The sequence below is a fragment of the Bowmanella dokdonensis genome, assembly GCF_017254865.1.
Lineage (GTDB): Bacteria > Pseudomonadota > Gammaproteobacteria > Enterobacterales > Alteromonadaceae > Bowmanella > Bowmanella dokdonensis.
This window is the reverse complement of the sequence record NZ_JAFKCV010000001.1, coordinates 344,882-402,552: the sequence shown is the minus strand read 5'-3', so window position 1 is coordinate 402,552 and position 57,671 is coordinate 344,882. Positions and strand designations below refer to the sequence as shown.

The window sequence follows — 57,671 nt, the reverse complement described above, 5'->3', positions numbered from 1 at the left end:
CCTGATAGGGCTTGGGCTCATGGACAGTCTGGTTGGCCAGCATAGCCGTGCGGCCACTGTAGCGGGGGGGCTGTTGGGCCACGGCCGGCTGGTGGGGGTCCGTCCGCCAGACATCGCCGAGCTGACCATGGCACTGGGCCAGTTTATGGCGCAGTTGCCCCAGGTCCTCCACGTCAGCCAGCGGCCTTTGCTGCATCCTGGCCAGATGCACCAGCCACTGCCATCCTGGCATACAGTCCCCTGTCATCTTACTGGCCGGCTGCCAGGATTGTACCCGCCCCTGATAGTTGATCGCTGAACCGCTGCATTCGCTGAATGCCGCCACCGGCAACAAGGCGTCTTGCGAGCCCTCCTGTTCCAGTAATCCCAGCCGCACTGTCTGCCTGGCTTTTTTAACCAGTAAGGTCAGGACAGATTGGCTGGCTTGCGACTGATGATCCAGCACCAGCAGGTTGACAGGTTCCTGTTCCAGCGCCTCCTTCACAGCCCCCTGAGTCAGGTAGCCGGACTGTATCAGAAGGGACAGGCCCACACTGTTCATCTCCGGCGCAGCGATGGCCAGCCTGGCCTTATCCCCCAGCGCCTTACGGATATTAGCCAGGGCAGCCAGTAACGCCGGATTACCGGCCGACCAGCCGCCAATCAGCAAAGGATTGCGGGCGTTTTTCAGTATTTCCGCTGCCTGACTGCTTTGTTGGCTGGCCTGGCCTGTCTGCGGGACGGGCGCCTCTTCCGACAATAAGCCCGCCAGCAGAAAGCCCTGCCTTGCCGCTTCCTGATCGTCGCATAAGCACTGCACAAGGGCACGGCTTTGCAACTCACTCTCACCATAGCCAAACCAGATGAGCGGCACGGGATTGTCGGGCAATACCTGACGCACCGCAGCATCCTGCCATCTTGGCACCTTGAGGGATTCGACCTTGTCACGGGCTTTGTTGAGCAAAGCCTGACGGACAGCCAGCGCCATCCGCGGCGCACTGCGATTGATGTCCTCACCCAGAATCAGCACCGCATCGGCCTGTTCCATCTCGGCCAGGCTGGCCATGGGATATTGTTGCAGGATCTCGCCATGCAGTTTCATCAGGGCCGGTTGAGCGTCATCCAGACCGGGGCAGAAATTCTCGGCTCCCACCAGTTGCTGCAAGGCGAAGTTGTCTTCAAGACTCGCGTGACTGCTGCCGACGCCGATCCAGCGCCCTGAGGATCCCAGCATGTCCTGAAGCTGCTCATCCTGCCACCGGGCGGGCTTACCTCTGAGGCGGATCTGCTGACAGCGGGCCGGGCTGTTGACAAAATCAAACCCATATCTGCCCCGGTCACAGAGAAAATAGCCATTGAGATGGGCGTCGAACCTGTTGGTCGCCCGGCGCACCGAACCGTAGCGTTCGGACAGGCTGATATTGCAACCCACCGAGCAATGCTGGCAGATCGAAGGTGCTGCCTGCATATCCCATTTACGGCTGTAGTGGTCGCCAAAGGGTTTGTCGGTAAATACTCCCGTGGGACACACCTCGACCAGATTCCCGGCGAACTCGCTCTCTAGCACGCCGTCGCTCTGACGGCCAAAGTACAGATGATTCTTCGAAGCCTGGGCGGACAGGTCGTCACCGCCGGCATAGTCGCGATAGAAACGCACACACCTGAAACAGGTAATGCAACGGTTCATTTCATGCTTAATCAGCGGACCCAGATACTGATTATTGAAACTGGTTTTGCGCCCCTTAAACTGCCTGGCATAGTGGCCAGTCATCACGGTCATATCCTGCAGGTGGCACTCTCCCCCTTCTGCGCAGACAGGGCAATCGTGGGGGTGATGGGTCATCAGTGCGGCTATCACCTGTTCACGGAAATGCGTTTCATCCGGCCCATTTAACGAGACCCGCATTCCCTCCTCCACCGGTGTCATGCAGGCAACGATCATTTTCCCCCGGGTATCCGCCTCATCCTTGTACTGGGTCACCGCACACTGGCGACAGGCCCCCACCGAGCCCATGGCCGGATGCCAGCAGAAATAAGGCAGATTCAGCTTCAGCGACAGGCAGGCCTGCAGCAGGTTCTGCCCTTCGCTGACCTCATAGGCCTGTTTGTCGATGAAGATCTGTACCATGTCTCTACCTGTATTTTTCCTGCTATTGCCGGTAAGGGCAGCAGCCCTTATCGATATGTTGCTGAAAATCATCGGCGAAATATTTCAGTCCACTGCGCATGGGCTCCACTGCCCCAGGGGCCAGGGCGCAAAACGTCTTTCCCATCCACATGAAATCACAAAGCTTGCTGAGTTCATCCAGGTCCTCCTGGCAGCCCTTTCCGGTCTCGATACGGCTGAGAATTTCCGCTGCCCAGGGCAAGCCATCCCGGCAAGGGGTGCACCAGCCGCAGGACTCCTGGGCGAAAAACTGAATCAGGTTTAACACCATCCCCACCGGGCAATGTTGGTCATCCAGGGCGATGATGCCGCCGGTGCCCAGGCGACTGCCGGCCTTGGCAATGGCGTCGTACTCCATGGGGATATCCAGATGCTCCGGCAGCAAAAAATCCGTTGAGGCGCCGCCGGGCAGCCAGCCACGGAGTTTAAGGCCATCCTGCATACCGCCGGCCAAATCCAGGATCTGCCTGGCCGTTGCGCCCATGGGCAGTTCCCACAAGCCCGCTTGTCTGACTCGTCCGCTGATACCATAGATCTTGGTCCCTGCATCGTCGCTGTCTGCGGCAAGATCCCTGAACCAGGCGGGACCCCGTCGCAGGATGCCGGGCAGATTGCACAGAGTCTCGGCGTTATTCACTATGGTGGGCTGGCCAAACAACCCTGCAATCTGGGGGAAAGGTGGTTTGGAACGAGGATGGGCACGCTTTCCTTCCAATGCATTGAGCAGCGCCGTCTCTTCTCCGCAAATATAACGACCAGCACTGGTATGGAGATGCAACTCAAGTGAGTACCCACTCCCCTGAATATCCTTCCCCAGCAAGCCTGCCTCTTCCGCCTCCCGGATCGCTTGTTCCAGGCGCCTGGCGCACAGGCGGTACTCCCCACGCAAAAACAGATAGGCCCTTGAGGCGCCGATGGCATAGGCGGCGATCATCATTCCCTCTATCAGCAGGTGGGGGGCGCCCTCCATCAGCCACCTGTCCTTGAAAGTGCCGGGCTCCATCTCATCGGCATTGCAGACCAGGTATTTTCTCTTTGGCGCATCCTGCCCCATCGGCACGAAGCCCCACTTCATGCCAGTCGGAAAACCGGCTCCGCCACGACCACGCAGGTTGGCGTCCTTGACCTGCTGTTGCACCTCAGCGGGAGTCATATCCAGTGCCCTGGCAAAGCCCATATAGCCCCCAGTATCCCGGTAGCCGGCCAGATCCTGGGGATTCTGGGTATCCAGATGCGCAGTCATGGGCTTATCCATCTTCGCCTCCTTCCAGGCTGGCCAGGATCTCATCCAGCTTTTCTGCGCTCAGATTTTCGATCAACTCGCCGTCGAGCATCATCGCCGGGGCCTTGTCACAGCATCCCAGGCAAACGTTGGGCAGCAGGGTGATACGCCCGTCAGCGCTGGTCTGGCCGAACTCCAGTTGCAGTCTTTCGCGCAGATGATCAGCCAGTTTGTCCACGTCACAGAGCCAGCAGCTGATACTGTTGCAAAGATGCAGCACATGACGCCCCACCGGCTGGCGGTATATATGGTTGTAGAAAGTGGCTATGCCTTCCAGCTCAGCGCTGGACATGCCCAGCAGCCCGGCCACTGCTTCCAGGCGGCTATCATCCACCCAGCCCTGCCGCCTCTGCACTATCATCAGGGCATCAATGGCCGCAGCGGGACGCTGCTCATAATGGGCACAGGCCGCTTCAATTGCCTGAATCTCCTCCTGGCTCAGGTGCTCTGTATGGTCCAGTGTCCTGATGGCTATCTTCATCTGTCCACGTCCGCCATTACAAAGTCTATGCTGCCCAGGGTGGCAATCAGATCGGAGATCATCTGCCCCCTGGCCATCACCGGAATCATCTGCAGGTGGGGAAAAGACGGTGTGCGTATGTGGGTGCGGTAGCTGCAGGTGCTGCCGTCGCTGACCAGATAGTAAGCATTGCTGCCCTTGGTGGCCTCCACCTCGGCCATGGCTTCGCCGGGTGGAATGACTGGCCCCCAGCTCACACCCAGAAAATGCGGAATCAGGGTGTCGATATCCTGCATGGTGCGATCTTTCACAGGGGGCGTGGTCAGGGCATGCTCGGCCTTGTAAGGCCCTGACGGCATGTTTTTCACACACTGGCGGATGATACGCATGCTCTGGCGGATTTCCTCTACCCTGACCTTGCATCTGTCATAGCTGTCGCCGCCTTGGGCCACCGGCACCTCAAAATCGAAGTTTTCGTAGCCGCTGTAGGGACGCTTTTTACGCAGATCCCAGTCGAATCCCGTGGCCCGCAAGCCGGGGCCTGTGACCCCCCACTCGATAGCGGTGGCTGTATCATAACGGCCTACACCCACGGTGCGCTGTTTGACCAGGGCATTGTCCATGACCATCTTGTCGTAATCGTGCAGGCGTTTTGGCATTTCATCCAACCAGGTCAGGATCAGTTTGTCCCAGCCCTGGGGCAGATCGCTGGTCACCCCGCCGATGCGAAACCAGCTCGGGTGCATGCGGGCGCCGGTAATGGCCTCGACTATGCCAAACAGCTTTTCCCTGTCCACAAACATGTAGAAGATGGGCGACAGGGCGCCGATGTCCTGGGCAAAGGTACCGTAAAACAGCAAATGGCTGAGAATACGGAATATCTCGCACATCATCACACGGATGACCCGGGCCCGCTCTGGCACCTGGATACCGGCCAGCTTTTCCACCGCCATCAGATAAGGCAGATTGTTCATTACCCCGCCCAGGTAATCTATTCTGTCCGTATAGGGGATATAGGAGTGCCAGCTCTGCCTCTCCCCCATCTTCTCGGCGCCCCGATGGTGATAGCCGATATCAGGGATGGCCTCGACTATCTGCTCACCCTCCAACTGCAGCATGATACGGAACACCCCATGCACGCTGGGGTGGTTGGGACCCAGATTCAGCCACATGAATTCCTCATCCCGTCCGCTGGGCTCAAGCCCCCAGGCTTTGGGATCGAACCGCAGCGCTTCCTGCTCAAAGTCGCGGATGTCGTCCGGCAGGCTGTATTGCCCCATCTCGGTAGCGCGGGCCGGATGGCTCTTGCACAGGGGGTGGCCCTGCCAAGTGGTGGGCATCATGATGCGACGTAAACAGGGATGGCCCTGAAAGTGGATACCGAACAGGTCCCAGACCTCCCGTTCATACCAGTTGGCATTGGGCCAGACGCTGCACACCGTTGGAGCCTGTTTATCCGATTCCCTCAGCGCGACCTTGAGCCTGATGTCGTGATTGCGGCCATAGGAGCGCAGCAGATAGACCAGGGTGTAGTCCTGTCGGGGTTGTTTAAAGCCAAACTCACGACGGGTCTCGTCTATGGCGGTCAGGTCATACAAAAAGGTAAAAGGCTTTTTCAGGTGGAAACGCAGGGCTTCGGCCAGCGGCAGTAGCTGGGCTCTGGCCACCCAGAAAGTGTCAATTCCATCGGCACAGGTCTCCGGCAGCAGGTTAAGGCCCGGATAAGCGGCCCCGAGTTCTTCATGCAAGGGAGAGGTAACAGCACTGCTCATACTAAACCCTGTCCGGTGGTATCAGATCGGTAGTGCGCATGCGCGCCGGGTGTTTAAGATCACGCTGGCTGGGCTTTTCAACCTGGCTGACTCCCTGCTCACCCACCACCCAGGACAAGGGGCGCTGCTCCCTGCCGATAGCAGACTGCAACAGCAATAAGCCCTCCATCAGGGCCTCAGGGCGGGGCGGGCAGCCGGGCACGTACACATCCACCGGCAAAAACTTGTCCACTCCCTGCACCACGGAGTAAATGTCATACATGCCCCCGGAGTTGGCACAGGAACCCATGGAAATCACCCATTTGGGCTCAAGCAACTGGTCATAAAGGTGTTTGACCACCGGCGCCATCTTGCGAAACACGGTGCCGGATATCACCAGCAGGTCGGCCTCTCTGGGGGTGGCACGGATGACCTCGGCGCCGAAACGGGCAATATCGTGCCGGCTGGTAAAGGAGGTCGCCATCTCCACATAGCAACAGGACAGACCAAAATTCATTGGCCAGATGGAATTCTTGCGCCCCCAGTTGATCATTTTATTCAGGCTGGAAAACAGCACCGAACGCCTGACCTGTTCGCGCACCTCGACTTCGGCGCTGGGAATTTGCCGGCTCAGTTTATTGGGATCGGTCAATGTCCAGTCCACGTTTGCTCCTTGGCCTTAGCCTGAATCACGTTCAAGGCGCCAACCCGCCACAGATACAGCAGGGCGATCAGCAGAATGAGAATGAAAATGCCCGCCTCGATAAAGCCGGCCAGCCCCACCTGTTCGAAAGCGATGGCCCAGGAGAACAGAAACAGGGTTTCCAGATCAAAAATGACAAAGAAGATGGCATAGAGAAAAAAATGATTGCCGAATCTGACCCTGGCGTTGCCGTAGGAGAGGATCCCGGACTCGTAGGGGAGATCGGTGGAATGACCACGGGTACGGGGACCGAGCACTGACGAGAGCACCATGACTCCCGCCAGCAGAACAAGGGTTATTCCAAAATAGATGAGTATCGGCCAAAGTTCGGCCAGTGCCTGTTCCATGTCAATCTTGCCTTAGGGCCAGCCTGTTATGCTTGATTAATCCTGGAGATACTTACCGCTATGATCCGTTCAGGGACAGTTGTAAAAATTGACCATAAAAGCCAGTTCGTCAAAGAAACGCTTAGAAAAACAACTTGTTGCAATCTCGTCCCGACAACAGTCACCCGGCCTGAGAGGCAGGAATGTCAGCATCGGACCGGGATTGATCAGATATCTGCCAGCGAATATAGGTCGGTGGAGAGACGTTTCTTCTCTTCCATTATGTGGTCGTACAGGTTGTCGAACATCTCACTGACCGGCTGTACATCTGCCGACTGGGCCATCTCCGCGTAAAGCTGACTGAAGTATTCATCCACCTGATTGGCCAGCCGCTCTACATCAGACTCAGAACAATTGGCCGGAGCAAAATCGGTCTCGAACAGGCCGTTGCTGTCCTTACGCCTGTCATATTGAATATAGGTATTGAGAACTTTCTCTGGCGCCTCTTCCATATACCGCTTCAACTCTTCGGCGAGCTGGGCTTCGTGTCTGCATAACGTATTCAGCAGCATGGCTGCACGGGGGTTTCCGGTTTGTTCGGCCAAATCCTTGTAGAACACAGCCGTTCTCAAATGCAGTTGTTTGTTATGTACCAGCAATTCACGCACATCCGAGAAGTTGCCCATGTTTTGTAATCCATTTGTTAAAAACATGGTTTAAATATAGGCAGTTATCCGGAGTTTCCCCAAATAACCCATCGAGGAACGATGGAAATTCAAACAGCCGTTGGTTTAAGCTCCCTTGAGCAACCTTCTTGCCTCCCTGATCGGCAACGGCTTGCTGAATACATAGCCCTGGACCTTGTCACAGCCTAGTTCCCGCAGGGTTTGCAGTTGCTTTTTGGATTCCACCCCTTCGGCAATCACCGTCATATCCAGGGCCTTGGCCATGCGGATAATGGCCTCAACCAAGTTGTGGCTGGTCTTGCCGTCCAGGGCATCGATAAAGCGCTTATCAATCTTCAGGTAGTCCAGATCCAGATCATCCAGGTAACTCAGAGAGGAATAGCCTGTGCCGAAATCATCCAGCGCCAGTTTGATATCCAGTTTCTTCAGCTTTGCAATGTTGCTCAATACCTCGGCGGATGCGTCCATAGCCATTCCCTCGGTAATCTCCAGCTCCAACGCACCACGTGGAACCTGATAGCGGGTTAGGCAATCGAGAATGTGTTCGACCAGGCCGGGATCGGCCAGATGCTGCGAGGTAATATTGACCGCAATCCGCCCTTCCTTGTGGGCACCGGGCCAGCTTTTCAGTAAGCTCGCCACCTTCTCAATTACCCAGCGGTCGAGGGCTTTGCCCAGTCCAGCCTGCTCAGCCAGATGAATGAATTCGTCGGGCGCTACCCGGCCAAGCTGCGGATCCTGCCAGCGAAGCAGGGCTTCGAATCCGTCCAGTTCCTCTGTGTCGAGACGGTATTTGGGCTGAAGGTAAATCTCAAACAGATCCTGGCTCAGGGCCCGCTTGATGCCGAGTTCCAGTTCCATGGCCCGGCGCAGCTTCTTTTGCACCCCGGAGTCGTACAAGGCGACACGACTCTGCCGCTGCCTTGCCTGATGCATGGCAGAGCCGGCATTTCTGACCTGTGTACTGAAATCCACCGGCTCGCGCCTGTCCCACAGGGCAATGCCCAGATTGACGCTGATGTTCAGCTCTTCTCCAGCCAGACGATAGGGAGCTTCCAACCTCCCGATTACCTGATGGGCCAGTTCCAGTGCATGCTGGTTTTCTGAAAGGGGGAAGCATAGGACGAAATCATCCGGACCCGAGCGTGCGGCCACCAGCGCCGGGATCCGCATGGACTTGATCCGATAAGCCACCTCCATCTGCAACAGGTCGCCCACATCGGTGCCGAACCTTTCATCCAGCCAACGGAAACGATTGGTATCGAAAAACATCAGCGCCACCTGCTCATACTGGCTGCACAACTGCTCAAACTCTTGCCGGCAGCCATGACGGTTGAGCAGGCCGGTCAGTTGATCAAAACGACTCAGGAACTGGGCATGCTGCTTGGCCCGTTGCTGCTCGGTCACATCCAGCCCCAACCCCTGAACCTCTGTCAGTTCCTGATCCATGACCAGGGAGAAAGTCCAGTCCACCCAGCAATGCCTTGTCCTCTGTGGTTGCATATTGACCGTAATGGCTACCTCACCGCCCCCCTGCTCTATCAGTTGCACCAGCAATACCCTGAGTGTTTTGCGTTGGTCCGGCGACACATACTCCAACAAGCTCATGCCCAGGCCCTCCCCACCATTGCAGAAGCTGCTGCGCATGGGGATATTGATAAAGGTAAAGCGAAGATCCCGGTCCAGTCGGCAGACCAGTTCACGCTGGTGCTCCACCACATTCTGATATCTGGCTTCGGCATGACTGAGGTTTTTCAGCAATTGCTGCAACTCAGTCAGGTCATGACATACGGCCACGTAAATGGGTGATTTCTGTCCTTTGACCTCACCGACGTTGATGTAGATGGGGAATAACTTGCCGCCTTTTTTAACCGCCAGCAGATCGCGGCCGACCCCGATAATATGAGACTCGCCACCTTGTTGATAATCCCTCAGGTATTGGTCGTGACGCTCAGCATGGATATCCGGCATCAACATGCTGACATTTTTCCCCAGCACCTCATCTTTGTGATAACCGAAAATACGCTCGGCGCTCTGGTTAAATGCCAGAACCCTGCCCCGTCCGTCTATGCTGATGATGGCGTCGGCTGCCGCATCCAGAATGGCCTCGTTGACCGAGCGGGCAAGTTCCACAGATTGTTCCAATGCCCGCTGTTCAGTCAGGTCATGGCAGATACCGATAAAGTAGCGCTGGCCCTCTGACCTTGCCTCTCCCACGGACAGTCGCATGGGAAAAAGGCTGCCGTCCTGGCGCCGGCCTTCCACTTCACGGCCGATACCGATGATTTTGGCCTCTCCGGTCTGCTTATAATCTTCAATGTAGTCGTCATGGCGACTGGCATGGTAAGCGGGCATCAGGATACTGACGTTACTGCCCAGCACCTGTTCCTTGCGGTAGTCAAATAAGCTACAGGCAGCATCAGAGAAGTACAGGATCAGGCCCTTGCCGTTAATGATGATAACGGCGTCCACCGCCGCATCCATAAGGCTGGACAACAGGGCGTCTGAATTCTGAATAGGTAACATCTGCGCCTCCTGAATATTCTACGGCATTCCATCGCCTTAAGGGGCCTGGGCGTGACAGAACAAGAAATTACTGTCATCCCATGATTTTCAAATAGAACAAGGCGAAAGCCGTCCTTGTAGCCGCTCGTCTCAGCCTGTCCCCCGTTAGTCTGACCGAGGCAGATGTGACCCCTAGAGGGACGAGCCGGACTTGTCGATCTAATCTGATCTTCTAAAGTTGCAGTAGAGAGTATAGACAGCGGACTATTGTGACAGGAGAGTCAGATGCAATGCACAGCCAGGGTGGGACAAACACAAAGTCGACACGGATTCTGGCTGCCCTGTTGTCTTCTGCTCTGCCTGGCGGGCTGCAAAGGCGAGGCCCCGGAACCTGAGCCACCAGAACCTCCGCTGGTGGAGACAGCCCGCGCAGAGCATTATGGGCAGGACTACAAGATAGCCGTAAAGGGCTTTGTCAGGGCACCGGAACAAGTACGACTGGTGACCGAGGTCTCCGGTATCGTCGCCGATAAATCTGACCGCCTCGAAGTGGGCAGGCGTTTTGCCAGGGGGGAAGAGCTTTTCCGGCTTGAACAGACTGATTATCAGGCTCGGGTATTACAGGCGCAGGCTGAACTGGACAATGCGCTGGTCGCCCGCAGCAAAGCCAGGGACAATATGGCGCGCATCCAGGTATTGGCGGCACAGAATACTGCCTCTCAAGCCAGACTGGATGATGCGCAGTTGACGCTGACTAACGCCGAGGCACAGGTAAAACAAGCCAGAGCGCACCTGCAGCAGGCTGATGAGGCTTTGCAGGACACCAGGCTGGAAGCACCATTTGACGCCTTGATCGTTTCTGAAGAGGTTAGTATCGGCGCCTATTTCTCCCCCGCTCAGACTGCGCTGACCCTTATCGGTGCCGATCAGTTGGAAGTGCACGCCGGACTGACACCCGAGCAAAGCGCTGCCGTCAGTCGCCGTCTGGATGCCTCTCCTGCCACGCCCATCGAAGTCATGCCACTGGACAGCCAACAGAGGGTCATTGCCCGTCTATTGTCCGTCAGTCCTGTGCTGGATCCCGACTCCCGCACCATCAATTATGCCGTTCTGGTAGACAAGACCGCCCAGTCTGACACTGTCGGGCTGACCGTTGGCGAGTATGTGCAGGTCAACTTTCCCGCCCGGGCGGAGAACTCCCTACTCTTGGTGCCCTCTGCCAGCCTGAGGAAAAACTCCCACCTGTACCTGCTCAGTCAGGACAATAAACTGCAGAAGATACCGGTGACACCTGTGTCCTATCAGGACGAGGGAGTGTTGATCAAAGCCGATAAGCGACTGCTCGACGCCAGGCTGTTGCTCACCTCACTGGTCAATGAATCATCCGGTCTGCAGGTCAGGACCAGGGACGACTAACCCATGTCTTTACTGGAAAAGGCCAGCCACAACAAAGTGTTCGCCAACCTGCTGGCATTGTTCCTTGTGCTGGTGGGGCTGTTTTCCCTGTCGGATCTGACCGTCAAACTGTTTCCCACCATCGACCTGGAAACCATCACAGTTACCGTCCCCTATCCCGGTGCGACGCCTTCGGAAGTGGAAGAAGTCATTATCAAGCCCATCGAACAAAAGATTGAAGGCCAGGAAGGTGTGCGCAGGATCCGCTCGGTGGCTTCGCAGAACATCGGAAGTGTGGTCATTGAGCTCTACGCCGGGGAAGACAAGAACCAGCGCCTTAACGATATCAAGAATCAGATCGATCAAATTCGTGTCTTCCCTCAGGATGCGGAGGAACCCAGGGTAGTAGTAGCCGAAGCCGACGAGCTGGCCATCCAGTTTGTGGTCGCCGGTGAGACGTCGGGCTTTCGGCTCAAACAGCAGGCAGAGCGGCTGCGCAGTTTACTGGCCGATGCGCCGGGGATTTCCGATGTGCGCCTCGAAGCCGTCCCTGAATACCTCGTGGATATTCAGATCACTGAAGATGCGCTGCGCCGGCATGGGTTGTCGCTGACCGAGGTGGCCAGACGTATCGGCGCCCAGTCTCTGGACCTGTCGGCCGGAGAAATAGAGGGGCCACACAGACGGCTGTTGGTCCGAAGCCTGGGAGAACGTCTGAGAGCCGAGCAGTTTCGCTCCCTGGTCGTGGGAACCGGGCAAAATGGCGCACTGCTCAGGCTCAAGGATATCGCCACCATCGAGGACAGTCTGACCGATTCACCACTGGCCGGTTTCTATAATGACCAGCCGGCTATTGTCGTCAGTGCCTACCGGGTCGGGCAGGAGCAGATGCTGGCGTTGGTGACCCAGGCCACACAACTTTTCAATGAGGCGTTTCTGCCGTCGTTGCCGGCCGACCTGCAGGCCGAAATATGGCGTGATGAGTCGGATAACCTGCGCAGCCGCATCAGCCTGCTGAGCAAAAACGCTGTCATTGGTCTGAGCCTGGTGATTCTGCTGCTGATGCTGTTTCTGGAAATTCGCCTGGCCTTGTGGGTTGCCGCGGGCCTGATGGTGGCTTTTGTTGGCAGTTTCGTTCTGGTGCAGCTGTTCGGCTACAGCATTAATATGCTGTCCATTTTTGGCTTTATTCTGGTCATCGGCATAGTGGTGGATGATGCCATTGTGGTAGGGGAAAACATCTACAGCGGCCTGGAGCGGGGTCTGTCCGGGCCTGAAGCCGCCGCCAGGGGCGTGGTTGGCGTGGCCACGCCGGTACTGGTTTCCATCCTGACCACCATTGCCGTATTCGTTCCCCTGCTGTTTGTGCCCAGTATGTACGGACAATTCCTCGAGCCCATTGCCGCCATCGTTATCTTTGTCTTGTTGTTATCACTGGTGGAGGCATTTTTCATCCTGCCCAGGCATCTGTCACATCTGGATATGGACAAGCCGGGACGCTATTCGCCCAGGCGCTTGACGGAAGTCCTGCGGAAAAAAGCCTCCCATGCCATGGACAGGCTGCGGAGCGGCCCGGTCAAATACTGGGTCAGGCAAGCCATTCGCCGGCCCTGGCTGACCCTGCTGCTGTTCGCCGTCACCTTAATGCTAATCGCAAGCCTGTTTATCAGCGGCGCGGTGAAGTTTATTTTCTTTCCGGAAGTGGAAGGTAACTACGTCACCGCTTCTGTAGAGCTGTCCAACCAGACCTCGCAGCGGCAGACCCGGGAAGTGATTGCCGACCTGATCAGCAGCGCCAGGCAAAGCGCCGAACACTTCCAGGCCTCGGACTCAAACTCTGAAGGCCAGGTTATACAAGGGATTTTTGCCACCCGCGGCAAAGGGATAGGAGGGGGAGCGCCTTCCGCCGAGGCCCGGGTCAGCGCCGCCTCCAATCTGGCTTTTGTCACAGTGAAAATTGAGGATGCGGCCACCCGCGGATTTGCTGCGGTGGATTTTGAAAGGGCCTGGCGACAGACAACAGGGGACATACCCGGCGCAAGAAAACTGACCTTCAACTCCAGCCTGGTATCGGCAGGGGCCGCCGTGCAACTGGAAGTCCGCTCCGCTGACCCTGCCCAGCGACAGGAGGTCGTCGGAACGTTGCGACAAGCTCTGCAGGAGATTGCAGGGGTAATGGATGTGCGCGACGCCAGATATGACACCATTGACGAAGTACAGATACGTCTCAAACCACAGGCCCTGGTCTATGGCCTGACCCTGGCCGACCTGGCCCGGGAAATCCGCGCCTCCTACTATGGCGCCGTGGCCAGTCGTATTGCCAGAGACAGGGAGGAGATCGAAGTCAGGGTGCGCCTGACAGAACAGGAGCGCGGCAATCTGCCACACCTGTTGCAAAGGCGGATTCGGGTTAATGACAGTTTTATCCCCATCACTGAGGTGGCCGACATCAGTATCGAGCCGGCGCCGTCCCGGTTAACCCGCCTCAATGGCCAATCCGTCACTGCCCTGATGGCGGATGTGGACAATCGCATTACCACGGGGGGCGAGGTCGCCCGGCAGGTGCTGAATCAGACCTGGCCCTCAATCAGCAGCCAGTATCCTGATGTGGAAGTCACCGTGGGCGGGGATCAGGCCGAACAGCAGCGGGTGGGACCGGCCATGGGACAAAACTTCCTGCTCTCTTTGTTTGCCGTGTATGCGCTGCTGGCACTGGTATTTTCCAGCTACAGCCAGCCGCTGGTGATCATGACCATCATTCCCTTTGGCTTGGTGGGAGCCGTATTGGGCCACTTCATGCTGGGGCTGGATCTGACGCTGTTGTCATTGTTCGGCCTGATTGGCCTGTCCGGCGTAGTGATTAACGACAGTCTGCTGCTGATGGAATTCATCAATCGTTGCCGGGCAGAGGGGCAGGACATCGAAGAGGCCGCCCTTGCGGCGACACTGCAGCGCTTCAGACCCATAGTGCTGACCTCGCTGACCACTTTTTTGGGTGTCACCCCCATCATTTTGGAAACCAGTGTGCAGGCAAAATTCCTTAAGCCCACGGCGGTGTCCCTGGGTATCGGTATCCTATTTGCCACTATTATCCTGCTGTTCTTGTTGCCGGCGCTGGCGGTACTGCAGATGAAGCTACGAGCCAAGCTGGCCGTCAGCCGCTGATGCCAGGACATTTCACGTGCTGGACTTTTTTCACCACCACGATATATTTGACCAGTCAATGGATGACATCCCTCAACTGACTGGCACCTTATTGCACAGCCAGGGAAGTTGTCAGACTATTTTGATGATGTTCGTACAGGTACATACTCAAAAGTTCATCGATAAAATCACGCAGGGAGTCAAACCCCAGCCGTTGACCGTACTTATTGGGGCTACCACCCATGCTGCCAAAGCGGCTTTCATACCAGTTTTGCAAGGTATCCGGCGTCACCTGTGCATCCTCCAGAGTGAGTTTTGTCACACCCAGGCTGCGGATCAGCTCGGCACGCTCATAGGCTTGTTGCTGCAATTGGGCAAAGGTGCCGGTTCGCCTCATTTCCAGATTGATGAAAGGGTCGAGCTTCGACAGTAGTTGGCTGCGCAGCTGGGCAAGCTTCGCTTCCATCACCAGCATCTCCCGCCACTGTTCCCGGGTCATGCTCTGGCTTGCCAGATACTGCTTCAGGCCGTCGGCATTGGTGATCTGGTGTTGCTGCTGCAAGCGGATCTGCGCATCTTTTATCTCCTCGGCAGAGGGCACAAAAGCATGCATAAACTCATCCACCAGGCTCATCAGCATGGCCCTTTCTATGAGTTGCTCCCTATCGCTGGCAAACGCCCTGGCCAGTTGTGAAATCTCTGCCATGGCCGATGACGGTCCATCCCCACTCACACGCTGGGCGGCAATCTTCGCTGCCTGCGACTGGCACAAGGCGGCCCAAAAGCTGGTCTGCTGCAGGCTGAAGTCCGCTTCCACAGATACCTGGTCGGCGGTATCTGAGGCCAGACGGGACAGCAGCGCCAGGGCATCATCTCGCTTGGCATCATACTCTTTGGCGTAACGCTGTATCTCAAGCAGACCTGACTCCCCGACGCCCAGCATCCTGGCTTGCTGATAGACCTCACTCCAGCTTCTGCGTGGGTAATACTTATCTTTTAAAATGGTGATCAGGGCACTGGCCTCGCAAGCTTGCAGATAGCCATTCTCAGCCAGTTCCTCAATACCGAATCGCAGGCTGGCCATAGAATGGGATAGGGCTTTGAAGCCGTTTTCGGCGGTGGCGTGACTCACTGTCACTTCGTCATCATCGGTGAATATTCCATCCCGGTAGGCTTCGAATATGCGTCCCACCCCCTGCATACCGAATGGATGCAGTTCTGCGGCCCGTAATGCCCCCATGCTGGACGCCCCATAGACCTGCATGCCTTGGGACAGGGCATGGAGTATTTCCTTGTGCCATACCGCTGGTACCTGTTCAAACACTCCGTCAATGATGGCAATCTGATCGCCTGGCCGGGCGCGGGTTTCCACCAGATGGTACAAATCTCCCATGGCCACCGGCGGCAGATATTCGGCATCCAGGACCTGTCGGGCGTCCTGCACGGAAAGGGTGGGACCAATAAAAGCGAAGATAGTCATGCGACACGTCCTTCTGTTGACAGGTAGGCTATTTTGCGTGCCGGGGTTTTAACGGCCCTAGCTTTCATCATGCCCACTGGCGCTGCCAGTCCGGGCACCACCACCTTGACCACCGGAATGGCGAAGTCCCTGCGGGTCAGATCCACCACAATGGCCTGGTCTATACCCACTGCCCGCAACCTTTGCAGCAACCAATCCACATCGCCGTCAAAAGAATCAGTGGCCTGGGACGTCAGGGTCCTGAAATCCCGCTGCCCCTGAGCCTGACGCAAGCGGTTCTGGAAGCTGAGCAAATCGTCTTTATTGCCACCACGCTGATATTCACTTTGCACTATGTCATCCCGGCTGCCGGATATATGGGTTAAGCGACTTTGCACCGCTTCGGAAATCGCCCTGAACAAGGCGATTTCCGGAGCCAGATGACAACCGTAGCCGTTAAACACCGGCAAGGTCCGCCAGCCCTGATCAGGGTCCGCATCCAGGATACTGCAACCGAACACCGGTATCCCCACGTCACTGGTCAGGTCCACCAGTACCAGATCCAGGTTGCTCCTGGTCAGCAGTCTTAACGCCTGTTTGCAAATTTCACTGTTCACCGTCTCGGGGCGAACAATATGCTCGGCCGGCAGGGTGCGCATGTCAGTCTCTCGCTGTGCCAGAGCATCCCTCTCAATCAGTTCGCACAGGGCATGGGTAATGGATTCCAGCATATGGTTGCCGCCAGCCAATCCATTGCTGGACTGCACGAAGCAGTTATTCAACTGCATCCCCGCCCCCATCACGTAGTTAGTGCTGACCGTTTCAAAGGGGACCCAGCAGGATGTCTGGTTCATCAGGTCATATCCCTCCAGCCAAGGCATGGCCAAGTCGTCCCGCGGCGGAGCATGACGGTAATAATTGAGCCGGGATATGTCAGCCAGATTGAGTTCTGACTTGAGGCTGCTGTAAGAACCCAGCCGGCAAGGCAGCTCGATGTTCTCTGCATGCCAGCATTCTATGGACTCCATCAGCGCCGACGCTTTGGCAGCATGATCGGTCAGTCCCTTGCCCTGGGAGGTGGACAATCCGGCAGAATTGGGGCGCACTGCCACCCAGACCGGCATGCCGATATAATCCAGGCCGGTAACATTTGCCAGACGGGTAATGCCCATGCGACTGGCCATAGGCCAATACTTTTGCACAGTCTGCTCCGGGGAACAGGCCCGGTGGGTACCATGGATAAACTGTTTATCCAGGTGAATCTCACGATCAAACAGCTTCATCGTACACCTCCGTCGTCCTGCCTGGCACAACCGTTGTGCAGCAAGCACAGTGGGGGTCGGCCGCGTACCTGATCTCCCGGAATGAGGCATTAAGGGCATCGAAGCACAGACTGCGGCCAATCAGGGGGCGGCCCATGTCGAGCAAGAGCTTGAGCACCTCAGTGGCCTGCAGCAATCCTATGGTACCGGGTAATACACCCAGCACGCCGGCCTCGGCGCAGGGTGGCGCCAGCTCAGGCGGCGGGGCAGCGGGATACAGGCAGCGGTAGCAGGGCCCCTTGCCGGCCCAGAACACGCTGACCTGGCCATCGAAGCGGTATACGGAGCCATGCACCACCGGCTTACCCAGCGCGGCGGCTTCATCGTTGATGATATACCGGGTGTCGAAATTGTCCGAGCAGTCAACAATCACATCGTAGCGGGCAAAAAGATCAGCGGCGGACGCTTTATCAAGCCGCAGGGGATGCAGATTGATGTTGACCGATGAGTTCAATTGGCGGACCCGTGACTGGATACTCTCTATCTTACTGCTACCCACGGCGTCTTCGGTATGCAGGATCTGTCGTTGCAGATTGGTCCTGTCCACCACATCGTCATCCACCAGCCCCAAGGTACCCACGCCCGCCGCCGCCAGGTAAATGGCCGCCGGACAACCCAGACCACCTGCACCAATCAGTAGTACCCGGGATTTGAGCAATGTGAGCTGCCCGTTTTCCCCGACCTCAGGAATGGCCAGGTGACGTAAATACCTGGCCCGTTGTTCACTGCTGAGAAAGTCGGGGGTTTCGATGGGCAGACCGGCATTTTTCCATTGCACTATGCCGCCGGCCAGGTTAATCACGCGCCGATACCCCAGCATCTGCAAAGTTCTGGCGGCAAACAGAGAACGCACGCCCGAGGCGCAATAGACCAGTACCGGCGTGTTGCGATCGGGTATACGGCTCTCGATCTGCACTTCCAGATAACCTTTATCCAAATGTACCGCCCGGGGAATATGGCCGGACGTCCATTCTTCGCGGGTTCTGACGTCAAGAATTTGCGCATCCTGATGGTCTTGCAGCCAGGGCATGGCGGCGGAGGCACGCAACTGCTCTATCTCGTCTTCCAGCTGGCTTCGCCATTCGGCAGAGGTCAACGCCTGCAGATTGCCGCCGGCAATGGCCGGTAGCAGCTCCAGTTCATCGCCGTCACTGACAGCCGTCGCTTGCCCTTCATGCAATCGGATATCATCGGCGTTAATAAACACATTGATGAAATGTCTGAGCTGGCCGTTTTCGTCGAATATCTGCCGTTGCAGGCCGGGATGTTGTTCGGCCAGCGTCTGCAAGGCCTGGTTGACGGTGCTGCCGCTTACCTGAACCTGGTTGTGGTTGGCGGTAAAGCGACGTAACGGAGTGGGGATATGGATAGTGATCATGATTCGGCTCCTTGGATTTGAATTCTTTTCCACATGGGTCGTTGAGTGATAAATGCTGCCAGCTGTGTCCTGTCGCCACCGTCGGTGGCCACGATAATGTGGGAGTAGCCATCCCAACCGTTGCAGGAGGCCACATCTTTACGGGACGGGGCCGGCAGGCCGAAAGGATGGCTGTGATAGAAGCCCAGCAATTCCAGGCCCTGCTGCCTGAGCAAACGGGCGGCTTTGATCAGATCTGCATCGGCGACGGCAAAATTGGCCATACGCTCCTGTTGCGCCACATTGACCAATCGCAGCAACTGCCGGATGTGCATGCGCCCGCCGGCCAGATATCCGGCCAGAATGCCGCAACACTCTTCCGGTAAGGCTTGCAGGGCCTGCTCTTTGAGCTGGCGGCCGATGTCAGGCGCAAGCTGCAGCTGTTGGATTTTGTTGGGGTTCATCGATAAAACTCCCTTTGTCCAGATGGCAGGTACGGGTGGCGAATGTGGCTGCGTTGGGATCATGAGTGACCATCACAATGGTCTTATTGAAGTCACGGTTGAGCATCTTCAGCAGCGTCAGCACCTCGTTGGAGGACTGTTTGTCCAGATTGCCGGTCGGCTCGTCACACAGCAGCACTGAGGTGTCGCTGACCAAGGCCCTGGCGATGGCCACCCGCTGCTGTTGGCCGCCGGACAGCTTCTTCGGCGTCCGGTTGGCACATTGGCTCAGTCCCATCAGATCCAGTGCAGTTTCGATGCGGCGCTTACGCTCTGCACGACTCAGGGAGGTCAGCAACAGCGGCAATTCAACATTTCTGGCCGCCGAGAACATGGGCAGCAGATTAAAGGCCTGAAACACAAACCCCACATGCCGCGCACGCCACTGGTTCAGGGTGGCAGGCTTGTAGTCATCGATCCGCTCGCCGCGGAATCTGATGTGGCCGCGATCCGGCATTTCGATACCCCCGAGCATATTCAGCAAGGTTGTCTTGCCACAACCGGAGGGGCCCATCAGGGCGATAAACTCTCCGTCCCGGACGGTAAAGTCCAACTGCCGGAAAATTCTGACCTGCTCGTCACCGTTGCCGAAGCTTTTGCTGACCTGTTCGAGTTGAAATACTGCTGTGTTTTGCATGGCATAACTCCTTATAAAAAAGCGACTCTGACGCCCATATCCGGGAGAATGCGCGGATCCAGATCGTGCATTCTGATGCGTACCTCCACGGTTCCCTTGGCCAGGTTGACCCGCGGTAATATCTTGTCGACCTGACCGGCCAGCAGAATGTCCCGGTATGCCAGCGGCTGAATCTGCACCGGCTGCCCTCCCTCTATCTGGCTGATCATCTGTTCATTGATCTCCACCATGACTTCCAGTGACGACATGTCGACAATGGTGCAGATGCCCGTCCGGGTAAAACCACCGCCGGCGGCACTGGGGGCTATGACCTCTCCGGCCTGGGCACTGGTATCCACCACGATGCCGGCAAAGGGCGCCTTAATCACATGGTCATCGAGTTGGGTTTCCTGCTGCCTGACCTGCAAACGGGCCACTTGGAGATCTGCCTGCAACTGTTCCAGAGACGCCTCATATCGCTCAACCTGATTGCGGGTCTTGTTGACGGTGATTTCACTGACAAATCCCTTGTCGAGCAGGTTGGTTTCCCGCTGAAAGTCCAGGTTCTTCTCCTTCAGGTCCACTTCGGCGGTCTTGATCCTTGCCTGGATTGCCTCCAGGGAGGAGGCCGCCAGTCCCAGAGCCAGTTGAGCCTGGCGATCATCCAGTCGCGCCAGGGTCTGCCCGCTGACGACCCTGTCCCCTTCTTCCACCAGTACGTCCCTGACCACGCCCATGACTCTGGACGAGACAGTGGCCACCCGGGTCGCAGTGACAAAGCCCTGTGCTTCCAGTTTGCTGACAACCTCGGTCCTGGGAGCGGGGGGCTGAATGGTCTTGCCACCATCGGGAATAGGCTGACTCTGTGAGGCTTCTGCTTTGTTACCGGGCCCAGGCGTATCACCGAATCCCCAGTACCCCAACAGGCTGAGGATCAGCAGCACAGCGACAGACACCGCGCTTCGTCTGAACCTGGTACCCCTGGAGTCCTGTCTCTGCGCACCGGACAGTGACAGACTGTCCAGTTTCTTGCCCAGCTCTGCGCCGGACCTTAATGATCCGTTCCTGTCTTGCTCGAATTCAGACATGGTTTGACTCCTTGTTCAGGCCTTTCCAGGCCGGCAGCAGACCACCGAGCAACCCCAAGAACAGGGAAAAGCCCAGCGTTTGTCCCAGGGTAGAGACCCCCACCTTGATGTTGTAAACTTCGCTGTCGATGCCACCAGTCACCGACCAGGCAGCAGCACCGTCCAGCAACAGGGTGATCACACCTATGCCCAGCAGGGCACCGATGCAGGACAGCAGTACGGTTTCGAAAATGATGCCGAAGCGGATGGAGGTCACCGAAAAACCCAGCAGTCCGATAATTCGCAAGCTGTTAAAGCGGGCTTCCAGGCTGATGAACATGATATTGAGAATGCCCACCAGTGCACCGATCCCCAGGATCGCCGCCAGCGGCCAGCCGAGGTAAAGGATCACATTGGTGGTATCCTTGATTTGCTCCCGGAACAGTTCCTGCTCAGTCAGTACATCCAGTGCCAAACGCGAGTCGGCCTGCACGAATTGCCTCAGCTGTGCCAGCCCTGAGGCATCCAAATGACCGATACGGATGGACTGGTATTGGTTCTCCCGTTTATAACCGGCCTGCACCATGGCCAAGTCGGCCCAGAATTCCGTTTCGAATACGGCGTTTTGCAACTGAAAGTGACCGACTATGGTCCAGTCCTGCCCCCCCAGGTTAAGTCGGCTACCCAGTGTTGTGTCCTTAACACGCCGGGCCAGGCTGTCTCCGACGATCAACTCAAAGCGACCCGCTTGGGGTGCCCGCCCTTGTACGATTTTGTACCCTTCCCTCAGGGCAAATCCGGCGGGAGTCAGGCCTCGCAGAGCCACGTTCATTTTTCTGTTGTCTTCGCGGCCAAGGACACTGACAGACATGCGAAACTCGGGTGAGAACAACTGATTGGAACCCAAGACCTTGGCATGGCGAAGCAGCTCCACTTGTTCCCGGGACACCTGACTGCTGGACTCTGATTGACTTTGTTTATCCACCAGCACGGCGATGCTGTCAGAGCCCGCCGAATCCATACTGGACTGGAAGCCTTCGGCCATGCTCAGAAAGGTTGCCTGCACCGCAACCATCAACACGATGCAGCCGATGATGCAGACGCTTGACCATTTGCTGAGCCAGATATTGGCGAGACTCATCCTGGCCATCGCCAGACATTCGCCGGCCAGGCTGCGATCAAGTGTTGAATGAGATGAATGATGTTGCATCTTAGCCCCCTGTCAGCCCGCTTGCTCTACTGTCAGCACCCTGCCGATACTGCTGGTCAGGGCAATCCAACCGGGCAGAACCGACCCGCCCACGGCAATGCCCAGAGCAATCAATACGACTTCGCCTATCACCGAAGCCGGCAGGAAGACACTGGGCAGAAACTGTGGCAGGGCGTCGGTAACCAACAGGTTGAACAGCCCCGCTGCACTGATACCCAGCAGTGCCCCGGTGGCCACAATCACCAGCATCAGGGACAGCACCAGGGCGTACAGCTGGGTGCCGGAATAGCCCATGACCCTGAGAATTCCCAGTTGCCGTGACATCTGACGCACCGTCAGGGTCATCCCGCTGGTGACGATCAACAGCAAGGCAACGAAGACGATGGCGGTGACGATACTGATGAGTTGCACCACATTGCCGAACTGGGCGAAGAACTCAGCATGAAATTCTTTGTCGGTGTTACTGGAGGTGGGATGGTTGGACTGGGCAAAATGGGCGTCGATACGCTGCGCCAGCTCCATGATATCTGTGGAAGCATCCGGAGAGACAACCAGGGTTCCTACCGTGTCTTTCCAGACGCTGCGCCCCTGGTTGAAATACTCATAATGGGTGATGGCATAGTTGCGACCGCCGCCGCTCTCATCGCTGTGGAAGGTGCCACTGAGACGGTACTTCCAGGCCGGTTCATTCCCCGGTGGCATGAAAATAAAGCTCTTCAGCGGGATATTGTCACCCACCTGCCAGCCGTATTTCTTCGCCAGCCCCTCACTGACTAACAGACCGTCCCGCTGGATAAGGAAGCGGTCTCGGGTGACGTCATCCACCACCATGTCTGGATGTTGTTCAAACCATTGTCTGGGCGTGACAGCAAGGATCATCGGCATGTTCTTCTGATCCTGGTAAAACAGTCCCTGCCAGGTCGCATGACCCACCTGCTCCACACCGGGGAAACCGGCCAATTGCTCCACATAGGACAACGGCAGAGTCTGCATCAGGCCCATACGGTGGGTGACAATCAGACGGCTCTCAGACACTTCCGCATCGCCACTATTGAGTGAATAGCGAAACGCCCCAAGCACGCCGTAGGTTAAAAAGGCCAATGTGGTGGCCAGGGCCAGCAAACACAGCCTCAGCCGGTAGGCTTGCAACAATTCCTTAAGCAACGACAAGACTTTCACTGTCTTTCTCCTTAAATTGTTGCTGCAGAGTGCGGATCGCACTGGCAATGCGCAGGGACAGGATGAGTTCGAATGAAGGGGTCAGTCCCAGGCGGTTATTCAGCATGTGCATCTGTGAAGACAGCAGGTGTAAGAGGGCTGGCTCCAATCCGGTTTCGGCTACCGGCTGATTATCAAATGGCGACATCAGTGCACGCTGTTCATGCTTTGCGGCCAGACTGTCAATAAAACGGCTGACACTGTGCTGCCAGATCTGCAGCAACTGGCCGTTCTGCAGATGGGTTCTGGGCGGAAAGGAGCGCTGAACCAGTTGCAGGGTCTGGGGATCTGCCTGGCTCTGCCTTTGCGTGGCGGCCAGCTGAGCATTCTGGGAAGAGTAAGTCTCCCAGAACGCCGCATAACCGCTGAAAAAAGCCTCGGCCAGACCTAAATCTGCGGTATAGGCGGTCAGGGTCTCCACCATCAAGGGCATAGCCAGCCCCAGTCTGGCATGGGGTCCCTGCGGGGTCGCTTTAATGATGGCGAGTGCCAGCTGGCTAGACTGTTCAAACAATTCTTCACTCAGGCCGATCGCCTGCTCGCCGCCATAGCGCTGGTACTCCGGCTCGTATCCGATGGCGGCCACCGTACCCTCGTCATACCAGGGCAGACTGTCCCCGGCCGGCTGCTCGCCATCAAAGCTGTGATTGGCATAGTAGTCCTGGGCCGTCAGCGAAGTATCACTGCAATAATCTTGTACTTGCGTTTTCAGCATCTGTTGAATACTGGACAGCAGTTGGACATCGGCAGTGCGGAAACGAAAGCGCAAGTGCGGGCCGCCCATCCAGTATCGGATAAAGAACCAACCCGATAGCCGTCCCTCGCGTTTCAGTTGCTGCGCCAACGGCGCCAGCCGGTTGACCAGAAAGGCTTCCGATTTCTCCGGGTCGTGTAGAAATATATGCAGTGAATACCAGTTTTCTGTCTTCATCAGAGCACCTCAAAAGTTAAATTTGAACGGCGGTTGAAGCCACACAGCACCTGATAAAGTACCTGTCCGCCAACCGGCAGGGCCTGCTCTATCCGCTCTTCGCGCATCATTCTGACCGGCCGTGAAAACATCCCCATGGCTGCGGCGGTCAGGCTCATGTCTTGTGCCGCCGCACCGGCAGCCATATGCATATTTCTGAATGCCGCTTCACCGAAGCGTTCCAGCGCCTGCACGGGATCGGTGCTGAAGAACACAATCAGACTCATGGCCGAAGTGTTAAAACGCATCAGCTTGTAGGGCAGGATGCGACGCACATGGCGGATAAACTCAGCCTCGTCCATCTGTGGCGTGAGCCATCGCCCCTGGAGGTCATACAGGCCCACCTTGACATCGCCGCCGGCCAGCCAGGCAAAGCTCACCTTAAGATGAGTCTCTTCCTCACCTATACCGCGGCGATGACGCAGTGCGTCGAAGGTGGTTTGCACAGTGGTCAGTGTCCTGGCCGGGACCCTGGCCAGCACCGGGGCCAGACCGCTGCGGTCATTCCCCGAATGCCTGGCCCGGCACAACTGCAGAAAATCCTTGTCAGTGGGCTTGCCGGCTGGCGATTGGATGCGGCCTCCCGGCTGCTCAGTGGTCAGCCGACGGCCTTGCTTGAACAAAGTGTTAAAAGCCGGCAGCCGCGCGAATCGCTCACTCAGTCCAGGATTTTCCCCGACCCTGGCCAGTTGTGCAGTGGCACAGGGCAATGCCTGTAAATGCTGCTCCTGCAATTCATCCAGACTGAGGCTGAACAGCACCATCTCCCACTGTCCTTTTGCCAGGCAGTGCATGGATTCGGCAGCAATGGGCGAACGGCTTGTGTCCCATCCCAGCAGGCCTCGGAGGTGAAGCGATTGACTGTAGGCATGACCGGCTTCCAGCACGACCGGGAAATGGGCGAATTCGCCGTATTTTTCCGCCGTTTTCCATATCTGCGCCACACATAACAAGCTGGCGCCATCCGGTGCAGAGGCGAGGTCGGGAGAGGCTGGCAAGGCCATGGGCTGCAGGGCATGAAAGTCCGGTTGGTATGAATAGGCCTGGATCCTCTCTGCCTGCTTGAACAGCAGCACAAACTGCAACGGATACATACAGCGGGCAGAGGGTACCGCTTTATGCACCGGACTCTCGTTGTAGGGCTCAAAGCGCAGGGGAGAGGCCAGATAACGGAACAGCAGAGACAGTTTCTGCACCGCGGACAAGGCCTCGTCCAAGCTTCCTTGCTCATCCTGCAGATATGCCCCCAGCGTCTTAAGCTGGCGGGGCAGTGCTGTGGGCAGCGAATACAAAGTGCCGGATGAGACGGTCCGGGGCAGTGGTCGTATGTCCCGGGTGGTAGTTAAATCAAACACCGGCACATCCAGGCTCTCCAGACGCTGATAGGTGCTCAATACCCAGGCATCCAGTGGGGTCAGCTTTTGCATATCTGCCTCCTCAGGGAAAATTGTGTGGGAAAGGATTGATACGCTCGGCGTTAAAGTGCGCCGCCCACTGACCACGGGCCCTGGCCGCCGAGTCAAGGCGGGGATAACTGATCCGCCGGTACTGATGGCCAAAGGTGACGGGCATCAGGCCCGGCGCCAGCACCTTGACACAATGCAGGCCGTTATCTTCCATCTTGCTGAAGGACTGCTGCACCACAATCAGATCGCTGGCCACATTCAGTACCTTGTCGGCCTGGATGTGCAGTTCCTGGTTGAGATCCTGGTGATACAGAGAGGGCAGCCGTGCCTCGCACTCGGCCAGGCTCAGCAGTGGCCCCTGATGCAGGAACTCCAGGCGCGGGTAGGTTTCAGGCGCACTGTACAGCAGTACATGATCCGGCATGTGCTCAACCTGATCGTGGTCATCCACCATCTGCAACGCCTTTGCCCTTTGGCCCGGCATCGACTGCCGATAGACCCCCATAGAGGTGACGACTTCGACCAGCGCCGAGAAGATGGCTTCATGCCACTGGCTGTGGGCAGCCGAGGCGCAGTAAGATTTGACCGGGGCATCGTCCGCCGGGTCGACGATCATGGCCCAAACCGCCGGAATCGGAATATCCAGAGCCATGTCAAACAGGTAAATTTCGAAGCCTTCGGCTTGTGCCCTGGCGATCAAGGCCTGAACCCTGCCCTCCCGGATACTGGCATTGTCGATGCGATCCGGCACCAGCCGGCTGTACCAGGTGGTCAGGTAGGCATCCCGTTCCACCACTTCAAACAGACCACACAAGATGGCTTCTTCCAGGCACCCACCCATGGCACAGCCGTTACTGGAGTCATACACAAAACGGTTAACCGGTGCCGCTTCGGTGCCTTCGAGGCGGTAGTAGACCAACTGTTCGGGTATTAACACCGGCGCCTGCTGCCGGAACGAGTAACCCCAGCACCAGTTGAACTCCAAATCGGGATGATAGTCCAGCAGGGCAAATCTGGGGTTGCGAAGGGCTGGATCGTGCAGAATAAAGTCCTGAGGATCCACGCAACGGCCGGGGTAGGCAGCACGGATGGTCCGATAACTACCGCGCACCTGAGTGCGGGTGCGTTTTGGACTGTAGCCGGCAAAACGTTCAATTCCTTCAAGAATCGCCACCAGTTCTGACTTCTGCGCCGTTTCGGCGCGGCCGTAGCCCGACTCAAAGTCCTCGCTGTCCATTAACTGCATTTCAGCCGTGTACATGGGCATCAGGCTGGACGAGATGCTCTGATACAAGTGCTTGATCAGGCCACTGTGCCGATCGACGAATTGCCGTCTGACCCCCTCCAGCGACAATCGCGGATTAGGCACGCGCTTGTCAACGACATGTCTTTTCAGGCGGGGTCTGAAGTGAATCTGCGCATTCTGTTCGCTGTCCGGTTTGTCATTGTCACAATGGGGACATTCGCACAGGGCATTGTAGGTATGTCTGGAAGACGCCAGCTCCCGCAGACGCAGGCGCCAATAAGTGGCATGGAGTGACTCAGGTTTACCGACAGCCTGCGTCAGCACTTGCAACAGCAAGGTTTTGAACAGATCGGCGGCCATGGGTGTCAGTGGCAACTGCGCCTGTATCTGGCGGTCAGGCTGCCCGGACCGGCTGATTTGCGGCAAGCGGTGGTTGTTGTCGACCCATTTTTTCCAACAGCCAATGCAAGCATCCTGTCCGGGTCTCACCAGGGGACCGAGGTTGATCAGGCCCGGTGACTGACTGACCAGCAGCAATGGCACCTGCGCCTCACGGCAACGCTGCTGCCAGGTTAATACTCTGTCCATGTCGCCTCGACTGTCGGCGAGCACAAGCCACAGACCGGCAGTCGCCGGATTCAGATGGCGGTCTTCCAGAGAGGCAACCTGAGCCGTTTGTCTGTTGGTTTCCCTGAGCAAGCCTTTGACTGTCTCCAGCAAGGTATCACAGCCCGCTGCTGCCAGTATCCCTATGGGCAGGTCATTCACAGGACACCTCCCATTTTCAGTCTGGCGTAACCGCCATACACGCCGGGTGGAAATCCACAGGGATTGACGCGGACATACTCAATGGCCAGTTCCGGTAACGCAGCGTCATTTCCGAGCAACGCTTCCAGACTCTCCACCTTTTTACCGGCGGACACTTCCAGGGCTGGCAAACGGTTCTTCCAGTAGCCGGGTTGACCGGTTTTCTGGATCTGAAAATGACTGCAACTGCGGCCCAGGGCTTCCTGAACCGCCTCCAGGTAAGAGGAACCGGACGCCGAGGCAATCCACTGCCCCCCCAGACTGATCTGCGCCACATAAGCATCCATTTTGCTCAGACCAATCAGTTGGATCTTTACCTCACCCTGGTGCCGGTAACGGAGCAAGCGCAATAACATCTGGCTTTTTGCATCGGTCAGGCTGTCAGGATTGAGCCAGGTCCACGGAGCGGACTGGCTGAATTCAGGGTTGACGGCCAGGGCCCTGGCCCCGGCCTGTCTTTCCCACTGCGTAGCATCAAATGCCACCACCAATGGCTGATCCGGGTAGCCGGACGCCTGCAGCAACACTTCCAGGGCATGAGACAAGGCCATCAGACCGGACTCGGCCAGATTGACGCCCCAGCCGAGGACATGTTGCGTCTCCCTGTCAGGCAGGCAGATGCGAACGGGAAACTGGAACAGAGGCATCTGCTCGATGGCATCGTCATTGCCCAGTTCCAGGCAACCTAACTGAGGGTCAAACCAGGGCTGCAGCTGTATCTTGTAAATTTCGTACTCCGCCAGTTCCCTGTCATCCGGTAATTGGAACTGATCCGGATAAGACAGCGCCGGCAGCTCGGGGGGCATTTGCCCCGCCCCGATAACCGGCACCAGTGGATGGGTGGAGATGTCCAGGTAGGGTGACACCAGGCTCACCGAGTGGCGCCAGGCCTGGTTATCTATCTTAAGGGCACAGAAGAGCATACGCTGCGCAGCGATACACCCCAATATCGACAGCGCCGCCGGGCTCAAATCGGCCTGCTCGGGACGCAACGCTGCCCAGTAAGCGGCTTCTGCAAACCCCACAGAGTCCGAGTTTATTTCCGGCAGGCACATCGCCCGGCCGCTGAATACGCTGGCCACAATACAGGGCTTGTGCTGCTGGCCTGCCTGGGCCTGTAACGCTTTAAACAAAGGAGTACGACAATGATCGCTGACCAGCAAGACAGCGTCTGCCGCCTGAACATCCTGTTGGGTCGGATCCCGCGAGTAGATTTCCACCTGGAAACCGGCGCGCTGCGTTGGTTCAATCAGGCTTTCCACTTCATCCCGGCCGACCCTGGATGGCACAGACTCATCCCAGAACAGGTCCACTGTCCGGATCCCTGAGTCCAGCAATGCCTTGAAACAGGACTTCAGTGCCATGCCCTGCCCCACCAGCATGATCCGGCTATGCTGCCACCGGCCGAGGGCTTCTGACGCCGCTGCGGAACCCAGTTGATCCTCGGCGAACAGCTTAAGTTCACTGGCCAGTGAATGCTGCCCCGGCACATAATCAGAGTCCGGTCCGGGCAACGCATGCAGCATGTTTTTGTCATGCAGTGAACGCAGCAGCGTCGAAAACAGGCCTTTGAGCTTATCCGGCAGGTGTGCTTTGATCTGTTCGATACTCTGACCGTTGTCCATATGCTGCAGGATCTTGCTGACGATGGGATACAGGCCCGCGCCGCGCAAAACAAAGGAGTTGGCACCCGCCTCGAAGAACACGCCCTGGTCGGTTTCCCCGAAATACACATAACTTTTCAGTTTCAGGTACGCGGAGTCATAGCCGTCTATCCAATCACTCATGCGGAAAGCTCCCTGGTTAAACCGATCATCGAGCGCCAGTCTTTGTCGAACACCCGTTCTACCGAGTTGGCCACCAGATGGCAGAGACAGAACTTCTGGATCGGTGACGCCTCCAAAATCGGCAACAGTGAATAGAAAAAGTTAACGTTGGTGCGATACACCATAAACATCTGTGATTTTTGCGCCTGCTGCCCCTCCTCTGTATTCAGGAAATACTCCCCCAACTCCGTGGTTTTCTTATTTGAAAACGCCTGGATAAACTCCTCAGGAAGCGCGTCTTTGAGGCTGTTGGCGGTATCCTGATGGGTGGTCTGGGAAACCAGCAGGTCATAGTTGTCCCTGACGATTTGCTCATGACGCAAGGACATGGCGTCCACCACCTGCTGCCAGTGCTCCAGTATGCTCAGGAACTCGGCAGGCAAGGGGATCTGCCGGAAACGTCGGCTGGTGCAGTGCGTGACAATCTCGTCCAGCTGGCGACGCTTGCCCTGCTCCATGGCATTAAACTTCGCCTGCAACTGGCCTTTGCTGTCATGGGCGGAAAAGAAGTAGTCCGCATGGGATCGCAAAGACATATAACCACGCTGGATACCATCCATGGCAAATGAGTTGCCGGTGATGACCAGCATGCCCACCAGGGTCAGGAAGAAGGCGTCCGCTTGGGCTTGCTTGGCGCCGAGCAAACGGATGAGATCAGGCGTGAAGTCAGCCATCATGCGATCCTTGCTGTCGGCGTATTCCTGCAACAACAGATTCTGGCTTGGCTTGAAAGGTGCCAGGCTGACACTGTTATTCTCAAGCAGCGGCAGATAGGGGCCGCTTTCCAGCTCAAACATGCCGATCTTCCTGGACAGGGCCTCGTACTCCGCCGGCTCCAGCACCGTTTTACTCGGATGTTCGGCAAGCCAGGTGTCAAACAGCCCTTTGAGTGCCGGGTACAGATGATTCTGGAAGGTGGACTGATCGGTGAGAATGCGCAGGTCCACATGGGGACCGAACTTCCAATGGGGCTGCATCAATACATCCCACACACCGGGCGTGGCTCTGGCCATTTCAATGGCCTGGGCCACCGGCCCCAGGATCAGGTCCGCCTTGCTTTGTTCGAAGTAGGCGACCCGCATCAGGTGCCAGCTTGGCTGTTGCACAAGCGGTTGTCTGGCCGGAGCCGACAGTTCAAAATGCAGCTCGGAAACATGGGGCCGACCCTCCACCGTGGAGGCGTAGTCTTTCAGATCCGGCAACAGCTCACTGAGACACAAGGTAAAACGATTGCGCTTAAGCATACGCTGCATCAGGCGGGTAAAGCGGGGGCTGTCCAGATCCACGTAGAAGGGCTTCATGTCCTTGAAGTTGACATTGTCCCAGTCCACAGCGTTGGTGATGGGCTGACCCTCGGCATCTTCCACCAGGGGCAATGCCCTGAGGAAAAACCGGGTAGGCAGGTTGCGTGCCTGCTTCCATGCCTGTATAGCAAAGTAGAAATCCTTTGCTGACACGTTCGGGTCGGGCACATGGGAAAACGGCATGATCCAGGAACGGCGGAACATCACCAGATTTCCCAGGGATACCCGGGGCACCACACAGGGCGAGGACGCGCTGATCAGGTTTCTTTCAATCAGGGACTTGATCACCGTCAGGCTGGGGCCATCAGTGAAGCCCAGGGACAGCAATCGGTGGAAGCGTGGCAACAAAGAGGGGATCAATAACCCCTGATACCAGAGGTCCAGTTTGTTGCCCTGTGGATCCTGAAACACCAGGGTATGCTTATCACGGTCAAACACCAGACTGAGTTCGTCCAACCGCAACTTACTGGTGTCTTGCCGGCCAACCGGAAAAGGAGGCACCACCAGCTCTGTATCACACAGGCGCGGGTGGCGATTGGCATTGAAGCCGAACACCCCGGACAACTCCATGTAACGCTGATGTTCAGAGCTGTTTTTCAGGTAGGACTTGAGCGCATCAATCTGCTCGGCATCCAGAATTTCCATAAACCGGGACATGATGGAGCTGCGCCCGCCAAACACCTGATTGAGTATCATCTTGCCCTGACCTGACTGGCCGGCGACCTGCACCGCATAGCTGTATGAGCTGCTCCTGGCCTTCACCGCATCGGGCAACTGCGCCAGTATGCCGTCCAGTGCTTCAATACTCAGCTCCACATTCTCGCTGCCCTGCAACAGGGGGGCGAGGTAATCATCGAAAGCCTGCTTTACCTCCATCATCTGCCGGTTAAGATCCGAGCTGGCGGGCTGACGGGACTTGTCGATCTGGCCGCCAATGACGCCCGGTGAATAGATCTCGTCGAACTGCTCCAGGAAGCCCCGAACATCGGTACAGATGCCCTGCTCAGTGTACTGACTGAGAAACAAATCCGTCATGTAGGCGCGCACTTCCTGGTTGAAATCCAACAGGAAGGAGATCCCCTGCAGCCGCGACAGCTCCTCATAGAAGGGCGACAGGACGCTGACATCCAAGTCCCTGTCCCGTTGCTGCAGGTAACAATTTTCATAGAACGTGGGCCGGAAAATGGGGCTGTCTTTGTCCACCCCCAGCGTTTCGGCCAGCTCACCGACGGCGTCGCGAATGCTATTTATCTTGTCTTCCCGCTGCGCACAGCTTGGCGCGGCCAGTAACGTCAGTTGTTGCCTGATCTGTTTCAGGGGAGCAGTCAATGCCATTCCCAGTCTGGCATCGGCCTTTTCACACAGGGCAATGCCCCACTCCAGGTGATCCTGCTGCTGAAGGTCGCCGGTTTCGGGCAACAGGTATTTGATGGCAAACAGGCGACCGACAAACTGCATCACCTGCCCGGCGTTGAGCTTCGGTGCCAGCCTGCAGACTTGTTCGCATAACGGCTGCAGATAAAGGTGTCCGTCGGGGGCAGCGTTGAGTACATGCTCAATCAGGCCGATTACCGCATTTTCGTTCAGACTCGACTCACTCAGGCCGGTCCCCCAGGTACGACCATTGCCTTCCTGCCCGGCAGAAACGCTCATCAGCCTGATTTTGCCGTCTGCGCGGCGAACAGAGGTATTCAGCTTGAAGGGAAACAAGGCCGCAGCATACTCAAAGCGCTCGACAAGCGGCGCCAGCAGGTAATGTATCAGGCCTGCCTTAAACTCCACCCGCCGCTCCAGGGCGTCAGAAAAATCAATCTGCCAGCCCGGTTGTTCGCTGCCCTGCTGCCACTGGCCGACATGGGCCACGGTGAAGGTAGACAACGGGCTGGTCTTGGTGGAACATCTGGCATAGTACTGAAGCAGCGCATCTTCCTGATTCCTCAGCTCTTTTTGCTTCAGTTTGCGCGATGGGTCACCCAGGCCCCGGAGCAGCTTGGCCTTGAGATCCGGATTGCTGTATGCCAGGCCATCGAGCAGGTTGTCATGGGCAAGCAAGGCCCGGATGCCGGGACCGCTGGCGTCAATTTCCTGGTCATAGGCCGCAATTGCCTGTTCAGTCAGGACCTGAGCCTTCTCCAGATGTTGCAGAATGTGCCGGATCCGTTCGTTCAGTTCACCCGGCAGGCAGTCCTGCAATGTACTAAGCCAGTCGGCTTTGAACAGCTTGCGGTTAAACAGGGCCCGCTTGATATTAATGGCAGCCCGACTGTGTGACTTTTCCTGCAGGTCGGGGATCCGTTCTTCCAGCGCATCGCAAACTAACGTGATTTCCCGGTCGAGTGTGCTGAGCAGCCGATCCCGCTCCTGCAGCAGGGAGATGGTTTGCCCCGACTCCAGGTGCTCGATGCTGTGAATGGATTCCCCTCCGACACGCAGGATGTAATTGGGGTGAACCAATAAATTCTTCAATCTCAGTCCGGGGTTGGATGTATGTGCTTTGGTGGACATGTTGAATCCCTTATTTCTTAGAATGTCTGATGCTTGAAGGAACGGGCCGCAATCAGGGCACAGACGCTTCCGACAATCAGCAGCACCACGGAGGGTAAAATGGCTTCCTGGTTATACAGCGACCCCATCCAGCCCAGCCGCATCAGCTCCACCACGTAGGTAAACGGAATCAGGTAGGAGATGGCGCGGGCCCATTCAGGCAGCATCTCCAGCGGGAATCCTGCGCCGGAAAGCAGCAACATGGGCTGGAACAGGATCATCCCGGCGTTATAGGCCGCCACCGACGCATTGAGCAGGGCGCCGAGCAGGAAGCCCATGGACAACAGGGCATAAGCAGAAATCAGTGAGGGAATGAGGATCTGCTCCAGGGATGCCTGAGGCAGCTCACCAAACATGAAGTAGCCGAGCAGGATCATTTCCAGGTAGCCGATGAAGAACAGGATCAAGGCGCGCAGAATGGAACACAACCAGACCTCAGACATCCTCAGGGGCGTTACAAACAGGCGCTTATAGAACCCCCCTTCCTTGGAAATAACGATCATGGGGCCAAGATTCATCAGGGCGATACTGAGCAGGATCACGCTGGCGAAGCTCACCGTGTAGTCGTTGTAGAAGCTGGCCCCTTCGGCGCCTTCAGTCGGCGCACTGTAGAACGAGGCAAAAAACAGGTAGAACACCGCGGGCATCAGTAACATCATGGCGATGGACACCTTCTCGCGGAAATTGACCTTCATATCCAGAATGAAATAGGCTTTGAGGGATGACCAGCTCATGCGATGGCTCCTTGTGTTTGGCCAACCAGGACTTCATAGGCGTCGTCCAGGGAGGATGATTCAGATTGATTGTGCAGGCGTATGATCTGTTCCGGGGTACCGTTGGCCACCACTTTGCCCCTGGACAGGACGATGACCTGAGATGCCAGGGCCTGTACTTCATCCATGTAATGGGTAGTAAACAGAAGCGTCTTACCGCTGCTTTGCAGCTTTCTGATAAAGCTCCAGAATTCCCGGCGAGCCAGCGGATCCAGTCCGATGGTGGGTTCATCCAGAATGATCAGGTCCGGATCATTGATAATGGCCAGGGCCAGAATGATGCGTTGTTTCTGCCCGCCGGATACCTGACCGAGGGGCTTATCAACAAATTCCTGCAGATCCTGCTGACGGATAAGATCTTCAACAGGCAAGGTGTGCCGATACAGGCGACTGAAAAATTCCAGGTAGTCACGTCCGGTCAGCTTGGTGAATACCTTGGTTTCCTGCAATTGCACACCGATTCTGCGCAAGTGCTTTTCCGGATGTTTGAGAATATCGATCCCAAACACCCTGACCTGCCCCTGTGCAGGTTTTTTGAGGCCCATGATAATTTCAACAAAAGTCGATTTTCCGGCACCATTTGGTCCGATCAGAGCAATGACTTGTCCAGGCGCAATATCCAGTGAAACATCACTCAGGGCTTTTTGATTTCCATAACAAAGCGATACGCCAGAAAAATGAATTATGGCCTCACACTTATCTTGAGAATTATTCGCAGTGTTTTCCGATATTATTGGGGAAGCAAGTGCGGTCATAATTTCTTCCTTTTTTGGTACTGTGTTTATTTGAAAAGGTATAATGGAAAGAAAAGTAAATCGCCCTCAGGCTGAGAGCGATTTACGCTCAGCTTACTTCATTGAGACGCAAGAGCTGGAACCACAGCTGGAGCATGAATTGGTTGAGCTGATACCGGAAGAAGCACCCGTCTCAGGCAGAGCCATGGCTTCTTTCAGGCTTACAACTTCCAAACCTTCAACGTCCAGGTTGTCCAGATCGATGTCAGCGAAGTCTACTGTGTTGTTTTGCATTTCCATTTTTATTTCCTTAGTTATTCCATCCAATCAATGTTTAGGGTTATTGAGCGGGATGGCGACGCTCAATCAGGGTGGCGACATACAGCCAAAAGGCTCCCAGTTACCAGATACTTTTCTTTTCATTTGTCGGCTCTAATTGAAATAGCGGATATCCACCTGAATTTCGGTTTCACCCTTTACGGTAAATTTTGCCGGATCAAATTTAGGCGGCCCCATTTCCAGATTGGAGTTATTACTAAAGGCGATTCCTTCCTGGATAAATGTCAGCTTTCCATCGGCGTTTTCATCATGAAATAATGCCGCTGCATACTCGCCATTTTTTAGATCGTCGAAGATGACTTTGCTGCGCCCTTGCTCCGCTTTACCTTTTGCGGAAATAGAACAACCGCTTGGGAATGCTTCACCTTTCATGCAAAGAGTGACAGAAACATTTCCTTCAGAGTTTCTGATCCCGTCCACTACAATTTTCAAAGAGCTGGTCTCTGAGTTTGTCGTTGAGCCAACAGATGCGCCATTTGCAATCACAGGTATGAGAAGGGCACTCAAGACCATCACTGAACTGACTGTTCGTTTCATAAATATTCCTCTCACGCGTCTAACTGATCGTTTTTGCTTTGCCTGCCGCGAAAATAGATACAACTTCAGCCGAATTCAGCAAGCAATAAGTTTTCAAAGCAGTTCCACCTGCTCACGATTAAAAACTTACTGACATAATTCTTCTTTGCAATCATTAAACCCTCGTTGTTTTGTCACTTTTTTCTGCGCCAATATCACGGAAAAATAACGACAGAATATCGATATAAATCAAAACACTACAGAGAAATATAACTGTTCTGCCTTTATCATGAGGGTACGCTATCGTCTAGAAAAAAGACGGAATTCAAAGGAAAGAAAGTTAACGCTTGTTTTCGGGATTGAGTGGTGAATATCTTGTTACAAGAAGTAGAGTTGATTGGAGATGAAAGTGTCTGAATGAAACAAATACAGCAGGACAAATTAAGGAACAGCGTTAGTATATAGGTCCCGACAACACCATCTGATCATTAACAATGTTAAAAAAGAAGTGTAAACAGGAAAAACAGTAAAGATAACAGAGATGAAGCTAAGAGAAATTCATTTTTTGGAAGACCAAACAAATACCCAAGATTGGAATATAGATAATTGTCTGGCAAGAAACGACTCTCCAGCAGAGTGTCAATATGAGAAGTAAACAAGTCCTGGATACATTTTACCGGATAGCCGGCCAGCAAAGTGCCGGTCCGATAGACTTAGTTCAAGGCTATGGATTCCATTGTTGAATCAGCAACACCCCCATCAATAAATGCACGACACAGCAAAGCCTGTAACAAATAACAGCTTGCTTACTCTGAACCGCCTTCCTTTGACCGAAACAGGCTGTGGTTCGAAGGCGGTCATCACCAAACAGAACTTCGAGTACGTGGCTACCGTCGCTTGCCAACAGTGGACTGGTGTCAAAATAGAGAAACGCTATGCACAACACAAGGAAGGTATGCAGGGTAGACGCCGTGACACCAAACCCAGTCAGGCTTAGATAACTCGACGACAGCAGCAGGGTTGCCGTTGCCCCGGCAAACAGCAGATTCGTTATGGGCCCTGCAAGGGGAATGCAAAGTTTTCGCCAACGATTAGTCAGGTAAGCGCTGGCGCTGGTATCGACAAAGGGGCCGGGCAACACTCCGGCATGAAACACAATACCAAATCTTCCCGCCGGCACGCCAGCGATCCGGCAGGCGACGGCATGAGAAAACTCATGGACCGGTATAACCAACAAGACAAACAGCCATACTCCGAACAAATCAACATGCAATACCAGTTGCGACAGGGGGGGCACTGCCTGGTGGTAAAAGAGCAGGTAGCAGGCCAGGCAGGAAGATGAAATCAAGAAGGCATAAAGAAAGAGTCTGACTGCACTATGAACCTTACTGAGCAGGCAGGCCACGAGTCTGGCTGCCGGGTCAAAGCTGCAGAGGTAAATGAAGCCTTTTCTCTGCTTGTCATCGGTTACCCTCACTACCAGACCGGTTTGCAACAAGGAAGCCAGCAAATGGTGTAGCGCATTTTCCACTTTCTTGGCCCCAGGATAATGTTGATTGACTACGGCGAGCAGCTCTTCAAAACTCGCCCCCCGGTGCAAAGGAGCTAGCAAGCACCGGGCCGTACCGGTAACAGCGACCGACTTGCCGGTTCTGCCATGGCTAAGGACGACTTGGGTATTCTCAATACTGGCGCTCACCCCGTGGTCAAACCTGTAGCCGGAAGCAGCCCGCATCTGGTCGACAATCATGTGATGATTCCGTAACTAATCTGATTCAAAAGGAAGGAAGTGAATGTCTGCTGGGAGCTGTGATTACTGAAAACTTCACTCCCCGGTCCCGCACAAGGGGTTTTCATTCCCCCGGTAGATTCTTACCAGGGGGAAAGTGCAATCCGTCTGCGCTGCTGCCTCAGTAGCACTTGGCGATCGTCTGGCAGTAGAGCAACTCAAACCAGTCATCGACGCCCCTTTCACTCACTTCGCTTGGATCAATATCTGAAGACACATCCTTCTCTTCGTTGGCCAGCGTTGGATTGGCACAGGCAAAGCTGAAAGAAAGAACCAGGGCAATTTTGGCGAACTTTTTCATTTTGGATCTCCTAAGTGGTTACGTAGTTTGCATCCGTGTATTGGCACACTGAATGGGAAGTCAGTTTCTGCGACTGCTCAGGTAACCAATAGTCGGTTTCGGAACTGGTGACCTTTGCTGTTGCATTTTGAATGTAGCAACGATTCTTCTGCCCATAATCGTCAAACCCTGTTCCTATCAGCATCAAATTATATTTTTAATCTCACGGAAACCTCGCCGACAACTTTCTTCTTTTTAATCAAAAGCATAAAAGCACATTCACGGCGCGACGGGCCAATCCGTCGGGCTGTATTCCTGGCCCAGGTGAGGATGGTTACTCGATTTTCCCGCCTGGTCGGTGGGTAGGAGGAGCCGGAATGACGGAATCGACACATTCTTTAAAGGGAATGCCTGGTGGCGGAGCAAACAAGTCCGAGCACTGGTATCTATATCTTTCATCCATCACCAAGCCATGTATCATGGATTTTATCCGGCCACCCTGAGAATGGGTTGGTATCCTTGATAGAAATTAGAACAATAGCCCGCCGTCACAATGGATAGGGAACTTAGGGAATATCAGGTTTGGAGTCAGTAATGAGGGGTTCGGTAACGGAAATCCGCTTAGACAGATGGACTGTTCATCTGGAAGATTTGCGATTGGAACATGAGGGTGAGACATACCAGTTGGAGCCCAGAGCAATGGATCTGCTGCTTTTTCTGGTCAATAATCGCGGCAAGGTCATCTCAAGGGACAGTTTAATTGAGAACGTTTGGGGCGGCACTATTGTCAGCGACCATGCCGTAACCTCATGCATAGCCAAGATCCGCAAAGTATTTAATAAAGAAAACTCCAACAAGAATGTTATAGAGACGATCTCCAAGCGAGGCTACAGATTGAACCCCACAATCTGTGTGGAGTTCTTAGAAACCGAAGCTATACCAGCCCCTCTTAACACTCCTTCACCGCAAGCCATGTTGACGGAGGGACCAGGGGATAGGCAACTCTTGTCCAGTCGTTCCCCTAAACTGCTGTTTACTTACACAGGTATAGTGATCTTGGCAGGCATGCTCGCCTTCGCCATATATTCCCAGTTTACTCCGGCCGGCAATCCTTCTTCCTCTTACTTACATAGCCGAATCGAACCGATGACCAGTCTGAATGGACTGGAGTATTCTCCAAAGGTCTCAACCGACGGCAAATTGCTCAGTTACCTTTATAAGGGGGAGGAAACGGCTGACTGGTCTATGCACGTCATGGAGACTGACAGCAGGCACATTGTGACGCGCATTCCGGATGTAGCCGAATATACCCGTCAGGCATGGTCTGCCGACAACAGTTCCTTGATCTATCACAGAATCACCGATGAGGGTTGCGGTATCTTCGTCGCCACTTTGTCTGCACAGCCCCTGGGGCATACAGAAAAGCAAGTGGCCACCTGCCTGCCCCACAGCCAGGAAATCAGCTTCAGCTGGGAGGATAGTGATTCACTGGTCTACTACAACGAGAGTCCGGCTCCCCAGGAGCCCAGAGCTTTGCATCAGCTGAATATCAAAACAGGTAAAAAAATGCAGATCAGTAAGCCTCTGGATGCTGGCTTTGGCGACTACAACCCGGTTTACCATCAACTAAGCCATAGTCTGTACTTTCTGCGCAATAAATACTGGAAAAACGAGACTCACCTGATGCAGCTCGATCTGGCTGACAACCGCCTGACCGATTTGTTCAGGGCGAATCAGCTTATCAATTCCTTCTCTTTGGATGATAAAGGCTGGCCTATCTATCAGTCAGACAGAAACAGTATCGTCAGTCTGGATCCTCAACGAAAGGTCGAGCAGTTGATTTACCGTTCGCTCATTCCCACCAAGCAACCGATTTTCAACTCTGCGGGACCCGCGCTGTATTTTGTCAGTGAAGCCAACTATGAGAAGGATTTAGGGCTGTACTCACTCTCTGGAGATGGGCTGGATTTATCCAGGGTCAATACCTCAAGGGACGATTTCTCGCCGGTATTCGCCAATCGTTCAGACCTGTTTGCTTTGGTATCAAATCAAAGCGGCAATCCGCAGATTTATGTGTATGACTTTGCCATGAACAATGTGCTGACCTCGGATTTTGACAAAGAAATCATCCCCGGCAACCTGGTCTGGTCCGAGGATGATAAGAGACTGTTCTTCACGCAAAAATCTGAAGTGATTTCGATTGAGCTCGCCACGGCAAAAGTCAGCAGGATCCCGATTCCCTTTAATTATGTTCAGCTTTCCATCGCGCCGGATAGTGACGAAGGTTTCTATTTTGCTTCAGATCACGACAATGACTGGCAGATCTATACGTACAACAAGGGTGATATCCAACAGGTTACTGAATTTGGGGGCTATATAGGCAAAAAAAGTCATGATGATCGATACCTCTACTATTCCAAGTTCCGTAAGCTGGGATTATGGCGAAAAGATCTATCCAGCGGAGCCGAAGAACTATTCATTCCCGGGATAGATATCCTTATCCCGGGCAGTTTCCAGGTCTTTGAGGACAGCATCACCTACAAGCTGAAAAGTGATTCCGGGTTTGACGTATTACTCTACGATTTATCCACTGGTGAGCAGACCAGGCTGGCCAAGGTAGCCGGAGAAAACGAACGTCCTTTCTCTGTCTCCCATGACCGCCAATACATCTTGTATGAAAAGCTTATTCAGGACGCCAGTGCCGATATTGTGAAACTCAGTCTTTGAAGGGGGTCAACGCCTTCGAATTTATTCATTCCAATCGCGACATCCAGGTTGACGGTCAGAAATTGCGGCTCTCTGTCTACTATCACACCCACGGAGGATGGTTCAGTGACTACCAGACAAATCTCCGGACCCACCTGCTGAGGTTTGCCCACTCCGAGCTGGCTGCACAGATTAGGGCAACTATGCATATTCAGGCTGACATCAGTAACTTGAGAGTTACCGACCTGTTCGGCACCAACAGAGCCTACGGCAATGCTTCTCCTACCAGCATTGCCGCCCTGATGAACTCGGGCCTGAATAAGCATGGCATGCTCAGTAATTTTCAGGGAGAAGGGCTGTCCCACCGGCAGACCACCAGACTCAGAGAACTGATGCACACCCGGGCGGTAAATTTTGATGATGCCTCGGTAACTGTCACAGATATCGAGAAACCTAGCACAGTTTTTGACTGAATAGCTGCGGCGGTTAGCCCAGGCTCCAGTAACCGTGCCGGATAAGCCGCTCAAGCAACAGGCACAGCGCCTGGAAATCCGCCTCCTGCATATCCCCGGCGTATTGCCAGGCGGGGCTGCCCAGCAACTTATCCAACCAGGGACGCAGGCTTACCCGGGTAGGGAGGCGGCATTCATTGAGATATAGCGCCAAGTCAGTCTGCCCGGGGTCGGGTTGTTGCCAGAGCGGCACTACGTCCAGGCGGCGCACAACTGGCAGTCCGGCCTGCAGATGGGCTGAGATCTGCTCAGTGGTCACCATTTGAAATTCATGGTTGTTATCGGATGGTGCTGGTCCGGCCTCGCTGAGGAAACTACCCAGCCATTGGTCAAAACCTTCCCCGTCGAAAGCCTTTAGCATTAACGCCCGCAAGGCCTCTTTGTCCTGCCGGGTGATTTCATGCTGAAATTCGCGCAGGCTCAGGCCGGGATCCTGATGGCGTTGGCTCGTCTCTTGTTGATCTAATACGTAGTCAGCAAAGGAGGACAGCAGCTCCTGCTGATTCGGGGCGCGAAACCCCACCGAGTAATTCAGGCAATCGCTGAGGGCTTCGCCGGCATGAGGAAACCCCGGTGGAATATAGAGGATATCGCCGCTTTGCAGGACTTCATCAAGAATCGGAGTAAAGGGCTCAACCTGGCGCAACAGCGGATGGGGTTGAAGTTCGGTTAAGGGCTTAGCGGCTCCCACCTGCCAGCGCCTGCTGCCCTTACCCTGAATAATAAACACATCATACTGATCCACATGGGGGCCGACCCCGCCACCGGGCACCGAATAGCTCACCATCAGATCGTCCAGGCGCCAGCGCGGGATAAAATTGAATGCGTTGAGCAGGTCGCTGGCCTCATCCAGATAGCGATCCACGCTTTGTACCAGCAGGCTCCACTTTCCCTGGCAGTAGGGTTCGAAGTCCTCGAACGGGCCCTGACTGGCCTGCCATTTCTGCCCCTGGTTGGAGACAATTCTTGAGTCCACGTCCGGCTCCTGGGCCAGGCCGGCCAGATCATGTTCATCCAGCGGATCGATAAAATCGACGAAGCCGCCACGAATTAACAGCGGCTGTTTTTGCCAGTAATTGGCCAGAAAAGTATGGGGATCGAAGCCCTGGAGTTGGTACATGACGGATGCTTGCTTTGATATCAGGGGCGCATCTTTACACAAGGAGAGATGGGATGCACCTCCCTGCGACAAGCATGACTCTTCAAACAGAGGCTAGCCATGCCACCAAAAAAGACCTAAAATAAGAGCCAAATATAGACCTCAAAAAGGCTTAACATGCGTCAGATTTTAGCCGATTTATCTGTAAGCATTTCAGAGTTAAAGAAAAATCCCTCCTCCTTGCTGTCTCAGGCAAGTGGTTCCCCTATCGCCGTGTTAAACCACAACAAGCCCGCAGCCTACCTGATTCCGGCTGAAACCTATGAGGCTTTGATGGATATGATTGAGGATTATGAGCTTGCAAAACTGGTGGAAGAGCGGCGCGGCGGCAAAGACCAGGCCATAGAAGTGTCTCTGGATGACTTATAGGCTGCGATTTCTCCCAGCGGCGCTAAAAGAGTGGGACAAACTAGGCGCTCCCATACGCAGCCAGTTTAAAAAGAAATTAGCAGAAAGACTGGAACAGCCGAGAGTCCCCGCAGACAAGCTGAGCGGCTATGACTCGGTGTATAAGATCAAACTTCGCTCGGCTGGCTACAGACTGGCGTACGAAGTGATTGATAATGAGCTACTTGTCTATGTCATTGCCATTGGTAAGCGCGAGAAAGGTAAAATTTATTCATCCCATAAAAAACGGACTGAGTGATGTATTTCCAGAATACTCATCCTTCCCTTTTAGTCCTACCCGCCAAGGCGAGCTTAATCTCGCCGTAGGAGTAGTCATCCCCCAGGGCTTGTTTCAGGACGCCAAAGCTTTCCTGACCCAGTCTGTCGGCTGCTTCGAGAATGGCGGTGATTTTTTCGGGGGCGACTATCTGTTTTGCTGACAGCTCGCCTTGTTCCACATAGTGGGCCAGATGGGTTTCGATGGTGCTTGTCGCCAGGCCCCGCTGCTCGGCAATCTTATCCGGACTCAGGCCCTGTCTGAACAGTTCCAGGCTTTGTGCTTTGGTATCTGGTTTGGGTTTATCGGCTTTGGGCTTATCAGGCTCAGGCGTCGGTTTACCGGGCTGCAGGCCTTGTTCATTACAATAATCGGCCACCAGCTGTAAAAGCGCCTCCCCGTATTTATCCACTGTGGCCGGCCCTACCTTACGCAGGCTGAGCAGGGTCTGGCGATCGCCCGGCAGGGCATTGGCAATCTGCAACATTACCTGCTGGTGCAAAATCCGGTAGTGGGGCAGATCTTCGCTTTTAGCCTGCTCCGCCCGCCAGGCTTTGAGCCTCTCCAGCAGCTTGGGATGCTTAAGATCCGCCATCTGCAGTTCACTGGTGGTCTTACGCGCAGTGGACGTCGCAGCCTTGTCGATCTGCGCCTTGGCCACCGCGTCCAGATAGGCACTGGTATGGAAACCTGATCCCATGCTGTTTAACGCCGCCTGCTTGACTGCCACTGCCTCGCGCAAATTGACCAGCGCCTTATCCAGTTGCTTACTGATGGCCTTATTGTCGCTCTGGAAACTAAAATCCTGCAGCCAGGCCGTCAGCTCAGCCAATTGTTCGGTAAAGTACTCCCTGGCTTTAGTAACCCGTTCCTGCACTTTTTTATCCTGCTGTGGCTCCGACTGTGGGTTAAACAGTGACTGCAACTGATGGGCAAATTTTACCGCCACCGCCAATACTGCTTGTTGCAGGGTCTGGTTGATGGGCGTCAGTTGATCGGCGCCGGCGGACTGGATTAACGCTTTATGCTCCTGCAAGGCCCGGTTCAGGCCGGTTAACCGATATCCCAGCGCGCCAAAGTCAAAGGCCTGCAACAGCAGCTCCTGCTGATAGGTGATTCTGGCCAGCTGTAACAACGACTCGTCGGGCGGCTGCTGGTGGCTGGCGAACTGGCTCACCGCCTCGTCGGTCTTCACCGCACTTGCTGTTATCGGGCTTTGCAGCACCAGGCCTTCCAGGCTTTTGCAGCGGCTTAAGGCCACATAGATCTGGCCATGGGAGAAGGCTGCCTGGCCGTCGATAATGGCCCGCTCGAAGGTCAGCCCCTGACTCTTGTGAATGGTCACAGCCCAGGCCAGGCGCAGCGGCATCTGGGTAAAGCTGCCGATGACCTGCTCGGTGATTTCCCCGGAGTCTTTGTCCAGAGCGTATTTGATATTTTCCCAGGTCACCGGTGTAACAAGGATCTCATCCTGCTCACCGGGGCAGCGCACCCGCACCTGCTCTTTGTCCAGATGGGTCACCACACCGGTCTTGCCGTTGTAATAGCGCTGCTCCTGGTTGTCGTTACGCATAAACATGACCTGAGCACCGGGTTTTAGCAGCAGATGCTCGGCCACCGGATAGTTCTGCGCCGGATAGTCTCCCTCTACTTTTGCCGCAAACTGCACTTCAGCGCTGTCCAGCGCCGCCAGTTGCCGGCTATTGATGGCATCGGCGCTGTGATTATGGGTGGTCAGGGTAATATAGTGCTCGCCCTGCGGTGGGCTGAAATCCGGACGATAGCGACTGGCAAGCAGCGCCAACGCGTCATCGTCCAGCTGATTGTCGCGGATCTTGTTCAAAAGATGGATAAAGCGCGGATCGGACTGGCGATACACCTGCTGCAGCTCCAGGGTCTGCCAGGGCGCCCGCTGCAGGGCCTGACTGCTGAAAAAATAGGGACTGGCATAGTGGGAACTGAGCGTAGCCCAGTCCTGCTCTTTGGCAACCGGTGCCAACTGATGCAAATCACCGATCATCAACAGCTGCACGCCGCCAAAGGGTGTATCGCTGCGCCGGTGTCGCCTGAGCACTGCGTCCACCGCATCCAGCATATCGGCCCTGACCATACTGATTTCATCAATCACCAGCAGATTCAGGCTGAGGATGATATTGACCTTTTCCTTGCTGAATCTGTGCTGATGAGGCAATTCGCTGCCCGGCACATAAGGGCCGAACGGCAGCTGGAAGAATGAGTGCAGGGTCACGCCACCGGCATTGATGGCCGCCACACCGGTTGGGGCGGTCACCATCATGCGTTTGGGGGACGATTGTTTGAGGTCACGTAAAAAGGTGGTCTTGCCGGTGCCGGCTTTACCGGTCAGAAACAGATGCAGGCCGGTCTGTTCGACCAGCGCCCTGGCCAGTTGCAACTGCGGGTTGTCGCTGCCTGTTGTGAGGGTGTCCATGGGTCGATTCCCTGTGGCGACCTGATAACAGCTGCCAGTTTAGCATTATCCGCAGATGAATTTTGCCTGCCACGATGTACTTTGTAACAACTTGGATTTGGCCTGTCAGGCGAATTCTGTGATTGTGGGACAAAACCCTAACAAGGACAGACCTGATGTTTTCACGCACCCTTTTTATTGCGGCTCTGCTGCTTAGCCCCATCATCCTGGCTGGCGAACAGAGCGATGACCTAAGCCGGAAAATCCTGGCACTGGACAAGCAACTCTTCACGGCCTTTAACCAACGTAACCTGGAAACGATGAAAGCAATGCTCAGTCAGGATCTGGAGTTCTACCATGACAAGGCCGGGGTCACCGATTATCAGCAGAATCTCAAATCCACCATGAACCTGTTCAGCAGTGACTCCGATCTGACCCGCGAGCTGCTGCCTGAGTATACCGAAGTGCACCCGGTTCCCGGCTACGGCGCGATCCAGAGCGGCCGGCACAGATTCTGCCATACGGCACAAAACGGCCAGCCGGATTGCGGAGTTTTCAAATTCCTGCATATCTGGAAACGGGACGGGGATACCTGGCAGATCACCCGGGTGGTGAGTTACGACCATTGAGCAGTATGTAACGAGGCAGCCGTCCCCGGACAAGCCACCCTGGCAACATAGTCTGCTCAGTCCCTGAACATTCCCAGGGTGGCCATTAATTGTGCCTGTGAATGCACCTGCATCTTCTTGTAAATAGCCTTTAAATGCGTCGCCAGGGTATTGTGCGTTACCCCCTGCTCTCTGGTTAGTTGGGCGAGCGTTTTCTTACTGTTAATGGCCTGGACCAACGCCAGTTCTTTGGGGGTCAAGCCATACTCTCTGGCCAGCATTGACCAATTAACTGCATTCTGACGGCTCAGGGTAACCAGGCAGCATGGCTGGTTAATATCGACAAATTCGGTATGTCGGTTCAGCGGGGTCACTGCCAGCAGCAGAGATTCCCCCTCCGGGCGATTGAGCAAAATGGACTCTTTTGAATCAATTGAGGTGGGAAAATTGGCGCATTGGCTTATACATTGCTGCAGTCGCAGATCATAGGCGGAAGGAAACAGCGTCAACCGGTTCCCCTGGATTTGAATATCCTTGGCATGGGCCAGTTCGCGATTGGCAGACTCGTTAGCCAGCAGCACGCCTCCTTTGGCGTCGCACACCAGTATGCCCTTGTCCGTCTGGTCCAGGATACTTTTGCTGATACTGGCGTACTGTTTATACAGGGTCAGGTCCCGGTAAAGCTGAATCGACCTGGCCAGGTGCGGCGTCAGCAAACTTATCAGTTGCAGATCCCGGGCCTCATACCGGGGATCCTCCTGCCCGCGATTAATGGCAAAAACAGACTCGTGCCTGGCGTCTCTAATCAGCAGGCTGGCGATGGAGTATTTGGTTTTGAAGGGCAGATAGAAGTCTTTATAAAAAGCCGTTTTTTCGAACGCCTCCACGTCAATGGCGCCCGTCAGCTCAAGGCTGTCCCCTTCCAGCATATTCGCCATGGTCTGGTAGAGGGGATCTTCCAAGGTGCGCTTCTGATACGCAGCGTAAGCCTCGTAAGGAAAGTCGAAGGTGGTTCTGAATTCCAGCAGCAAAGGGGTGGGCTTATCCAACTCCTGGAAAAAGAAAAACGCCTTATTGGAGGCGGTGCTTTCAATAATACCGTCCAGCACCCCTGACCACTGACCGTCCAGCCCGGCCTGATAGATCTGTCCAATAAGGCTGGACAACTGCACTGGGCAAATGCCTGTAGACTGCTCTGGCTGCACCATACTATACCAAACTGCAACATTGGATTAGGGCTGGGGCCATACGCTAATCCAAGCGCCAGATTTGTCAATTGGATTGTGCGTTACGACCCACAAAATCTCACCCGTTCAGGTGAGACTGGAATTTTTACATGGTCAGCCCCTGTACTGATGGAGCCCACAGCAACAACTCCTTGCTGAGCAAGCCCCCGGCTTTTCTTCTCACCTGAACAGGTGAGTCGAATACTTTGACAACCTCTCGAAATCGCCTCTTAAAAACATCATAACCAATTGTTTATTATGATTATTTTAAAGTGGCGCGATCTTTGAGTGGCGATAAGTTGTCTCTATGCCAGGAAGCATTGCACGAAAGTGCGGCCGGCTACCTGAGCAATGCTCTGGTGGGGATTACACCAGGGATTGCGCCCACCCTAGGAGGATGGGCCCCAGGGTAGGTGAATTACAGAGTTCCCGGTGAAAGTTGAAATATATCGCTTAGCCGATGGTGTTATTACCAATAATTATCTGGAGAAACAGATGTACTATCCATCAGAAGGTCATAATGTTAGCCGGCACAGGACCAGGAAGATCCTGTCCGCATTATTGCTTACTACCTTAATTTCCTGCGGAGGCGGAGGGGGCGATGAGGGCACGCCACCGCCTACCGACACAGATACCACCTCACCGGTCGTGACGATAGCCACAACGGCAGGAAGTTACTGGGCTCAGGATACCGTGTCACTGAGTGTCGCTGCCTCGGATAACAGCGGGCAGGTCAATGTGGCCTTAAGCTGCACTGACGGCACCCTGAGTGATACAGAGCTGACACTGCCCGACACCGATACACAAATCACTGTGACCTGTACGGCCACCGCTACCGACGCCGCCGGCAACAGCCGGGCCCAGTCCGTTAATATCACTGTCAATCCCGTCAGCGTGTCATTGCTGACAGCCGGCAACCTGACACCTGGCCAGATAGCGGTTCTTCAATACTCCGGTCCCGCACTCGACCCATCCAGCCTGAGCTTTATTACCGGCGACAGTAACGTGATGGCCACGGTCGTTGACAACAACATCTTTTTTATCGTGCCGGTAGTCGCCGAGGGACAACAGGAATTTCAGGTCAGTGTAAACAATCGTCAGCTGAGTTTTACCTCAGATCTGCTGCCCGGCGCCCCTATCAGTGATGTACGCAATTATCTGGACAGCGAAATAGACAGCCTGGTGGCATTCTGGCAGGCCAATCTGCCGGATCTCGCCCCCGGCGCCTTGCAGCAACTGATCAGCGACAAGCAGAGCATTCTCGACCTGCCGGCTGACCAGCTCGCTTTGCTGGCAAACATGCTGTATTTCAACCAGTCAGAAGAGGCCGCAGGGGCTGACCTGCTGGGCAGGACACCGGCTAACAAGGCCTCGTCGGTTATGCAACTGGCCATGGCCGGGATGGGCGCAAGCGATACTCAGTGTAATGCGGCACTGGTGCTCTTGTCCGATGCAGGGCCCCGCCTGGCGACAATCATGGGAGCCTATATTATCGCCGCCGGAGTATTCCCGGTGAACGTCCCGGTAATCCTGCTGGGCACCGCCGTTACCATTGCCGCCATCGGCAATCTGGATGAGGCCAGGAACGAAACACTGGAAAATTGCGTGGTGCGTGTGGCTTCTAAAATTATCGGCATTGATGTCAGTGACGCCAAGGGACAGGACGCCGGTATCGCCAGCGTCGACGAAGTAAACCTGACCTTCAGCAGCGGCAAAACCCGCGTATTTTCGGTTGAGTCCGATTACAACGTCGAGGACGAGTCCGCCGTAGACGCCCACAACTCCCTTTTTGGCGGCCTTGCTGCACTCGTCAACTCCACTATCGAATTGGTCCGGGAAACAGCTCAGTCCATTCTGGATAGGGTGCTGATCGATGCTGAAAAAACCGAAATGGAAGAGGCTTCCACTTTGTTTATCAGCAACTTCGTGGGCACCAATATCAGTCACCAGATTAGCACCCGCAGCGCGACAGAATTCAATCTGACCTTCCAATTCGTGGATGAGACAAAAATCCCCGCTGAAGGCTATCAGGATTTCAGTTTCCGGGTGAAGAATGCCGACGGCAGCGTTGACATTCCCGTGCTCGGCAAGCTGTATGACGACAATGTGCCAGACCTGGTCTTTATATGGGATGGTCAGGAGCTGGGCAACGACACCCCCAGCCTTGAGGCCATCATGGAGATCAAGCCCGGTCAACAGGAGACCAATGGGACATTCCTGGTCCTGAATAAGGGCGAACGGGCAATCAAGGTAGACAAGGCCGTTAATGCCAACAATGAGTTTGTGCTGAGCAATGCCAATAGTCCGGTACTGGACACCGGGCAGTCAGCCAGTTACAGCCTCACTTACAAATTGCAGGCCAAGAACGAGAGCACCGCTTCACTGATATTCGGTCAACAGGGATTGGCGGACTTCGATCGCAGTTTCACGGTCAAGTCGGTGCTCAATTATGCCGGCGCCTATCAAGTGGAAACGGTTGAATCCTCCTCAGAAGAAGGCTGTGCCAGAGATCCCTACACCCTGACCTATTCGCTGACCAAAGTGAATTACAAGGAATACAGCCTGATGCTGGGCGATCACAAGGCAACCTTCACGGCTGGGGGTTCGTCGATCAGCACCAGCGGTACCCGCACCTTTGAGGAAGATGAGGGAATCACCACTGAGTCATATTCCATCAGCGTCAACTACCATGGTGAAGTCACCGGCGGTTCTAGCTGGAATTGGACCAGTGAAGATGGTGTAAATAAATGTGCCGGCTCTTCAAGCTTTTCAGGCGTAATACTGTAAAGGCACTCTGAGCCCTGCGCTTTGCCAGACATTTACTAGATAAAGGCCACCCGGATGTAACATCCGGGTGGCCTTTCGCTTCTGCATGCTTCGCTACCGAATATCTTATCCACTTAGTAGTCTATGGCTCGACACTTTAAACTATTGCTATTGCGAATTATTATTGTTTTATATAGCATCCCCATATTCTGCCAGATTTCTTTTACAGGACTTGGTTGTTCAAAGTGAACGGTTTAACGCATGCTAAAGATTAACAACAGATTCTGGTTCAAACTGCACGGCTGGCTGTCGCTGCCGGTGTGGGCGTTGTTCTGCTTTATCTGCATTACCGGCACCATTTCGGTTATCAGTCATGAGCTCACCTGGCTGACCAATCCTAATGCCCGCGCCGCCAATCCGGCTGATCTGCCTGCCAAACCGGCCGCCGAACTGGTGCAAATCGTCAAACAGGCCTACCCGACCGCCGATGTGACCAACGTGGTCAGCTTTGAGCCCTATCTGGTGAATGGGGTGCTCTTTACCGATCACGACAAGCCCGTCGCCATTGCCTACGTGAACCAATACAGCGGTGAGATCCAGGAAGTGAACCAGGGCATCACCTTTATCAACTTTATGCGATCCTTGCACGGCTGGCTGTTGTTTCCCTGGCACGGCAGTTACAGTATTGGCTACTACCTGGTCAGCCTGACGGCCTTTGTCACCCTGGGCGCGGTGATCACCGGAATGATAGTGTATAAAGGCTTCTGGCGTGCTTTTACCCAGCCCAAATTGCGCATGAGCCAGGGCAAGAAGACCTTCCTCACCGATTTGCATAAACTGTCCGGGGTCTGGTCCATCTGGTTTTTACTGGTTATGGGTCTGACCGGCCTCTGGTATCTGATACAGGCCATCCTCTGGCATGTGGATTATGATATTGAGCCGCATCCCCCCTTGGCGCAAATCAGTCAGTTGCCTGCCGATATTGCACAGCCGCCGCAGCCGCCGTTGGATCTGAATGGCGCCATGGCCATTGCCAAACAGCGTTATCCGGAGTTTTCCCCCAGCTACCTGATGATGCCGGAACATCCCCGCGACACATTTAAACTATATGGTGGCGGCGATCATGCGTTTTACGATGAGATGTCTTATTTCCTTGCCATCAATCCCTGGAATAAGGAAGTGGTCGGCGACCTCAATCCCGATAAGATGGATATCCTGCAGACCCTGGCCCATATTGCCGATCCCTTACATTACGGCACACTGGGCGGACTGTGGACCAAGGCTATCTGGTTTGTGTTTGGTTTGATTATCAGCGGCATGTCGGTGACCGGCTTTTTAATCTGGGGCAGTCGCACGGTGAAGGCCGCGAGACAGACACCCGCGCCTGTCGGACAGACAGTACAGGAAGGTTAATCATGGCACGACGGCAAGATACCTGGTGGCAACGGAATAAGTTCAAACTCAATGCGCTGGTGCTGATCCTGCCGGTGTGGTTTTTATATCAGTCTCTGAATCCGCAGTTTCCGGCAGCCTGGCAGACCAAACAACTGGGTGACTACGAGCTGACTCCCATGCCTTTTAACAAGGACGGGCCGTATTTTCACCACGATATGTACGTGAAGGATTTTCTGCTGACGTTCAGCAAGGGTGAAGTCAGTTCCATCCGCCAGGCCTACCTGAATATCGGCGAGCAGGCCCTGCCCCTTGCAGAGCTTCAGCAGGGCGAGGGGGGCACATTGCACGGCACTCGCCACGGTCAGCATGTACATGCTATCGCCAAGCCCACTCTGACAGCCGATGACAAGATGTGGCTGACCGTACAAAACTGGCAGGGAGACACCTGGGTGACCAGTTGGGACCTGCCGGAGGGCCTGGTTCAATAGCTTACGGGTTGCTCTGCCATCTGCTTAACCGCTTCCAGCGGCAGGGCCTTAACCTGGCTGGCCTGGCCGGTAGCGCTTCGCACTCCCCGGGTATCGGTGGCCATCAGCATGGAGTTGTAGATGGCTTCTTCGGTGGCTTCGATGGCCGCCTGAAACAAGGGCGACATCAGGCCGTTGGGCAGCTCAGCGATGGTACTGACCTCACTGCGACGCTCAGGTGTGCGGCGCACCGACTCGGCCGTGGAAAAGCTAATCACATAATCCCCCGAGCCATTGGTAAAAGAGGAGCCGGTACGGGCAAGCCCAGCCACCGCTCTTTTGGCCAGCCGGGTCAGGTTTCGGTCGGACAAGGGCGCATCGGTGGCCACTACGATCATAATTGAGCCGTCTGCCTTATCAGAGTCCAGTGCGCCTTTGAGATAATACTGCCCCAGGGTTTTGCCCACCGGCAACCCATCCATCTGCAAAATCCCCCCATAGTTAGACTGCACCAACACCCCCACCGTAAAGCCACCAAGCTTTTCTGGCAGCAGCCTTGAGCCGGTGCCGATGCCCCCTTTCCAGCCAAAGGCTATGGTGCCGGTACCGGCACCCACCGCACCTTCCTCAACCGGGCCTGCTCGGGCAGAAAGAATGGCCTTGAGGGCATGCTCTGCCTTTACAGCCCGCTTACGGATATCATTCAGGCCGCTGTCATTGGTCTCCCCCACCACCGCATTGACCGACACCACCTGCTCATTACCGGGCTGTTTAAGGGTCCATCCGATAACAGCCTCCATGGCCTGGGGCACTGACAGGGTATTGGTCAGCAGAATCGGTGTTTCGAGCTCACCCAGTTCCCGGATCTGTGAAATACCGCTCAGCTTGCCATAGCCGTTGGCCACGTAGAGTCCGGCAGGCACCTTGTGCTGATATAGATTGCCGCCGTGGGGCAGAATCGCAGTGACCCCGGTACGGATATCCGTCCCCTCAATCAGGCTGAACTGCCCCACCAGCACGCCGGGTACATCGGTAATGGCATTGAGTTTTCCGGGTTGCAAAACCCCAGGTGCAATACCCAGGTCGCGGCTGCGCTGACGGTTGTCATCGGCTTGTAGTGATGTGACCACCCCACTCAACATCAGCAGGCACAGAATAAATCGACTCATGATGATCACTCCCAGCAGGAAAAAACCACAATACTACCCCACAAGACTACAAGCGCTCTAATGAAAAGCTATGACGATGCCAGGTCTGAGCAGCACTTGGAACACCAGTAGCAGTGCCAGTGAAGCAAACAGCGGAACGCGCCATGAAGGCGGACGGGTCACAACGGGCAAGGGCTGATTATCGAACCGATACGCCGCGAACTGCATCCAGACTAGTCCACTAAGAAGCACGATTAAAGGTAGCGCCAGTACCTCCACCATTTCACGGGGGACCCGGTACGCCACGATCAGAGGTATAGCCAGAAAAGCCGGCAGGGTCAGGATAAAATACATCAGCATCATCGGCTTATTCTGCCAGGCAGGATCAAGAGTGCCTGCCAGGGCCATAAACGGGCGGATCAGGCTCAGGGAAAACAACGGCATGGCTAATAAAGCCAGGAAGGCCACAGTCTGTTTACTGGTGGGACTAAGCTGGAAGTAATCCATCGCCATGCCCACATCGTTGTAGGGGTTCAGGGCCCCAATTACCAGCTGCGGCAGGGCCATGAACAGTCCACTGAAGGCCATCCACAACATAAAAAGCTGGCCGTTTGCCGATTCTGGCCGTTTTCCTCTCACCCGCCAAAGACACGCCAGTCCCAGCAGAAAAGTGGCCAGAGCACCGGTGCCTTGAAATAAATACATGAGCGGATGCTCACCACTCCAACTGTGATTGTTGTGGTAGATCACGGGTATCAGCCCCGGTGTCAAAGCCTTAGGAAGAACCAGAAAAACTTCCTGAATAAAGAACGTCAGATTGAATGCCAATACACAATAGAGGGTGGAGCATAGGGTTAATCTCCACAATCCTGCCCTGGAAGCCTGCCGGAGGGAGCGTTTGCGTACAGAGAGCCAATGCCAGAAACCCATTAGCATGGGCACAATCCAGAGTATCAGAATGGAAGCGTATAACAGCATGGTTTTCTGCCTCGCGAGGTACTAACGACTATATTGATGCCGGCCCTTTCATGTCGGATGGACAACCTACGCCAAACGTCCAACTGTGACAAATTAACTGGCAAGCCAATAGTAAGTGGATGTTTCATAAACAAAAAAGTTACTCAACTCGATATAATGGTACAGTCAGGCCGGCCTTATGGGTCCTGATCACCACTTTGGAGGTAAACTTTCTGATATTGTCGTTGGCCATAAACAGCCTTCTCGACAATTCGTCGTATTCCGCCATGGTTCTGGCCACGACTATTACTACCAGATCCGTCTCGCCGGCCGTGTAATAGATTTGCTGCACCTGCCCATGGCATCGCAGGCTCATAACCAATTCGTCCAGTACCCGTTCACCGCCTTTCTCCAGGTTGATATCCACTATCACCGTGCAATGGCCGGGCAGCTTATCACTGTTCAGCAGTGCTATCTCACCGCGGATGATACCCTGTTCCCTGAGCTTACGGATGCGACGCTGACAGGCCGAGGCTGACAGACCGAGTTCCGCGCCCAGTTGCTCAGTGCCCACCCGGCTATCGGCCTGCAGTCGCTGCAGAATTGCCCGGTCAAATGCATCCACGCCCGTCTCCTTCCATTATTAGACTAAATACGCCCGTAATTAGGCGTTTAAACGCCTACATTAGTGCGAAGACTAACAGGGTCAGACGTAAAATAGCAGCCGAACATCGTAAAAGAGGAATGCACGTGGCAAGAACCCTGTATGTAGGTAATTACAATGCGTCCAGTTGGGCTTTTCGTGCCTGGCTGAGCCTGAAAGAGGCGGGAATCTACTTCAGTGAACAAATGGTGGATATCCGCCGCCCCCAACGCTGGGAGAATCTTGCCCGGATCGGCGAGTTTTCACCTCCTGCCGCCGTCCCTGTGCTGGTCGATGATGGCACAGTCATCTACGACTCTCTGGCAATTATGGAGTATGCCAATGAAATGGGCGGCGGCGTATTGCTACCCGGTGACATCAAACGGCGGGCCAAAGCCAGATCTTTTATGGCCTGGCAGCACTCCACCTTCGGTCGGATTTGTCCCTGCCTGTCTTTTGAAAGCAGCTTCTATCGGGATAAAAAAAACCTGTCCACTGACGAACAAGGCGCCATTGAGAAGATCTACACGCTCTGGCAGCATGCTCTGCAGGATAATGAGGGTGACTATCTGGTTGGGGATTACTCCCTGGCCGATATGGCTTTTGTTCCCTCGGTCATAAGGTTCAGTTCCCACTACCAGCCAGATGAACGCTGGCCACTGGTGCGGGCCTGGATGGACAGGTTGCTGACCCGCCCCCATGTGGCCGACTGGATGGGTAAGGCCTATGATCAGGAACCTATCTATCTGCCGGGATACCGTAACGATCCCTAGGCAATCCGCCCCCGTTTAATGCTGGCGGGGGCTACTCCTGAAGCAAGTTAATCCCGGGATACCATCCACTTCTGGCCAGGAAATCCTCCGCGTCGGCCATCTCCAGGATTTCAGACAGAGCCTGGCGCTTGTCCGCCGCATTCAGGTAATAGGCCTTGGCAATCCTGTAACCCACCCAGTAACCCAGATCTCCCGGCGTCTCAAGGGTGGCATTATAAACCCAGGCGGTCAGATCCGTTTCATGCATCTCGTGGGCAAAACGGGTTTCTATCTCCAGCTCTCGTCCTTTAGTGGCAACCGCATGGTGGGAATAGGCCACCTGTCCGGCAATCAGCTCGCCGACAAACTCGGCGATCCCTTCAAGCAAAGAAATCTCCAGCACCGTGGGCTTGGCTTTTTCGCTCAATGCCCGTCCCGCCACCTGTTGCACATGGACGTACTCGTGCGCCAGCACATAGACGATTCGGTCTTCAACATCGGGACTAAACCAGTCGATGGCACAGAGTGCCTCAAGCCCTACCTGGATGCCGGAGTCAGGCGCACCGATGGCCATCGGCGAGCCGCGTCCAATAGCGATGGTAACAGGCAGAAGACGGGCCTGGGGATAAAGCTCGCCCAGCGTATTCAGTGCGGTTGCCAAACGTTGTCTGGCCGGCGAAAGCGCAGCCAGGCAACGTTTTGCATCGATATAGAGCTGGGGTTTCTTGGTTAAGGCAGCGGCGATGCGTTCCCCCGTCACTCTTCGTAATACGGCAAACCGCTTCAGCCCCTCTGAACCTTGATCAAGATACTCCAGTTGTAACTGCTCGGCAGTGGGCTGACCGCCTGCCTGATCATAGATACGATAAAAGAGATCAACATCTTGGGTGACAATAGTTACCTTTGCCAACGCCCCCGACGACACCGCCAAGGCTGAAAACAATATCAGCATTAAAGCCGTAAATGAGGTGGAATTCACTGAGCTTGTCTCTACTTATGGCCGAGACTCAATTCGCTTAATCACTCTTGCCGGATTTCCGGCGAGCACCAGATTGTCGCCAAAACTTTTTGTCACCACCGAGCCTGAAGCCACCACCACATTCTTGCCTAGCGTCACGCCCGGATTGATCACGGCCATGCCGCCTATCCAGCAGTTGTCACCAAATCGGATGGGTTTGGCAAACTCCCGACCACTGTTACGTGCAACAGGGTCCAGGGGGTGGGAAGCCGTGTAAATGCCCACTTGCGGTGCCAGCATACAGTTATCGCCAACCCTGACTTCAGCCACATCCAAAATCACGCAACCGAAGTTGGCATAGAAATTTTCGCCCACATGAATGTTTTCGCCGTAGTCACAGCTAAACACAGACTCAACGTAAAGATGGTTTCCTGTGGTGCCGAACAGTGACCTTAGAATATCTGCACGTTTATCCGGCTCCGCGTGGCTGGTCCGGTTGAATGTTTCCAGTGTAAGGCGGCAGTGTTGCCTGAGCCTCATCAACTCGGGATCGGCAGGTTGATACATATCTCCGGCCAGCATTTTCTGTTTTTCACTCATTTGTATCGTCCTTACACAAACCGAGAATTGCCTGACCACCGGAAGGGTAATGCAAGATAACCTGGCACCCAACAGATAACGGACCAACTGCCTGATTCAGGACGCCAGTTGCCTGACCGTGTGAAGCCTCTACCAATACGACGCAAGCGCTTAGGCTGCTGCCGTTTGGCTCAATGGCTCCAGCACCATCCTCCCGTAAGCAACAAAACTGCACAGGGCCGCCACAATAAGCCAGTACACCAGCGGAGAATACTGACCCTCAGCAAAATACAGCTGCAATCCGCAGAACAGCAACATCTCGGCCACCAACAAACCTGCAGCAACCGGCACCAGAAACGCCAGGGACTTATTCAGCAACGGCAATACCAACGCCAGTGCGCAAAGCAGCTCAACCACACTCATTGCCAGCCAGACCCCTTGTGGGATCACCGCAAAAGAGGGCATGGTCTGCTCACTGGAATTGGAGAACTTCCAGATTGCGCCCACCGCTGTATGCAGGGCAATCAATATCTGTAATGTCCATAACAGGATGTTCATCGTTTTGTTCCTCAATCAAGTTGTGTCAAAACCCGTTCCAGTGCCTCCAGGAACCTTGGCCAGCCGGCCCTGGCGCCAGAGTAGTAACGGGGTTGTTCGTCTTTAAAGCCTTCCTGCTGCATATGCAGGCGGGTTCCGCTGTTTGTGGGGGTCAGCGTCCAGGTCACTGTTGTCCTGAGTTCACCAGCATTCCAGGTGTAAACCAGCTTTTCAGGGGGATGCACCTCCAGCACCCGGCAACTTACGGCGCCCCACTCAAACTTAAGGTCGAAATGATGATCGACCACGGCCATGAAGTCGTTCTTCATCAGCCATTCCTCAATCAGCATGGGTTCGGTCAGCGCCCGCCAGACTTTTTCCGGCGGATGGGAAAGCTCACGTTCGACCACCACGGAGCGACTATCGGCAGAGGGGTTGGTCATTGGTCCATCCTTTTCAACAAATCTTCGAGTTCATTAAAG

At 55.1% G+C, this 57,671-nt stretch carries 49 protein-coding genes (2 of these 49 running past the window's edge); 11 read left to right on the top strand and 38 right to left on the bottom strand.

Translation table 11 applies throughout. The features are described 5' to 3' along the window. From nuoG to J0A66_RS01820, 8 genes are all read right to left on the bottom strand, one after another. Nucleotides 1–2,107, bottom strand: partial view of an NADH-quinone oxidoreductase subunit NuoG gene (gene nuoG / locus J0A66_RS01855; RefSeq protein WP_206572061.1) — the 5' portion only. The gene continues 656 nt to the left of window position 1, outside the view; the window shows 2,107 of its 2,763 coding nt (coding positions 1–2,107); the start codon lies at nucleotides 2,105–2,107; its stop codon lies off the left edge, out of view. A gap of 22 nt (nucleotides 2,108–2,129) precedes the next feature. Then, on the bottom strand, nucleotides 2,130–3,401 hold the full coding sequence (nuoF, locus tag J0A66_RS01850; RefSeq protein ID WP_206572060.1) for an NADH-quinone oxidoreductase subunit NuoF: 1,272 nt from the start codon (nucleotides 3,399–3,401) through the stop codon (nucleotides 2,130–2,132). Then, nucleotides 3,394–3,909 (bottom strand): NADH-quinone oxidoreductase subunit NuoE, encoded by a 516-nt coding sequence (gene nuoE, locus J0A66_RS01845; protein WP_206572059.1) that lies wholly within the window; start codon nucleotides 3,907–3,909, stop codon nucleotides 3,394–3,396. Before nuoE ends, nuoF begins: the two co-directional genes overlap by 8 nt. Further along, nucleotides 3,906–5,660 carry an NADH-quinone oxidoreductase subunit C/D gene (gene nuoC / locus J0A66_RS01840; RefSeq protein WP_206572058.1) on the bottom strand — a complete coding sequence of 585 codons (1,755 nt, stop codon included), beginning with the start codon at nucleotides 5,658–5,660 and terminating at the stop codon, nucleotides 3,906–3,908. Before nuoC ends, nuoE begins: the two co-directional genes overlap by 4 nt. Nucleotide 5,661: 1 nt before the next feature. Next, nucleotides 5,662–6,303, bottom strand: a complete 642-nt coding sequence (locus tag J0A66_RS01835; protein ID WP_206572057.1) for an NADH-quinone oxidoreductase subunit B — start codon at nucleotides 6,301–6,303, stop codon at nucleotides 5,662–5,664. After that, the gene (gene ndhC, locus J0A66_RS01830; RefSeq protein ID WP_206572056.1) at nucleotides 6,288–6,689 is read right to left on the bottom strand and encodes an NADH-quinone oxidoreductase subunit A; all 402 of its coding nucleotides are present in this window, start codon (nucleotides 6,687–6,689) and stop codon (nucleotides 6,288–6,290) included. Before ndhC ends, J0A66_RS01835 begins: the two co-directional genes overlap by 16 nt. A 206-nt stretch (nucleotides 6,690–6,895) precedes the next feature. Next, entirely contained in the window at nucleotides 6,896–7,354 is a 459-nt protein-coding gene (locus J0A66_RS01825) for a hypothetical protein (RefSeq protein WP_206572055.1), read from the bottom strand. A 105-nt stretch (nucleotides 7,355–7,459) separates the two neighbouring features. Further along, a complete protein-coding gene (locus J0A66_RS01820) occupies nucleotides 7,460–9,880 on the bottom strand; it encodes a sensor domain-containing protein (RefSeq protein ID WP_206572054.1) in 2,421 nt (806 codons plus the stop codon). Between the two features lie 264 nt (nucleotides 9,881–10,144). Here J0A66_RS01820 and J0A66_RS01815 point away from each other — a divergent pair, with 264 nt between their 5' ends. Both J0A66_RS01815 and J0A66_RS01810 read left to right on the top strand, forming a co-directional pair. Continuing rightward, nucleotides 10,145–11,275: an efflux RND transporter periplasmic adaptor subunit gene (locus tag J0A66_RS01815; RefSeq protein ID WP_206572053.1), complete on the top strand. Its 1,131-nt coding sequence runs from the start codon at nucleotides 10,145–10,147 to the stop codon at nucleotides 11,273–11,275. A 3-nt stretch (nucleotides 11,276–11,278) separates the two neighbouring features. Further along, nucleotides 11,279–14,419, top strand: a complete 3,141-nt coding sequence (locus tag J0A66_RS01810) for an efflux RND transporter permease subunit (protein ID WP_206572052.1) — start codon at nucleotides 11,279–11,281, stop codon at nucleotides 14,417–14,419. 88 nt (nucleotides 14,420–14,507) lie between these two features. On the opposite strand, the gene J0A66_RS01805 is transcribed toward J0A66_RS01810, so the two are convergent. The 19 genes from J0A66_RS01805 to J0A66_RS01715 all read right to left on the bottom strand — a co-directional run bounded on the left by J0A66_RS01805 (nucleotide 14,508) and on the right by J0A66_RS01715 (nucleotide 37,705). Then, nucleotides 14,508–15,878: a TfuA-like protein gene (locus tag J0A66_RS01805; protein ID WP_206572051.1), complete on the bottom strand. Its 1,371-nt coding sequence runs from the start codon at nucleotides 15,876–15,878 to the stop codon at nucleotides 14,508–14,510. Next, nucleotides 15,875–17,140, bottom strand: coding sequence for a YcaO-like family protein (locus J0A66_RS01800; RefSeq protein ID WP_206572050.1), 1,266 nt, complete (start codon nucleotides 17,138–17,140; stop codon nucleotides 15,875–15,877). The genes J0A66_RS01805 and J0A66_RS01800 overlap by 4 nt, the downstream gene beginning before the upstream one ends. After that, nucleotides 17,127–18,557, bottom strand: a complete 1,431-nt coding sequence (gene moeB, locus J0A66_RS01795) for a molybdopterin-synthase adenylyltransferase MoeB (protein WP_206572049.1) — start codon at nucleotides 18,555–18,557, stop codon at nucleotides 17,127–17,129. Before moeB ends, J0A66_RS01800 begins: the two co-directional genes overlap by 14 nt. Next, entirely contained in the window at nucleotides 18,554–19,000 is a 447-nt protein-coding gene (locus J0A66_RS01790; protein ID WP_206572048.1) for a M67 family metallopeptidase, read from the bottom strand. Before J0A66_RS01790 ends, moeB begins: the two co-directional genes overlap by 4 nt. After that, nucleotides 18,960–19,676 carry an ABC transporter ATP-binding protein gene (locus J0A66_RS01785; RefSeq protein WP_206572047.1) on the bottom strand — a complete coding sequence of 239 codons (717 nt, stop codon included), beginning with the start codon at nucleotides 19,674–19,676 and terminating at the stop codon, nucleotides 18,960–18,962. Before J0A66_RS01785 ends, J0A66_RS01790 begins: the two co-directional genes overlap by 41 nt. A gap of 11 nt (nucleotides 19,677–19,687) precedes the next feature. Beyond that, nucleotides 19,688–20,743, bottom strand: a complete 1,056-nt coding sequence (locus tag J0A66_RS01780) for an efflux RND transporter periplasmic adaptor subunit (RefSeq protein WP_206572046.1) — start codon at nucleotides 20,741–20,743, stop codon at nucleotides 19,688–19,690. Continuing rightward, nucleotides 20,736–21,932 (bottom strand): ABC transporter permease, encoded by a 1,197-nt coding sequence (locus tag J0A66_RS01775; protein WP_206572045.1) that lies wholly within the window; start codon nucleotides 21,930–21,932, stop codon nucleotides 20,736–20,738. The genes J0A66_RS01780 and J0A66_RS01775 overlap by 8 nt, the downstream gene beginning before the upstream one ends. 12 nt (nucleotides 21,933–21,944) lie before the next feature. Beyond that, nucleotides 21,945–23,111 carry an ABC transporter permease gene (locus J0A66_RS01770; RefSeq protein WP_206572044.1) on the bottom strand — a complete coding sequence of 389 codons (1,167 nt, stop codon included), beginning with the start codon at nucleotides 23,109–23,111 and terminating at the stop codon, nucleotides 21,945–21,947. After that, the gene (locus J0A66_RS01765) at nucleotides 23,089–24,081 is read right to left on the bottom strand and encodes a thiopeptide-type bacteriocin biosynthesis protein (protein WP_206572043.1); all 993 of its coding nucleotides are present in this window, start codon (nucleotides 24,079–24,081) and stop codon (nucleotides 23,089–23,091) included. The genes J0A66_RS01770 and J0A66_RS01765 overlap by 23 nt, the downstream gene beginning before the upstream one ends. Continuing rightward, the gene (locus tag J0A66_RS01760) at nucleotides 24,081–25,547 is read right to left on the bottom strand and encodes a nitroreductase family protein (RefSeq protein WP_206572042.1); all 1,467 of its coding nucleotides are present in this window, start codon (nucleotides 25,545–25,547) and stop codon (nucleotides 24,081–24,083) included. Before J0A66_RS01760 ends, J0A66_RS01765 begins: the two co-directional genes overlap by 1 nt. A gap of 10 nt (nucleotides 25,548–25,557) precedes the next feature. Further along, complete coding sequence (locus J0A66_RS01755; protein WP_206572041.1) at nucleotides 25,558–27,540, bottom strand: TOMM precursor leader peptide-binding protein; 1,983 nt, start codon at nucleotides 27,538–27,540, stop codon at nucleotides 25,558–25,560. Then, a complete protein-coding gene (locus J0A66_RS01750) occupies nucleotides 27,537–29,366 on the bottom strand; it encodes a hypothetical protein (RefSeq protein WP_206572040.1) in 1,830 nt (609 codons plus the stop codon). Before J0A66_RS01750 ends, J0A66_RS01755 begins: the two co-directional genes overlap by 4 nt. Next, nucleotides 29,363–33,214, bottom strand: a complete 3,852-nt coding sequence (locus J0A66_RS01745; RefSeq protein ID WP_206572039.1) for a lantibiotic dehydratase — start codon at nucleotides 33,212–33,214, stop codon at nucleotides 29,363–29,365. The genes J0A66_RS01750 and J0A66_RS01745 overlap by 4 nt, the downstream gene beginning before the upstream one ends. A gap of 17 nt (nucleotides 33,215–33,231) precedes the next feature. Next, complete coding sequence (locus J0A66_RS01740; RefSeq protein ID WP_206572038.1) at nucleotides 33,232–33,987, bottom strand: ABC transporter permease; 756 nt, start codon at nucleotides 33,985–33,987, stop codon at nucleotides 33,232–33,234. Further along, nucleotides 33,984–34,781 (bottom strand): ABC transporter ATP-binding protein, encoded by a 798-nt coding sequence (locus tag J0A66_RS01735; RefSeq protein WP_206572037.1) that lies wholly within the window; start codon nucleotides 34,779–34,781, stop codon nucleotides 33,984–33,986. Before J0A66_RS01735 ends, J0A66_RS01740 begins: the two co-directional genes overlap by 4 nt. Nucleotides 34,782–34,874: 93 nt before the next feature. Then, nucleotides 34,875–35,060, bottom strand: coding sequence for a thiazolylpeptide-type bacteriocin (locus tag J0A66_RS01730; protein WP_206572036.1), 186 nt, complete (start codon nucleotides 35,058–35,060; stop codon nucleotides 34,875–34,877). A gap of 132 nt (nucleotides 35,061–35,192) precedes the next feature. Continuing rightward, nucleotides 35,193–35,636 carry a DUF2141 domain-containing protein gene (locus tag J0A66_RS01725; protein WP_206572035.1) on the bottom strand — a complete coding sequence of 148 codons (444 nt, stop codon included), beginning with the start codon at nucleotides 35,634–35,636 and terminating at the stop codon, nucleotides 35,193–35,195. A 703-nt stretch (nucleotides 35,637–36,339) separates the two neighbouring features. Continuing rightward, complete coding sequence (locus tag J0A66_RS01720; RefSeq protein WP_206572034.1) at nucleotides 36,340–37,365, bottom strand: site-2 protease family protein; 1,026 nt, start codon at nucleotides 37,363–37,365, stop codon at nucleotides 36,340–36,342. Nucleotides 37,366–37,525: 160 nt separating this feature from the next. Further along, entirely contained in the window at nucleotides 37,526–37,705 is a 180-nt protein-coding gene (locus J0A66_RS01715) for a hypothetical protein (RefSeq protein ID WP_206572033.1), read from the bottom strand. Nucleotides 37,706–38,278: 573 nt separating this feature from the next. Between J0A66_RS01715 and J0A66_RS01710 the strand changes: the two genes are divergently transcribed. Beyond that, a complete protein-coding gene (locus J0A66_RS01710) occupies nucleotides 38,279–40,411 on the top strand; it encodes a winged helix-turn-helix domain-containing protein (protein ID WP_206572032.1) in 2,133 nt (710 codons plus the stop codon). Beyond that, nucleotides 40,408–40,863, top strand: coding sequence for a hypothetical protein (locus J0A66_RS01705; RefSeq protein WP_206572031.1), 456 nt, complete (start codon nucleotides 40,408–40,410; stop codon nucleotides 40,861–40,863). Before J0A66_RS01710 ends, J0A66_RS01705 begins: the two co-directional genes overlap by 4 nt. A 13-nt stretch (nucleotides 40,864–40,876) precedes the next feature. On the opposite strand, the gene J0A66_RS01700 is transcribed toward J0A66_RS01705, so the two are convergent. Further along, on the bottom strand, nucleotides 40,877–42,022 hold the full coding sequence (locus J0A66_RS01700; RefSeq protein WP_206572030.1) for a cupin domain-containing protein: 1,146 nt from the start codon (nucleotides 42,020–42,022) through the stop codon (nucleotides 40,877–40,879). Between the two features lie 156 nt (nucleotides 42,023–42,178). On the opposite strand from J0A66_RS01700, the gene J0A66_RS01695 reads away from it, so the two are divergent. Beyond that, nucleotides 42,179–42,430, top strand: coding sequence for a type II toxin-antitoxin system Phd/YefM family antitoxin (locus J0A66_RS01695; RefSeq protein WP_206572029.1), 252 nt, complete (start codon nucleotides 42,179–42,181; stop codon nucleotides 42,428–42,430). Then, nucleotides 42,420–42,707 carry a type II toxin-antitoxin system RelE family toxin gene (locus J0A66_RS01690; RefSeq protein ID WP_206572028.1) on the top strand — a complete coding sequence of 96 codons (288 nt, stop codon included), beginning with the start codon at nucleotides 42,420–42,422 and terminating at the stop codon, nucleotides 42,705–42,707. Before J0A66_RS01695 ends, J0A66_RS01690 begins: the two co-directional genes overlap by 11 nt. Nucleotides 42,708–42,723: 16 nt before the next feature. Here J0A66_RS01690 and J0A66_RS01685 read toward each other — a convergent pair whose 3' ends face one another. Then, complete coding sequence (locus J0A66_RS01685; protein WP_206572027.1) at nucleotides 42,724–45,174, bottom strand: helix-turn-helix domain-containing protein; 2,451 nt, start codon at nucleotides 45,172–45,174, stop codon at nucleotides 42,724–42,726. A gap of 155 nt (nucleotides 45,175–45,329) precedes the next feature. Here J0A66_RS01685 and J0A66_RS01680 point away from each other — a divergent pair, with 155 nt between their 5' ends. Then, on the top strand, nucleotides 45,330–45,782 hold the full coding sequence (locus J0A66_RS01680; protein WP_206572026.1) for a nuclear transport factor 2 family protein: 453 nt from the start codon (nucleotides 45,330–45,332) through the stop codon (nucleotides 45,780–45,782). Nucleotides 45,783–45,838: 56 nt separating this feature from the next. On the opposite strand, the gene J0A66_RS01675 is transcribed toward J0A66_RS01680, so the two are convergent. Further along, a complete protein-coding gene (locus J0A66_RS01675; RefSeq protein WP_206572025.1) occupies nucleotides 45,839–46,933 on the bottom strand; it encodes a helix-turn-helix transcriptional regulator in 1,095 nt (364 codons plus the stop codon). Between the two features lie 486 nt (nucleotides 46,934–47,419). On the opposite strand from J0A66_RS01675, the gene J0A66_RS01670 reads away from it, so the two are divergent. The 3 genes from J0A66_RS01670 (at nucleotide 47,420) to J0A66_RS01660 (ending at nucleotide 51,636) form a co-directional block, all read left to right on the top strand. Further along, nucleotides 47,420–49,774: a hypothetical protein gene (locus J0A66_RS01670; RefSeq protein ID WP_206572024.1), complete on the top strand. Its 2,355-nt coding sequence runs from the start codon at nucleotides 47,420–47,422 to the stop codon at nucleotides 49,772–49,774. A gap of 240 nt (nucleotides 49,775–50,014) precedes the next feature. Further along, nucleotides 50,015–51,166 carry a PepSY-associated TM helix domain-containing protein gene (locus J0A66_RS01665; protein WP_206572023.1) on the top strand — a complete coding sequence of 384 codons (1,152 nt, stop codon included), beginning with the start codon at nucleotides 50,015–50,017 and terminating at the stop codon, nucleotides 51,164–51,166. Nucleotides 51,167–51,168: 2 nt separating this feature from the next. After that, nucleotides 51,169–51,636 (top strand): PA2404 family protein, encoded by a 468-nt coding sequence (locus J0A66_RS01660; protein WP_206572022.1) that lies wholly within the window; start codon nucleotides 51,169–51,171, stop codon nucleotides 51,634–51,636. Here J0A66_RS01660 and J0A66_RS01655 read toward each other — a convergent pair. The 3 genes from J0A66_RS01655 to J0A66_RS23675 all read right to left on the bottom strand — a co-directional run bounded on the left by J0A66_RS01655 (nucleotide 51,630) and on the right by J0A66_RS23675 (nucleotide 54,345). Next, on the bottom strand, nucleotides 51,630–52,784 hold the full coding sequence (locus J0A66_RS01655; protein WP_206572021.1) for a P1 family peptidase: 1,155 nt from the start codon (nucleotides 52,782–52,784) through the stop codon (nucleotides 51,630–51,632). The genes J0A66_RS01660 and J0A66_RS01655 overlap by 7 nt on opposite strands. Nucleotides 52,785–52,841: 57 nt before the next feature. After that, the gene (locus J0A66_RS01650; RefSeq protein ID WP_206572020.1) at nucleotides 52,842–53,741 is read right to left on the bottom strand and encodes a hypothetical protein; all 900 of its coding nucleotides are present in this window, start codon (nucleotides 53,739–53,741) and stop codon (nucleotides 52,842–52,844) included. 139 nt (nucleotides 53,742–53,880) lie between these two features. After that, nucleotides 53,881–54,345 carry an AsnC family transcriptional regulator gene (locus J0A66_RS23675; RefSeq protein ID WP_206572019.1) on the bottom strand — a complete coding sequence of 155 codons (465 nt, stop codon included), beginning with the start codon at nucleotides 54,343–54,345 and terminating at the stop codon, nucleotides 53,881–53,883. Between the two features lie 125 nt (nucleotides 54,346–54,470). Between J0A66_RS23675 and J0A66_RS01640 the strand changes: the two genes are divergently transcribed. Further along, nucleotides 54,471–55,136 carry a glutathione S-transferase N-terminal domain-containing protein gene (locus J0A66_RS01640; protein WP_206572018.1) on the top strand — a complete coding sequence of 222 codons (666 nt, stop codon included), beginning with the start codon at nucleotides 54,471–54,473 and terminating at the stop codon, nucleotides 55,134–55,136. A gap of 31 nt (nucleotides 55,137–55,167) precedes the next feature. Here J0A66_RS01640 and J0A66_RS23670 read toward each other — a convergent pair whose 3' ends face one another. The 5 genes from J0A66_RS23670 to J0A66_RS01615 form a co-directional block, all read right to left on the bottom strand. After that, nucleotides 55,168–56,094 (bottom strand): DUF2268 domain-containing putative Zn-dependent protease, encoded by a 927-nt coding sequence (locus J0A66_RS23670; protein WP_206572017.1) that lies wholly within the window; start codon nucleotides 56,092–56,094, stop codon nucleotides 55,168–55,170. 15 nt (nucleotides 56,095–56,109) lie between these two features. Further along, on the bottom strand, nucleotides 56,110–56,673 hold the full coding sequence (locus tag J0A66_RS01630) for a sugar O-acetyltransferase (RefSeq protein WP_206572016.1): 564 nt from the start codon (nucleotides 56,671–56,673) through the stop codon (nucleotides 56,110–56,112). Between the two features lie 150 nt (nucleotides 56,674–56,823). Further along, nucleotides 56,824–57,210: a hypothetical protein gene (locus J0A66_RS01625; RefSeq protein WP_206572015.1), complete on the bottom strand. Its 387-nt coding sequence runs from the start codon at nucleotides 57,208–57,210 to the stop codon at nucleotides 56,824–56,826. 11 nt (nucleotides 57,211–57,221) lie between these two features. After that, the gene (locus tag J0A66_RS01620) at nucleotides 57,222–57,632 is read right to left on the bottom strand and encodes an SRPBCC family protein (protein WP_206572014.1); all 411 of its coding nucleotides are present in this window, start codon (nucleotides 57,630–57,632) and stop codon (nucleotides 57,222–57,224) included. Beyond that, nucleotides 57,629–57,671: the 3' portion of an ArsR/SmtB family transcription factor gene (locus J0A66_RS01615; protein ID WP_206572013.1), read on the bottom strand. Its footprint extends 284 nt past the window's final position; the window shows 43 of its 327 coding nt (coding positions 285–327); its start codon lies beyond the right edge, outside the window — the gene reads right to left on this strand; it ends in the stop codon at nucleotides 57,629–57,631. Before J0A66_RS01615 ends, J0A66_RS01620 begins: the two co-directional genes overlap by 4 nt.

Excerpts from the sequence above, each read along its gene's own strand:
- nuoF (WP_206572060.1), bottom strand. The coding sequence starts at position 3,401 with ATGGATAAGCCCATGACTGCGCATCTGGATACCCAGAATCCCCAGGAT.
- nuoE (WP_206572059.1), bottom strand. The coding sequence starts at position 3,909 with ATGAAGATAGCCATCAGGACACTGGACCATACAGAGCACCTGAGCCAG.
- nuoC (WP_206572058.1), bottom strand. The coding sequence starts at position 5,660 with ATGAGCAGTGCTGTTACCTCTCCCTTGCATGAAGAACTCGGGGCCGCT.
- ndhC (WP_206572056.1), bottom strand. The coding sequence starts at position 6,689 with ATGGAACAGGCACTGGCCGAACTTTGGCCGATACTCATCTATTTTGGA.
- J0A66_RS01825 (WP_206572055.1), bottom strand. The coding sequence starts at position 7,354 with ATGGGCAACTTCTCGGATGTGCGTGAATTGCTGGTACATAACAAACAA.
- J0A66_RS01820 (WP_206572054.1), bottom strand. The coding sequence starts at position 9,880 with ATGTTACCTATTCAGAATTCAGACGCCCTGTTGTCCAGCCTTATGGAT.
- J0A66_RS01815 (WP_206572053.1), top strand. The coding sequence starts at position 10,145 with ATGCAATGCACAGCCAGGGTGGGACAAACACAAAGTCGACACGGATTC.
- J0A66_RS01810 (WP_206572052.1), top strand. The coding sequence starts at position 11,279 with ATGTCTTTACTGGAAAAGGCCAGCCACAACAAAGTGTTCGCCAACCTG.
- J0A66_RS01805 (WP_206572051.1), bottom strand. The coding sequence starts at position 15,878 with ATGACTATCTTCGCTTTTATTGGTCCCACCCTTTCCGTGCAGGACGCC.
- J0A66_RS01800 (WP_206572050.1), bottom strand. The coding sequence starts at position 17,140 with ATGAAGCTGTTTGATCGTGAGATTCACCTGGATAAACAGTTTATCCAT.
- moeB (WP_206572049.1), bottom strand. The coding sequence starts at position 18,557 with ATGATCACTATCCATATCCCCACTCCGTTACGTCGCTTTACCGCCAAC.
- J0A66_RS01790 (WP_206572048.1), bottom strand. The coding sequence starts at position 19,000 with ATGAACCCCAACAAAATCCAACAGCTGCAGCTTGCGCCTGACATCGGC.
- J0A66_RS01785 (WP_206572047.1), bottom strand. The coding sequence starts at position 19,676 with ATGCAAAACACAGCAGTATTTCAACTCGAACAGGTCAGCAAAAGCTTC.
- J0A66_RS01780 (WP_206572046.1), bottom strand. The coding sequence starts at position 20,743 with ATGTCTGAATTCGAGCAAGACAGGAACGGATCATTAAGGTCCGGCGCA.
- J0A66_RS01775 (WP_206572045.1), bottom strand. The coding sequence starts at position 21,932 with ATGCAACATCATTCATCTCATTCAACACTTGATCGCAGCCTGGCCGGC.
- J0A66_RS01765 (WP_206572043.1), bottom strand. The coding sequence starts at position 24,081 with ATGAAGACAGAAAACTGGTATTCACTGCATATATTTCTACACGACCCG.
- J0A66_RS01760 (WP_206572042.1), bottom strand. The coding sequence starts at position 25,547 with ATGCAAAAGCTGACCCCACTGGATGCCTGGGTATTGAGCACCTATCAG.
- J0A66_RS01750 (WP_206572040.1), bottom strand. The coding sequence starts at position 29,366 with ATGAGTGATTGGATAGACGGCTATGACTCCGCGTACCTGAAACTGAAA.
- J0A66_RS01745 (WP_206572039.1), bottom strand. The coding sequence starts at position 33,214 with ATGTCCACCAAAGCACATACATCCAACCCCGGACTGAGATTGAAGAAT.
- J0A66_RS01740 (WP_206572038.1), bottom strand. The coding sequence starts at position 33,987 with ATGAGCTGGTCATCCCTCAAAGCCTATTTCATTCTGGATATGAAGGTC.
- J0A66_RS01735 (WP_206572037.1), bottom strand. The coding sequence starts at position 34,781 with ATGACCGCACTTGCTTCCCCAATAATATCGGAAAACACTGCGAATAAT.
- J0A66_RS01730 (WP_206572036.1), bottom strand. The coding sequence starts at position 35,060 with ATGGAAATGCAAAACAACACAGTAGACTTCGCTGACATCGATCTGGAC.
- J0A66_RS01725 (WP_206572035.1), bottom strand. The coding sequence starts at position 35,636 with ATGAAACGAACAGTCAGTTCAGTGATGGTCTTGAGTGCCCTTCTCATA.
- J0A66_RS01720 (WP_206572034.1), bottom strand. The coding sequence starts at position 37,365 with ATGATTGTCGACCAGATGCGGGCTGCTTCCGGCTACAGGTTTGACCAC.
- J0A66_RS01715 (WP_206572033.1), bottom strand. The coding sequence starts at position 37,705 with ATGAAAAAGTTCGCCAAAATTGCCCTGGTTCTTTCTTTCAGCTTTGCC.
- J0A66_RS01710 (WP_206572032.1), top strand. The coding sequence starts at position 38,279 with ATGAGGGGTTCGGTAACGGAAATCCGCTTAGACAGATGGACTGTTCAT.
- J0A66_RS01700 (WP_206572030.1), bottom strand. The coding sequence starts at position 42,022 with ATGTACCAACTCCAGGGCTTCGATCCCCATACTTTTCTGGCCAATTAC.
- J0A66_RS01695 (WP_206572029.1), top strand. The coding sequence starts at position 42,179 with ATGCGTCAGATTTTAGCCGATTTATCTGTAAGCATTTCAGAGTTAAAG.
- J0A66_RS01690 (WP_206572028.1), top strand. The coding sequence starts at position 42,420 with ATGACTTATAGGCTGCGATTTCTCCCAGCGGCGCTAAAAGAGTGGGAC.
- J0A66_RS01685 (WP_206572027.1), bottom strand. The coding sequence starts at position 45,174 with ATGGACACCCTCACAACAGGCAGCGACAACCCGCAGTTGCAACTGGCC.
- J0A66_RS01680 (WP_206572026.1), top strand. The coding sequence starts at position 45,330 with ATGTTTTCACGCACCCTTTTTATTGCGGCTCTGCTGCTTAGCCCCATC.
- J0A66_RS01665 (WP_206572023.1), top strand. The coding sequence starts at position 50,015 with ATGCTAAAGATTAACAACAGATTCTGGTTCAAACTGCACGGCTGGCTG.
- J0A66_RS01660 (WP_206572022.1), top strand. The coding sequence starts at position 51,169 with ATGGCACGACGGCAAGATACCTGGTGGCAACGGAATAAGTTCAAACTC.
- J0A66_RS01655 (WP_206572021.1), bottom strand. The coding sequence starts at position 52,784 with ATGAGTCGATTTATTCTGTGCCTGCTGATGTTGAGTGGGGTGGTCACA.
- J0A66_RS01650 (WP_206572020.1), bottom strand. The coding sequence starts at position 53,741 with ATGCTGTTATACGCTTCCATTCTGATACTCTGGATTGTGCCCATGCTA.
- J0A66_RS01630 (WP_206572016.1), bottom strand. The coding sequence starts at position 56,673 with ATGAGTGAAAAACAGAAAATGCTGGCCGGAGATATGTATCAACCTGCC.
- J0A66_RS01625 (WP_206572015.1), bottom strand. The coding sequence starts at position 57,210 with ATGAACATCCTGTTATGGACATTACAGATATTGATTGCCCTGCATACA.
- J0A66_RS01620 (WP_206572014.1), bottom strand. The coding sequence starts at position 57,632 with ATGACCAACCCCTCTGCCGATAGTCGCTCCGTGGTGGTCGAACGTGAG.